Here is a 57,671-nt window from a genome sequence, read left to right as displayed (position 1 = left end):
AAAGATTTCTTCTGCTTTCCGGGGCTTATATCTGTATATCAAGGAGCCGGGCTTTTTTAATGGAACTCAGGAGATAGTCGCGGAATTTCTCGGGAAAGAGCCATTTAATGCCGAGCTTCTCAGCCCATTTAATCACCCCCTGATCTGCTGTAACGAGCAGGGCATCCAGTTCCCTTGCAAGGAGAATCAGGTCTACATCCTCTTTTGAGTCGATTATCCCCTCTCTCAGCGCCTCCCTGTATTTTCTTCTCAGCTCCTGAATGATCTCCTTCTCTCCCTTGCTGCTTACTCCCCTGACTGCTGATTCCGCAACCCTCAGGCCTTTATTAATCCGCTCTCTTATATCCTCAATCAGCTCGTAAAGCAGAAAGGCCGGGCAGGTCAACTCGTATTTGCTTGGTGGTTTCTGATGCAGGACCACGAGGAGGTCGCCTGAGAGTTTGTCCTTCTGTATAAAGTTCAGGAGCTCCCTGAAGATGGAAGGGGGCATATAAAACTCAAGTATCGGGATCTGTGCCGCCAGGAAGAGAAAACCCTCCAGGGCTTCAGTCGGCGTGTCGCCAAAATACTTCCTTGCATCCGGGTTTACAAAGAGGCTTGTATCAAGAACCACCCTGCCGGGTCTGAATCTCTCTGTACGCGGACCGGTTTCTTTATCCCCGCTCTGCATCTGTAACCCTGCAGGTCTCATGGATATTAAAATAATATGTGTTCCACCTGCCGCAGGATGAGCACCTGCCGGCCCATTGCTCGGAGGTATGACCGCAGTTCAGGCAGCAGTAAGGTAACCTGAGCGTCATCTTCAGGTTCAGGGCAGACCCGAATTCCTCTGCAGCCTTTTCTGTCTGACCCCGCTTCAGGTATATCCCGCCCTTGATCCTGGCTATCTCGGGGAATGCAGCCGGGTTTTCTATCCCCTGGATAATCTCAAGGGCATCATCAAGCATCTCAAGCCTGTAATAAAGCTTGGCAAGGAAGAATTTCAGGACATTGTCAGAGGGCTTTTCTGCAAGGCTGTTCTTGTAAAGCCTTATCAGTCGTGACGGCTCCCCTATATTGAGCAGCAGGTCCTCAAGCCGGGCAAGCACAATCATGGATTTGTATTGCTGGTAAGTCTTTTCAAGATAGTTTATGGCCTCTTCCGTATTTTCCTCCTGTACCATCACCTCTGCAAGACCAAGATGGGCCGGGATAAAATCCTTGTCAAGCTTTATCACATTCCTGAAGGCTTTTTTTGCCTTCTCAAGCTCCCCTGCCTCAAGGCTCTCGCGTCCGTATTCATATTTATAGCCGACCAGCATCTGCTGCTCGTTTTCGTCGCCGGACTGCTTGATAATGCCCTTCTGAAGGTATATCAGGTCATCCCACCGTGCGAGACGTTCGAGTATCTCCCGCTTCCTGTAAAGTGCGGTGATATTCTGCGGGTCGTTCTCCAGTATCTCGTCAATATAAGTGAGCGCCTCCTCGTGTTCACCCATCAACTCCTTGACCTTGACGAGGCTGAGGAGTGTCTCGACATTTTCGGGGTCTGACGACAGTGCCCTCTTGAAGTAGTCAAGGGCCTTTTTGTGGTCTTTTGCATTGAGTGCAAGTTCTCCGAGCCTCAGAAGCGCCTGCACGTTCATGGGGTCTTCCTTGAGTATGTCCTTCAGGGCATCTGTGGCAACCTCTGTCTTGCCTGCGTAGATGGCACCGAGTGCACGTGAATAAAGGGTCTGAACCTTCTCCTGCTTTTTCTGACGTTTCTGGGCCTGTATGTTATCTATCAGCCTCCGCGTATCCCTTATGGTATAGACGATCAACATAAGCAGTGCGCCGGCCGTGGCAGAGATAAGCACAAGTGCTATCTTTGGTATCTCGTAGGCAAGGTTGTTTGTAACCAGTACTGTTACGGTTTCACGGTTGAGAACAGCAAAATATGCTATAACTCCAAGAAACAGGATAAATATAAGCGTGATCAGTTTTCCCATCAGTGATAATACCTCTCTTCCTTAATAGTTGCCATGGCCCTGCAGGTTTTCTTCCTTGATGTCTATTCTCGGGGCATCAAGCCAGAGCTTTTCAAGTTCATAAAAGGCCCTTGTCTCCTCTTCAAAGACATGGACTATCACGTCACTGTAGTCCATCAATACCCACTGGCTCATTTTATACCCCTCAATTCCGGATGGTTTTATCTTCTTCAGCCGGAATTCCTCTTCAATATTATCAACTATCGCCCTTACATGCGTTGTGCTCTCGCCAGAGCATATCACAAAATAATCCGACATGATGGACAGATCCTTCAGCTCCAGCATTAAAACATTTTTAGCCTTTTTATCCAGGGCGGCCTTGACCGCCAACCTTGCTTTCTCCATGCTTTTTAAAGCAATCACCACCTTTCACTCTGCAGATTATTGTAAAGCTTATTAGAAATTATATAGGATTCCACTGATTCAGGCAACAGGTATTTTATGCTCATCCCTTTTTTTAACCTATCCCTGATATCAGAGGCGGATATTCCAATGGAAGTACAGTTTATGGATATCACCTTCCGGCCGCTCTTCAGACTCAGCAGTGCCTGCGTCTCCCTTGACAGGCGCATTCCCTCGTCCTTAAGAAAGGGGGACCTCAAAATCTCCTCTATACTGTAGGGCGGCCTGTTAACCACGATAAAATCACAGAGCTGTATGAGTCTTTCCGGCTGGTACCAGTTTGGGATGTCCAGAAATGCATCAACACCAAGGATAAAGAGAGGCTCTATCGAGGGGTGTTGTTCCTTTAATTCCTCAAGGGTCCTGACAGTGTATGACTTTTCGCCCCGGCGGCACTCCATATCCGAGAGTTCGAAATACGGATTATCCCTGATAGCGAGTCTGACCATCTCGAGTCTGCAGTGGACTTCGGCAAGGTCTCCGGACTTGAGCGGAGGAACGCAGGAGGGGATAAATATGACTTTACTCAGTCCGAGGGCCTCTCTCACCTCTTCTGCTGCCCTCAGGTGGCCAAAGTGGATTGGGTTGAATGTGCCTCCGAAGATGGCTGTCTGACCCTCGGTCAGGGAGGGTCCTTTTTTTTCAGTGAGATTGCTTTCCGTTCCTGTTTCCGTTATCTTAATTCCTCCTGCCGGGGTGTGTTTTTATATTATAACCCGAATGCAGAGATAAATGGTTGTTGGAAGCGATATGATAAACTCCTCTCTCAGATATATATCAGGCGGGTTTGCATTCAGGGTGGTGCGAGAGAGGGGAGTCGAACCCCTATGGGAAATCCCACTGGATCCTAAGTCCAGCGCGTCTGCCAGTTCCGCCACTCTCGCAATATGGTTAATTTTAAATGATTTTTCAGCAGCCGGTCAATTACAGTGAGCCCGAACCACGTTTAAGTCACTCCCTCCCTTTCTGGGGGGCCATGGCCTGAGTCAAGGGATTATAACCTGATGAGGCCTCTTTTTAAAAGATGAATCAGTCTCTCTTTACAGAGAGTGAATTTGAGAAGGAAAGAGGAGGAGTGTATCGATTGTGTATTAATAACCCGGCAACTATTCAGAGAGACATATTCGTCAAAATCAACCACTTAAGAACTTGTTGTGTAAACTCTTGTTTTGTCACCCTGAACTTGTTTCAGGGTCTCATAAGTCATTGATTCTTAGAGATTCTGAAATAAATTCAGAATGACATATATCGTTTTTTTTCTGTTTGTGCAACAAACTTTTAACCAGCTAAAAACTCTGTATTTATTTGCCGGTTTATTAATAATGGTTCACCATAAAGGTGAAGTTCTGTTATTATGGTTATTATGAAACAGGTAAGGATCGGTAACCAGACTGCCTTTTCATCCCCTGCCCCTGCGCTGCCTTTTGAATATGCGGTAGCAAACGGTTTTGATGCCTTTGAGTGGTTTCCCGACAAGCACGAATCAGACGGGGGTTGGGATGTAAGTGATATGGGGACCGAGACACGCTGTTATATCAAAAACACGGCTGTGGCGCACGACATTGCCCTGTCTGTCCATGCATCATTAAGGGCCAATCCCATGATACCTGAAGCCCATGGACTGCTGATCAATGAGTTTGGGTTTGCACAGGATATCGGGGCAACATTGCTTAATCTTCATCTCTATACTGATGAGGGGCTGGATAGTTATGTGAAGGCGATTACCCCGATTGTAATGCTTTCAGCAAAGATCGGTATAAAGCTCTCCATAGAAAACACGCCACTTACCCCTCCGGATGATTTCAACAGGCTGTTTGGACTCTTCAGGGAGATGGGGGCTGCGAAGGTTGCACATGTGGGGATGTGCCTTGATATAGGACATGCCAATCTATGCAGTGCAACCCGTAACAACTACCTGGGATTCGTTGAGCAGCTCGATCCGCTGGTGCCGGTTATCCATATCCATATGCACGAAAACTATGGCGACTTTGACAGCCATCTGACGCTCTTTACCGGGCCTTCAAGGGAAGACCCCTCGGGTATACAGGGATTTGTGGAGCTGATAAAGAGACGCGGGTTTTCAGGCTCTGTAATCCTTGAACAGTGGCCGCAACCCCGCTCGCTGCTCAACCAGGCGCGCAACAAACTATACCAAATGTTTATTTAAGGAGAAGGGTGATGAGAAAACCTGAGAAGATGATTATTTACAATCTGTTTCCCCTGCTGTCAGGACGGTTTACTGAATGGGAAAGACATCTGGTACGGGCCTCTGATATGGGCTTTAACTGGATATTTGTTAATCCCATACATCTCCCCGGCTCCTCCGGCAGCCTGTATTCGATAAAGAATTACTTCAGCTTTAACCCCCTGCTGATAGATACGCGCACTAAAAAATCTCCCCGGCAACAGGTGGAAGGGGCCATTGAGACTGCGGGGAAACTGGGGCTCAGGATGATGATAGACCTGGTGATTAATCATTGTGCCGTTGATTCAGACCTGATACAGGAACACCCTGAATGGTTTCAGTGGGAGGAAGACGGAAAGGTTGCACATCCATTCTGCGATGAAAACGGGAAAAGGGTTGTATGGAAGGACCTGGCAAGGTTTGATCACAGGAATACACGGGACAAGGAAGGGCTGTTTCAGTTTTTTCTAAAGGTGGTTACATTTTTAATCAAGCTCGGCTTCAAGGGGTTTAGGTGTGATGCCGCCTATCAGGTCCCGAAAAGCTTCTGGAAGAGGCTCATTAGCGAGACAAGGGCAATCTATCCGGATGTGCTCTTTTTTGCCGAAACCCTCGGATGTCCGGCAGACCAGACCAGAAAGACCGCCAGCGCCGGCTTTGATTATATATTCAACAGCTCCAAATGGTGGGATTTTAACAGTCCCTGGCTGATGGAACAGTATCACCTTACACGGGAGATAACCCCGTCAATCAGTTTTCCGGAAAGCCATGATACAGTGAGGCTCTGCGAGGAACTTCATGGCAATATAAACGGTCTCAAACAACGATATCTCTTCTCTGCACTCTACTCCGCAGGGGTTATGATGCCCATAGGATTTGAATTCGGTTTTCGCAAAAAGCTCCATGTGGTCAAGACAAGGCCGGAGGATTGGGAGGAGACCGGTATCGACCTGATGCCTTTTATAGAGAAGGTCAACAGGATCAAGGAGCAGTATGCAATCTTTCAGGAAGATGCCCCAACCGAGATGTTGCCCCACAGTAACTCCAATGTCCTGCTCATGTGGAAGGCATCCACTACTACACACGAGGAGGCCCTCGTTATTCTGAATAAGGACATCCATAACAGGCAGCATTTTTATGCCGACAGCCTCTATGAATTCGTTCAGGCAAGGTCTCCGCTGAATGATGTATCACCGGAGAATCCACTTGACTACATCCCCGAACCGTTTTCATACGAATTGCAGCCTGGAGAGGGCATAGTGCTCTTAACCGCAAGGGATCCGGGGCTGGAGGATTAAATGGGCGGGGTTGTCTCTTTGATAAGTGTTAAATTCACTTCTCCCGGATGTATTCGTAAATATTCATGTAATGCTGGCCGGGATGGTTCCATGAATAGTCGTACCTCATTCCATTTACCATCAACTCCCTGAAGTATTGAGGATATGCATGCCACATACCGATAGCACGGTGCATGGCGGATTCCAGTCCCTCACGGTTTGCATCATTGAATACATACCCGTTTCGTTCATTATAGGGCTTGTCTGAATAGTCGGCATCAAAGACCGTATCCTTTAATCCACCCGTTGCCCTTACAATGGGGACAGTTCCGTATTTCATGGCGATCATCTGCGTCAGTCCGCACGGCTCAAACAGGCTGGGAATGACTATCATATCAGCGCCGGCATAAATCAGGTGTGACAGTTCCTCATTGTATCCTATCTCAAGATGGCAATCAGGATTGTTGTTTAAATGGTGCTTGAGGTGCCGGAAAGAGTCGTTAATTCCGGGATCAGGGCTTGAGCCGAGCAGCACAAACTGACAACCGTTATCCAGTGCATAAAAGATCGCATGCTTTATAAGGTCGACCCCTTTCTGGTGGTCCAGCCTGCCTATATACGAGATGAGAGGTTTAAAATCCTGCCTTAGCAACAACCGGTGGCGAAGAGCCTCTTTATTGCCGTATTTGACGTCAAGGCTGTCAATGCCGTAATTATACGGTATATAGCAGTCAATTTCAGGGTTCCATACATCGTAATCAATGCCGTTGAGGACACCTCCAAACTTCTGGCCATGTACGTGCAGGGTATGGTTGAGGCCGTACCCGAGGTCTGTGTTCTGTATTTCCCAGGCATATCCCGGAGATACCGTGGTTACAAAGTTGGAGTAAACGATCCCTCCCTTCATCAGATTTATTGCAGATGGGTTGAAATTGTCCTGAAGGCGGTCCTGATTAAAATAGTAATCAGACCGGTTTAAACCGGCCGCACGCAGTATGTGCCCTCCTGTTACACCCTGATGTTTGAGGTTGTGGAGGGTGTAACAGACGCGGGGATGGGACATGCCCAGGTATTTATATATGTCAAACAGGAGTACAGGTAAAAGACCCGTCTGCCAGTCGTGGCAGTGGATGATGTCGGGCTGCTTGTTTGACTTGAGCATAAATTCAAGTGCCGCCCTGCAAAAGAAGGCGAACCGTTCCGGATCATCCGGATGACCATAGTAAATCCCGCGGTTGAAAAAATTATTATGCGAATGGGGTTCGATGAAGAAACACTTTCTTCCGTGTACGAAGCCGAAGAAGACAGAGCAGTGTATCCACTGATCGTAAAAAGGTACCCAGAGGTCATGAAATGCCTCCTGAAGCCCGCAGATATGGTCGTATCTCATGCAGTCATACTTGGGGAGTATAATCTCTACGGAATTCCCCCTGACCTCAAGCTCACGGCTGAGTCCGAAGACCACATCAGCAAGGCCGCCAACTTTGGCCACCGGAGCACACTCTGTTGCAACCATGACAATAAACATATCTTTATTCCTTAAAAAACTCTGGTAAAATTACAGAAAACCCCTGATTTGCCAAGGGCATAGAGGCGCTAAAGAGAGTATACCATAAGGAAAACGCTGATACAACATTAATAAAGACAGAGGGGGAGTTTCACTGTTTCGTACCTCAGGTTGACAGGGACTACAGCCTTTTGTTAGCTTACCACTGGGAAAAAAGTTCTTTTTAGAGGTTCAGGAGTTTCTACCCGCTTGAAATCGAAAAACCCCCGGGGTTAATGATGGAACATAAGGTCAGGAAAGAGTCTGAAAACAGCATGGAAGATAAAGATATTCCTAAAGGCTACAATATTGATACGATTGTAATAATGCCGGTTAATGCTGATATGAGTTTTGTCTACTGGGAAATAACGGATAAGTTACTCAATGGCAGGCTCCGGGAATTAAACATCGGTTCTGCTGAATTAATGATAAGAGTTTTCGGGAGAGACAGCCGGAGAGAGGTCTCTTCATTTGAAGTAAAAGAGAGGGTTGGTAAAAACTATATCAAGTATCCTGCATCATTTAAACCCCTTGTTGCAGAAATCGGTATATTAAAGAATGGCGAATTTGCCGGGCTGTTAAAATCAAGGACTGTCTTGGTCCCTTCTCTTGAGACTGCAAGGCCTGGAGATGAAATCTGGATGGAAAGAATAAAAGGCTTTGGCGGCACTGTATGGGTATCAGGAAGTGGGGGCACTCGTGATATATCATCATCGGGGATTGCAGAAAAGACGGCCCTCCGGAACTATTATGAAGAGACCCGGGCAGGGCATGGAATTTCTGCTTTCAGTGAAACATTAAGGGCCAAAAATTCTTAATCCGAAAAAGATCATGAAAGGTTACTGGATTCCTGTACTGCATTCACACCTCCCCTTTGTAAAACATCCCGAGTACGACTATTTTTTGGAAGAGCATTGGCTCTTTGAAGCCATTTCCGAAACGTATATCCCCCTGCTTATGAAGATGAAGAAGATGGTTGACGGAAATATTGATTTCAGATTAACCGTGTCAATAACTCCGCCTTTGTTGGAGATGCTCTCGGACGAATACCTCACGGAGCAATACCTGAAACATCTGGACAAGCTTATTGAGCTGTCTGAAAAAGAGATTAAGAGATTAAGCGATGACAGGGATTTTCTGCCTGCAGCCACTTTTTACAATAATAGATTTAAAGAGATAAAGGCTTTTTTTACAGGTTTTCTGAATCACAATGTGTTAAACGGTTATCGGTACTTCAGGGATTTGGGTAGGATAGAGATTATCACCTGCGGGGCCACGCATAGCTTTCTTCCCCTGCTTGGCATAAATCCCAGGGCAGTTGAGGTTCAGATTAAAGTTGCAGTCGATTCGCATAATAAACATTTCGGGGAATCACCGGAGGGAATCTGGCTGCCTGAATGCGCTTATTTTGAGGGTCTTGATGCGGTGCTGGAGAAGCATGGCATAAGATTTTTCTTTCTCGATTCACACGGATTAATGAATGGCAGTCCCACACCGAAATATTCAGTTTATGCCCCTGTCTATACAATGAACGGGGTAGCGGCATTTGGCAGGGACCCTCAATCTTCCAAACAGGTATGGGACTCCAGTGAGGGGTATCCCGGTGATTTCACTTACCGCGATTTTTACAGGGATGTGGGTTTTGATCTCGATTTTGAGTATATTAAGCCATACATCAGCCCGGACGGAATCAGGACCTTTACGGGGCTTAAATATTACAGGATTACCGGCTCAACTGATATCAAGAAGCCCTATGACCCGGCGTCAGCGCATAAAAAAGCATTTGAGCATGCCCTGCATTTTCATTCTGCAAGAAAAAAACAGATTGAAACGCTGGATACCCTTATGGACAGACCCCCGGTAGTGGTCTCACCCTATGATGCTGAGCTTTTTGGACACTGGTGGTTTGAGGGCCCTGACTTCCTGTACCATCTCTTTTGCGAGATTGATAAGGACAGGTTTATGAAAGCAATAACCCCCACGGAATACCTGAGTCTGCATCCGCAAAACCAGGTGATATCTCCAGGCCCCTCATCCTGGGGTTACGAGGGATATTATGATGTATGGCTTAATGATGAGAACGACTGGATTTACAGGCACCTGCATTATATGGCCGATACACTGGAGGGCCTTGCAAACAAGCATTACAGCGAGACCGACCTTGTAAGGGAACGGGTACTGAATCAATTAACCCGGGAACTGCTGCTTGCTCAAAGCAGTGACTGGGCATTTTTGATGACAACAAAGACTGCTACGGAATACTCGGCAAAAAGGACAAGGGAGCATATCCTGAACTTTAATAAATTAGTTGACGCATTCCTGACTGATACCATTGATACAACATTTCTTGAATGGCTGGAATACAAGAATTCGATATTCGATGAACTGGATTTCAGGGTCTATGCAAGTAAGTATGATTCCTGATCCCTTGAGTTGCAATGCTGAGAGGGAAAGGGATGTGGGGGGATCCTCTCCGGAAAGCAATTCTTTCAGGTTTTTTTTTATAATATAAACGTTTTACAGAAAATATATACCCGAAGGGAGGCGTAAAATTGGAGAGGGTTTTAAGCGGCATGCAGCCAAGCGGATATCTGCATATAGGAAACCTGATGGGGGCTTTGCATAACTGGGTCAGGCTACAGGATGAGTACGAGTGTTTTTACTTTGTTGCAGACTGGCATGCCCTCACTACCAACTATACCAACCCGTCGGTCATAAGGGAGTACACTGCCGACCTGCTGCTGAATTTCCTTGCTGCAGGGCTCGACCCCGACAAATGCACCATATTTGTGCAGTCCAGAGTACTTGAGCATGCAGAACTACATATACTCCTGAGCATGATAACACCCCTGGGCTGGCTTGAGAGAGTGCCTACGTACAAGGAGAAGAAAGAGGAGATCAGGAATAAGGACCTCGGCACTTATGGATTTCTTGGTTATCCCGTCCTGCAATCAGCCGACATATTAATCTACAGGGCCGGATATGTCCCGGTCGGTATAGACCAGGTGCCGCACCTTGAGATAACGAGGGAGATTGCAAGGAGGTTCGCTTTTCTTTACAAAAATGATGCCCTGATAGAGCCGGAACCACTGCTTGCGGAGTTTCCAAAGGTTATAGGGGTGGATGGCAGGAAGATGTCGAAGAGTTACGACAACGCCGTATACCTGAACGACCCGCCGGAGGTTGTGGAGAAGAAGATACTCACCATGGTGACTGATACGCAGCGGATGAGGAGGACTGACCCGGGAGATCCTGAAAAGTCCCCTGTGTTTCAGCTGCACAGGATATTCTCTTCAAAGGATGAGATTGAGGAGGTGGCCAGGGGGTGCAGGGAGGCAAAGATAGGGTGTATAGACTGCAAGAAGATACTTATAAAGAATATTTTTAAGGTACTTGAGCCTATCTGGGCAAAAAGGAGAGAGTTTTCTGAAAAACCGGATTTAGTGAAGGAGATAGTCGCCTCCGGAGTGCAAAAGGCAACCCGGGTGGCAAGGGAGACCATGACAGTGGTGAAAGAGACACTCGGGATGTACTGATCTTAAATCATCCAGTGGCCTCATTTAATGCCTCAAGGAAGATGCCGTTATCTTTGGGTGTTCCCACGGTGACCCTCAGACAGTCCTTCAGGGCAGAGCCCATATACCTGACCAGTACCCCTTTTGAGAGGAGTTTCTTATATACGGCAGGGGCGTTTTTTACCTTGAATAGTATAAAGTTTGCCTCTGAAGGATAAGGGGTTATACCTTCCATACCCTTCAGCCCCTCAAACAGCCGCTCCCTTTCACTGCATATTATTCTTAAAGTCTTCTCTATCTCTCCGAAGTTTTTTATTGCCTCTGCTGCAACTGCCTGAGAGAGGGTGTTGACATTAAACGGCAGCCTTACCCTGTTGACGGCCTCGATCAGGTCCTCGCTGCCAAGGAGGAGCCCAACGCGGAGGGCGGCAAATCCGACCTTGCTCAGGGTCCTCATTATTGTTACATTTTCATAATCCTTGAGCAGTCTGAGCATCCCCCTCCTGCTTGAAAAGGGCTGGTATGCCTCGTCAATAACAACAATGCCCCTTGAGGCTCTCAGGATTTTCAGAATCCGCTCAGCGGAGAAGCAGTTGCCTGTAGGGTTGTTCGGGGAGCTTAGAAAGACGAGTTTTGGACGATACTTCCTTATGGCATTGAGCATCTTTTCGATATCAAGGTCAAATGCACTGTCAAGGGGAACGGCAATCCTCTCTTCACCAAGCGCCTGTGCAGTGATGCCGTACATTGAGAACGTGGGTGTGGGAAAGAGGACAGGGCCGCCGAATGTGGTGATAAGACAGGATATGAGTTCGTCGGAGCCGTTGCCGGGCAGTATCTGGCCGGTTCTCAGCCTCCACCTCTTTGCCACAGCCCGCCTGAGCTCCCTGGCTTCAGGGTCGGGGTACTGATTAGTCCTTATCTCTTTCAGTGGTTCAAGAAAGGAGGGGAAGCCGTAGGGGCTCTCATTGGCATCGAGCTTCACCCTGCAGGGGATTTCCCTTGCACTGTAAGCCTTTAATGTTTTGATGTTTTTTCGGAGAAGTCTCTGAATATTCACGGTTAAATAATACCATTTTCAGTTCTCTTTAATCTCCTCAAAAGGTCGGCACACTTCCCTGAAGGGCCAAAAGGCCCCTCCTGCAGATTATTCCCCTCCTTGACAATATGGAGAGGATATACCGTCCCCTTGCCTGATTTAAAGAATTGAAGGTATAATCACTGTAAATGAGAGTTGAAAAGATTGAACTGACAGGCTTTAAGTCCTTTGCAGAAAAGACCATCTTTACCCTTCATCCGGGAATGACCTGTATTGTCGGCCCGAACGGCTGTGGTAAAAGCAACATAGTCGACGCCTTCCGCTGGGTGCTGGGAGAGCAGTCCGCAAAGTCACTGCGGGGAGAGAAGATGGAAGAGGTGATATTCAACGGCTCCCAGACAAAAAAGCCCCGGGGCATGTCAGAGGTAACCCTCTTTGTGTCAGGACTCTATCCGGACGGACAGGACAACGGCAATGGCAGTGAAAGGCTGTTAACAGTCACAAGGCGTCTTTACCGCTCGGGTGAGAGCGAATACCTCATAAACAAACAAATGTGTCGTCTGAAGGATATCAGGGAGATGTTCCTTGATACCGGCCTTGAGATGAAGAGCTATTCCGTGCTGGAGCAGGGCAGGATAGGTGAGATCATTAATGCCAGGCCTGTTGACAGGAGGTTCCTGATAGAAGAGGTTGCAGGGGTGATGAAGTATAAGGTAAGGAAGGCCGAGGCCCAGAGCAAGCTGGAATCCTCAAAGCAGAATCTCCAGAGGGTCATAGACATTATCTCGGAGGTAAAACGTCATCTTAATTCCCTTGACCGTCAGGCAAAAAAGGCCGAGAGATACAAGCGGCTGATTGATGCCCTGAGGGAGATTGAACTCAGGACATCAAAGAGGGAATACACCGGGATGAATCAGTCCCTTCAGGAGGCATCAGGGGCGCTGGATGTGCTGAAGACAGAGGAGGTCCGCAAGAGGGCTGTTATGGCACACCTGGAGTCATCCCTGCAGCAGAAGAGGATACTTATGGTCGAGAAGGAAAAAGAGGTGGATGCAATAAACACTGACCTTCAGACCATAGAGAAGAGCATTGCCGGGATGGAGAGGACAATAGCCGTAAACAGGACGGAGATTGAGCACCTTGGCAACTATATCATCACCCTTCAGGGGCGGCTTGAAGAGACAAAAAAACTGCTGGAGGAGAAGAGGCTGCGTGCCGAGGAGATTTCAGGAAAGGATGCACATATCCAGGCCAGGCTCGACTCCCTGAAGGAGACGTTATCTCAACGTGAGGCAGAGCTTTCAGAGGCTGAAGAGGGGATATTTTCACTTGAGGAGGATATTGACGATAAGAGGAGAGAGCTCTTCAGGTTTACCGACTCCCTTGGCCTGTTAAGAAATGAACTGAACAGGCTTGAGACTACACACGAGGCACAGTCAAGGAGGGCCTCAACCTCTGAAAGAGAGGCCGAGGAGACGGAGAGGCGGATATCGGAGTTAAAAGCGGAGATAGAGCGTATAGAGGGGGATATAGGGCAACGGAGTGCAGCGCTTGGGCAATGGAGGGACAAGAGAGATGGATATCTCAAAGAGATTTCAGAACAAAAAGAGGGCGTGGAGGAACTGAGGCAGAAGAGGTCGGACCTCAGAGAGGAAGCGGCCTCCCTGCGGTCGCGGATCCAGTCCCTTCAGGAGATGGTTACAGGAAATCTCGACAGGGAGATGATTCAGAAGGCCGGTATCAGCCTTCTGGCTTCCCTGTCGGAGGTGGTAGAGGTAGACCCAAGATATGAGAAGGCCGTGGAGGCTGCACTATCAGACAAGATAAAGGGATTTATAGTATCAACAACAGAGGATATAAGAAAATCCGTGGAATTGGTCAATCGTGGAAATCTGCCGAGAACCGCCTTTCTTTCCTGGCAGATGAATAACGAAAAACAGCAGGCAACAACCAGTGAATGGCAGATGAAAAACGGAGAGGCTGCTCCGGTTCTCGATTCGCTTGTCCGCTCTGAGGATAAATACACCCCTCTTGTCAAATCCCTGCTGAAGGACTATCTGCTGACGGATGACGTGGATAGCGCCTTTGCATTGCTGAAAGGTGAAGGGGAGATGCCCCTGCACGTAAGGGTGGTTACCTTGAACGGGGAGGTGCTTGAGCCCGGGGGTGCAGTGCTCTGCGGCAGTGGCTCGGGCATACTGAGACTCAGGAGAGATCTCCGGGAGCTTGAGGCATCTGTTCAGGAAAAGAGTGATGAAATTGCCGAGGTTGAGGCATCAATTTCCGGGGCTGATCAGAGAATAGAGGAGTTAAAATCCCTGCTCAGGGAGGTAGACTCAGAGATCGTATCCCATGAAAAGGAGCTCTCCCTGCTTCAGGCATCTGAGCGGAGGTTTGCTGAGGACAGAGACAGACTGGAGAAGAAACTTGGTTTCATACGCCTGGACATAGAGGAGCTGCATAAGGAACTCGAGAGTATTGAAGAGGATATTTCAAGAAAGAAAGAGGAGGTTGCTTCCGAAGAAGAGCACAAGCGGACAATTGAATCAGGGCTTGGTATCCTGCAGGAGGAACTCTCTGTGAGACGTTCCGGGATTGATGCAAAGAGGCATCTGCTGACTGACCTGAAGGTTGAAATTAACGGATATACCGAAAGGCTCAGCTCCATAACAAGGGAGAGGGAAGCCCTTCAGAGGGAAGTAGGCGACCTTCTGAAGAAAGAGACATCCCTTGAGGAAGAGATACGGAATAACGGCAGGATCGTACAGCAGAAGAGGGATAGCTCCGCCGGGCTTGAAGAGAGACTGAAAGAGGCCGTTTCAGGTGCCGGCACCCTCAGACAAAGGTTGTCTGAGAAGAGAGATGCTATAAGGGATGAGCGTGAGGGCATTGTTGCCGACGATGAAGCCCTGAAGAGAGAGAGGCAGGAAATCGAGAGGCTGGGCAATGAGGTGCATGAAAAGGAGGTTTTAAAGGCAGAGCTGCTTCTGAAAATCTCAAATCTTGTTGACGGTATAAGGGAGAAATACCAGGTAGACCTTGCCGGTACTGATATATCCACTTCTGAAGTTGAAGAGGAAGACCATCAGAAGGTACTGGAGCTGAGGGAAAAGATACAGGCAATGGGGCATGTAAACCTTGGTTCCCTGGAAGAATACAGGGAACTGAAAGAGAGGCATGAGTTTCTTACCGCTCAGCATGAGGATATAGTCCAGTCCATTGCAGAGCTTCAGGAGGCCATCACCCGCATTAACAGGACCACGAGAAAACGTCTGAAGGAGGCCTTTGACTTACTGAACCAGAAATTCGGTGAGGTTTTTAAACTCCTCTTTGGTGGGGGCAGTGCAGAGCTCAGACTTACTGATGAGGCCGATATCCTTGAGTCAGGCATTGACATAATAGTCCAGCCGCCGGGTAAGAAACTCCAGAATCTCAACCTCCTTTCAGGCGGGGAGAAGGCCCTGTCAGCGCTGTCGCTCCTCTTTGCCGGGTTTCTTTTAAAACCCACCCCCCTCTGCATCCTTGACGAGGCGGATGCGCCCCTTGATGAGACCAATACGGAGAGGTTCAAGGCCATGATCAAGGACCTCTCGGTAAATATACAGTTTATAGTAATAACCCACAACAGGGTAACAATGGAAGCTGCTGATTACCTGTACGGGATCACAATGGAGGAACCCGGCATCTCAAAAGTCCTGTCAATGGAATTTGTCTGAAGATCCGCTGACCGTTCAGATTCTCTTGATATGCAGGAGATTATTTTGACAGGCTAAACAGGATTTTATGGAAAGAAGAAAATTCGAAAGGTTTAGTGTTCAGGGCAATGTGGAGGGCAATATTATCCTTAAGGCTGATATTGAGATAATAGATATCAGCCTTAATGGAATGCTTTTTCTGATAACAAAAAGGTTGAATACCAACAGCAGGTGCCGTGTTAATCTGAATATCGGCGATGCCAAGGTTGGACTTGACGGCAGTGTAATAAGGTCAAGCCTGAAAGAGAGCAGGCAGATACAGAGCGATTTCCAGCCTGTATATGAAGTCGCGGTAAAATTTGTCCGTCTGTCGGATAAAAGAAAATCAGAACTCCAGAAAATAATCGACTATCTTAAGGAATGCAGCGACTCTACAGACTATTAAAAAAAGATAATGTGAGCACATCACCTGAGGACCTTATCTGTTATGGTTTTGATGCATCAAGGATTCAGGTGATGCCTATGGCCGTTGTATGGCCTGAAGACACGGAAGATGTCGTAAAGGTCTCCGAATTCGCCTACGAAAACGACATCCCCCTTGTTCCGCGGGGCGCAGGAACCAGCACCACTGGCGGGGCAGTGCCTTGCAGGGGCGGTATTGTCATCAGTCTTGAGAGGATGGACCGGATACTTGAGGTGGATACTGATAACCTGACGGTCCTTGTGGAGCCGGGGGTTATAAACGGAAGTCTCCAGAAGGAGCTCGGCACAAGGGGATATTTTTATCCCCCTGACCCTGCAAGTATGAATTTTTGCACCATAGGTGGTAATGTGGCGGAAAATGCAGGCGGGCCAAGGGCAATAAAGTATGGTGTTACAGGAGACTATGTGATGGCCCTTGAGGCGGTATTGCCTGACGGAAGGCTCATTCAGACAGGCGTAAGGACATCAAAAGGTGTTGTTGGTTACGACCTGAAGAGCCTCCTTGTCGGCTCGGAAGGTACCCTCTCCACCATAACCAGGATACGCCTGAAGATACTCCCCGAGCCTCAGAGCATTATAACCCTCCTTGTATCTTTTGACGACCTGAGGGCCTCGGGAGATGTGGTGTCGAGGATCATATCTTCAAAGGTGATTCCCCGAACCCTTGAGTTTATGGACAGGGAGGCCATCCAGGCTGCCGAAACCTATAACCCCTGCGGCCTCAAGGATGCAGAGGCGCTGCTCATTATAGAGCTTGACGGCGATCTCAAGACCGTACAGAGGGAGTCCCAGAAGGTTGTAGAGGTCTGCACAGCCCATGGTGCCGAGGTGAGAGTTGCCGAGGATAACGCATCAAGAAATAACCTCTGGGAATGCAGGAGGGCGGTCTCTCCCGCACTTCACACTATAGCGCCGACCAAGATAAGCGAGGATATAGTTGTGCCGAGAACGAAGATACCGGATATGCTCATATTCCTGAGAAAGCTGTCGGAAGAGAACGGCATAAAGATAGTGAGCTTTGGTCATGCAGGTGACGGGAATATCCACGTAAACATAATGGTTGATGAAGAGAACGTGGAGGAATACAGGAAGGGGCTCTCCCTGGTCAAAAAGATATTCTCTGAGACCCTGAGGCTTGGCGGTACCATCTCGGGTGAACACGGCGTCGGTCTTACAAAGGCGGAGTATATAGAGATGGAGATAAAGCCTACAGAGATGGACCTTATGCGGGGGATAAAAAAGCTGTTTGACCACAAGAACATCCTGAATCCGGGCAAGGTATTTCCATGATAGCGGTCTTCTCCTTTGTTCTCTATCTGTCCGGTATCTTCTGGAGGCCCTTCTTTTATGTTGCCATCCTGTTTCAGGGGGCCTACATACTTTCAAGAGGAGTCGCCCTCGGCAGGCTCCCCCTTGTAGGGCTTCACGATACACTGACCTTTCTGTCCTTCTCTACCGCTGTATTCAGCGTCCCTTTCTATTTATCTCTAAAGGAGAAAAAGGGGTTTTTGGAGTCGGCAGCAGTCCTTGCAGCTGTATTCGCCATACTGGGCTATATGTCCCCGCAGGTCAATACGCCCCTGCCCCCGGTGCTCAAGACATACTGGTTTGAACTCCACGTGGTGCTGTCGTTCTTCTCTTACGGGCTCTTCGGCATTGGGGCAATCCTGGGACTGCGGTATCTGTTTCTCTCGGACAGTGATACCGAGGCCCTGCAGTACAAGGCTATTCTCATAGGATATCTCATCTTTTCGCTCTCCATGGTTTTTGGCGGCATATGGGCCTTTCTTGCCTGGGGAACATACTGGTTGTGGACACCAAAGGAGATATGGACCACGCTCCTGTGGCTCACCTACACCCTCTATCTCCACCTCAGGTTCAGGCCATGGTGGCTGGGAAAGAAGATCGTAATAACAGGTATTGCAGGGTATCTTGTTGTGCTGTTTACATATCTTGGGGTAGGGCTCCTGATGAAGAGTTCCCACTCGTTTTGACAACAGGACATCTTAACTTATACCCGGACTAAGCGATAAAACAGCGTTTGGCACTGTAAAGAGAAACGAATGTATTCAATACTGAAATCCATAAGGACAACCAATTTCCTGCTCATGTTTCTCATGGGCCTGCTCATTTACGGGGCAGTTGCAATGCCCCTGAGCCCGTCATTTGAGAGCCTTGCCTCAACGGCACTCTTTGATTGGCTGAAGACTGCCCCGCTTGCTGCAAGCTGGTGGCTCTATGGCTGCATGGTGGTAGTCTTTCTCCTGGTGATAAATACGGTTGTATGCAGCCTGGAGTCGGTACTGAAGAAACGGAAAGGCAGGCAGTGGCTTCTCACAATATCCCCCCAGGTTATCCATGCAGGCTTCTGCTTTATCATGCTTGCCCATCTCGTCAGCAGCTATGGCAGCTTTCATAAACATGCAGTGCTTTATGAAGGGTATGGTGTCACTCTGGACTCGGGGGTTGAGGTCTATCTTAAACGGATTAACTCCCGGGCGGAGTCCGGTCACGTGACAGACATGGAGGCAGAGATTTTTTACAAATATCCCGACGGGAAGGTTAGCCAGGATGCCATATCCCCCAACAATCCGTCCTTCATGGATGGAACAGGGCTTTATCTCAAAAAGGTAACCCTTAAGCCTGTACCAGCGGCATTAGTGCTGTTCAGCTATGATCCGGGCGCCCCTTGGGCCCTCGTCGGCGGTGTGCTCTTTCTGTCGGGCATCTTCACGCTTGTAATCCTTAAAATGCAGGACAGGAATCAGACACTCAATGACACCGACACAGCATAACCTGGTTCATGATTCCTTCCCCCCCTCCTTGCGGGAAAGAACAAGGTCCCTTAGTGTTTCCCTGCCAAGAGAAGCCCCAATGGCGTCATCCACTCTTTTCATCACCCTGTCAACCTCTGACACGGAACGAAACCTCTCCTCGATTGAACAGGAGTCTTCTTCCGCGGTCCTGACGGAAGCAAGGAGGTCCTTCAGCTCTATCTTCTCTATATCCCTTGCCGGCAGATATGCCGGGGGGTCGTCAGCGGTCTCAAGAATAAACCCCTTCTTCCCTAATAATACAAGCATATCCTGTACCGGCTCCACCGGCAGCCTCAGGTAGTCAATAAGGGAATTGAGCCTCCACGGCGAGCTGTTGCGATAGTAGTTATATCCGATAAGAAACATGATCATCAAGGCAAGCTTTTCCTTCAGCCTGTTGCTAAGGATGAGGGCCTCTTTTTTCACATTTAAAAACTGGGGATACTGATGATAGAATGATACCTCGGCTCCGACAAGGAGTATGAGCCAGCTCAGATACAGCCATATCATGAACATTATGAGTATTGCGAATCCGGAATAGATTGCGGCATATTTTGTTGATGATACAACAAAGGAAGCAAAGACCCTTCCCGTGGTTTCCCATAAAACACCCGCTAACAGGCCGCCTACAAGCGCGGATTTGAACCTCACCTTTGTGTTCGGCACAAAGATATATACAAATGTAAAGGCGGCGCAGACAAATATATAGGGAACCACCTTGCCCGCTATATAGACAGCCGTTCCAAAGGGTTCCACGGCCAGCACTTTTTGCATAATGGTTGTGCTCATAATGGAGGCGGTAATGCCGATTGCCGAGAAGATAAGGACAGGGCCTATGAGGATTACGCTCATGTAATCACTGAATCTCCGCACAAAACTCCTCGGTCTCTTTATCCTCCATATGTAGTTGAAGGCATCCTCAATCTTCTGGATAAGGGATATAACGGTATAGATCAGTATTGCAAGCCCGATTGAGCCGAGGACTCCAACCTTCATATTCTCGACAAAGCCTATAATCTTTTGTGTTAACTCATTCCCCTTTGGTCCAAGTGGGGCAAGGAAGTTATAGAGGAAGGGCTCCAGCTGATTATGCACGCCAAAGGCCTTCAACACCGAGAAGCTGACGGCGAGCAGGGGGACAAGAGAGAGGAGGGTCGTGTAAACAAGGCTCATGGCCCGAAGGACAAGCTGTCCCTCTGAAAATTCCAGCACAGCCACATAGAGCAGCCTGAGGGTCCTGACAAGAAAGGCCCTGAATCTGCTGAGGGATTTAACATCTATTTCCCACAGCTCTTTCTCAAAAAAATCGTTCAATCTCTTCATATTAACTGCCATTTTTATATTTTTAAGTATTTTATCACAGAATGAAACAGTCATGCCGGCAAGCTGATACAAAAGTTGGCGCAAATGGTATAAATGCCTTGCTTAATTTGCCCGAAAATTAATACAATTACGTCTTGAGCATGAATCACTTTTAAAGTAAAACTGCTTTGCTTATTGAATTGATTCAAAGGTGGCGGACAGGAAAATATATGGAGTGTATCTTTTGCAGGATCGCTGAAAAGAAATTGCCCGCCAGGCTTGTTTATGAAGATGAGTTTGCCGTGGCCTTTGAGGATATAAACCCTCAGGCGCCCGTGCACGTGCTGGTAATTCCAAGGAAGCATATTCCCACAAGCCTTGATCTGAAAGAAGAGGACAACGTCCTTGTGGGCCGTCTCTTTCAGGTAGCAAACAGGATAGCCCGGCAGAAAGGAATAGCGGAAAGAGGCTTCAGGATTGTGATGAACTGTAACGCAGAGGCCGGACAGACGGTGTTTCACCTGCACATCCACCTCCTCGGTGGAAGGGCCATGCATTGGCCTCCGGGATAAAATTTACAGGATTCCACCGCAAAGCACACAAAGAGCGCAGAGAGAACAAATAAACGATAAAAAAGCTGTCTGATGAACAACTGAATGACATGAAACCGGAGATTATCGAGACCAGAACACTCTGGGAAGGAAGGTTTCTCAGGAGCATTCTGATAACCTATCGGAATGCGAGGGGGAATATCATCCCCTGGGAGGCATTTCAGAGGATTGGGGTAAGGGGCATTGTGGCTGTTGTCCCCTTTACTGCAGAGGGGGAGGTGCTGCTGATAAAACAGTTCCGTCCGCCTCTGGGCAGATATGTCGTAGAGTTTCCTGCCGGCCTTAATGACAGGGATGAACCCCTTGAAGATGTGGCCAGGAGAGAACTCCTTGAGGAGACAGGGTACAGGGCGGACACCCTGAGGGTGATAGCTGAGGGTCCTCTTTCTTCAGGTGCATCCACGGAGATTCTCACTGTCTATTTTGCAGACAACGTGGCATATACAGGCAAACAGAGGCTTGATGATGTGGAAGAGATAGAAATTGTCAGGCTCCCTTTGGAGGGATTCCATAAACATCTCCTAAGCCTTCAGGATGATGAGACATATCTCGACCTGAAGATCCCCGGAATGTTTGAACTTGCCCTGAGAAAAAAAGCAGGGGAGGCCTGATCTATGAAGATAAAAAGAGAATTTGACAGATTAACGTTATTAATCATATTGCTCTTTTCCGTTATTCCTCTCCTGGCTATTATCACTCATAACAATCTTATAATTCTGGCTTCTTTCATCCTGGTTATCCTTGTAATGATCTTCATAAGAAAGAGTGTTAACGCCAAACTCATACAACCCATACTCGATATCAGCCACAAGAGTTATCTTATGTCCAGCGGTAAGCTTGACACGGAGATAGATGTGGCCTCTAACGATGAACTCTCCGACCTTGCCGGTAACATTAATCTCCTGGCAGGCTCCCTGAGAGAAAAGATAAGGGTTCTCGAGAAATCCATACAGAGGGAACAGAGGGTTGTGAGGGAGCTGGCCATTCTTAATGAATTTATAGGCTATGTCTCATCAGAGCTTAATTTTGAGGCCATCCTTCGGAAACTGATTGAAAAGACAAGGGATCTGATGAAGTCTGAAGCCGGCGTTATCATCCTGTTTCAACCCGACAGAACAAAGTCCTTCCTGAGCACGGATAAACTTATTGACGAGCGGTTTATCAAGGAGATGTTGTCTGTGGACTCAGGGGGGCTGGCCAGGATTATTGCAGAGCAAAAGCCGATACGCAATAATAATGTTTCCTTTCCTCTCTCAAATGGCAAGGAAATCAGTAATTTTATAGCACTGTCACTTCACTCGACAACAGACCTGCAGTGCCTGCTCATCATGCTGAACAGGGATACCGGATTCAGCCAGATGGATGAGGACAGCTTCCTGAATTTTGCCTTCCAGGCATTTCAGACAATATCCCTCCAGAGTGAACTTGCCAAATTGGCTACAACCGATGGCCTGACAGGTCTTCATAATCACAGGGTATTTCAGGACAGACTCAGCGAGGAGATCCTCAGGGCCGAGAGGTACAAGAGCAAGCTATTCCTTCTGATAGTCGATATAGACCATTTCAAGAGTTTCAATGATACCTACGGTCACCAGACCGGAGACGATGTTCTTAAGACGATGGCCAAGATAATCAAGGAATGCATAAGAAAAGTGGACTTTGCCGCACGTTACGGGGGTGAGGAATTCGTATTGATCCTGCCGGAAACCGATTGCGGGCATACCTATAAAGTGGCTGAAAGGATAAGAAGGGCCGTTATGGATTACCCCTTCCATCTTAAGGACGGTACAAGGGCAGGCCTCACTGTCAGTGTTGGTGTTGCATGTTTTCCCGAGGATTCAGCTGAAAAAGAGGATCTGATCGGGAAGGCGGATAAAGCCCTTTACTTTGCCAAGGATCTCGGCAGAAACAGGGCATGTCTGTACAGGGATATTTGTGAGCCGGAGGAATGAAGCTAAAGGGAGCTGAAAAAAGAAGGATTGCAAGGATAACGGAAGAGGGCTGTCTTGAGCTTGACGATGCAGTGGCACTGGAGAGGAGACTCAGGATATCCGTCAATGGTCAGGAAGTACTGAGGCTTTACTGCAGCCCTGTAAAGGTCAGGGAGCTTGTTGTGGGGCTCTTTATGACCGAGGGTGTTATCAGGGGCAACTGGTGTGCTGAGAAGATGACTGTAAAATACGGCCGTGATATCCTTGTTGACATACCTGCTGAGGGAGAGGTCTCTCTGGAGGGAGGCACCATAACCTCGGGATGCCTTGGGGGGATTACTTTTGGAAGGACCTCTGAAGATGCCGCAGTCGGGGAGGGGATAAAGATAGAGAGAGAGAGGTTGAGGGACCTTTTTGCCGAATTCCAGCGGATGTCAAGGCTTTATGAACTCACAGGGTGTATACACAACGCCGCTGTCTCGGATATTAAAGAGATTATAGTCCATGCCGAGGATATCGGAAGACATAATGCCGTGGATAAGGTTATAGGTCATTGCATACTCGAAAATATCAGCCTTGAAGACAAGATCATGCATGTAAGCGGCAGGCTCTCCTCTGAGATGGCATCAAAGTGTGCAAGGTGGAAGATACCCGTTGTTGTCAGCAGGGCTGCACCGACATCGCTCGCCATTGATATCGCTGAAAGGAGCGGAATAACCATGATAGGCTTTATGAGGGCATCCCGCTTTAATATTTATACCCACCCCTACAGGATAATTTGACGGCAAAGAAGATTCATTGTTGTTTCTCCTCTTCTTCTGATCCTGTTCCTATTCCGTATTTATACAATCTGTGTCTGAACGACCTGAAAGTGAGGTTAAGGAGTTTTGCTGCCTCGGTCTTGACCCCTAAGGAGAGTTCAAGTGCCCTCTTTATATAGCTTCTTTCTATATCTTCAAGAATCCCGTCAAGGTCAACACCGCTGACCGTAAGATCCGGCAATCTCCCCTCGTCCATCTCCGTCTCCCGCAACTCCGACGGTAGATCCCCGGGCAGTATGATATCATGCTCTGTTAAGAGGACTGTCCTTTCAATGACATTTTCAAGCTCCCGGACATTCCCGGGCCAACTGTAATTAACCATCACCCTCATTGCCTCAGGAGAGATCCCGATCTCTCCATGCCCGAACTTCTTCAGGAAATGTTCAGCCAAAAGGGGAATATCCTCTTTCCTTTCCCTCAGAGGCGGGATGTGGACAGGGACTACATTTAACCTGTAAAAAAGGTCTTCCCTGAACTCTCCTGCCTTTATGGCCTTTTTCAGGTCTTTATTCGTTGCAGCTATAACCCTGACATCCACCGTTATATCATTTGTCCCCCCCAGACGCCTGAATGTCCCTGTCTCTATGACCCTCAAAATCTTGGCCTGTATGTTAAAGGGCATCTCCCCTATCTCGTCCAGAAAGATGCTGCCGGCATGTGCTATTTCAAAGAGCCCCTCCTTATTGTGTGTGGCACCTGTGAAGGCCCCCTTCATATAGCCTAACAATTCACTCTCAAGGAGACCTTCCGGAAGGGAGGCACAGTTTATAGCTACAAAGGCCTTTTCAGCCCTTGGACTGATGTTGTGGATCGCCCTTGCCACAAGCTCCTTGCCGGAACCACTCTCCCCTGTTATCAGCACACTGGAGCTGCTCTGGGCAATCTTGGGAATAATATTGAGCAGCCCCTGCATCCTGGGGCTTTTCCCGATAATATTTTCAAGCCGGTAAGTGGTCCTGATCTCTTCCCGCAGGACCTCAAGCTCTCTCCTGAGCCCCCTCTTTTCAAGGGCCTTGTTTACAACAATCCTTATCTCGTCGATCTTGAAGGGCTTGTGAATGTAATCGTAGGCCCCAAGTTTCATCGCCTCGATGGCACTTTCCGTTGTGCCGAATGCGGTGACCATTATTATAAGCGTGTCAGGTGAGAGCTCTTTTGCCTTTCTGAGGACCTCGAAACCATCAACCCCGGGCATCTTTATATCAGTTATAACGAGGTCAAAGATATCTTTTTTGAGTAACTCGATCCCTTTCCCTCCATCCATTGCAGAACTCACCTCATACCCATCGGACTCAAGCAGTATCCTGAGGATCTCGTTCATGCCCTGTTCATCCTCAACAATAAGTATCTTCTCCTTCTTTCTTTTGTCCATCCCGCTCCTTTAAACTCCTTCCTCTATAACCTCTGAGAGACTATATTGCGTGAATTCTCTAATTTTCAGTCTTTTCCAGTGGCAGGGAAACGACAAACTCCGTGCTTCTGCCCTTCCCTGAAAATATCTTAATGTTACCATGATGTTCTTCAACTATTCTATAGGCAATGGAAAGACCCAGTCCGGTCCCTTTCTTTTTGGTACTGAAGAAAGGATAAAAAACTTTTTCAACATTCTCTTCGGGTATTCCTGCTCCGCTGTCAGAGACTTTCAGGATGACATTGTTGTCGTCGGTATATACGGAAATCCCTACTTCACCCCCCTCGGGGACGGCTTCAACTGCATTCAATGTCAGATTCCAGAGAAGCTGCCTTATCTTCTGTTCATCTGCAACCATATAGACTTCATCCTGTATGTCTTTGACTATCCTGATGTTGTCGGACATATTCTGAAGCATATCGCAAACCTCATTTGCTGCTGCCGAGAGATTAAACCCTTTCATGTCTGCCGGCCTTGGATTGCAGTATATAAGAAAATCCGTGACAATGGCGTTCAGCCTGTCCATTTCGGACATGGCAATATCCATCAGCCGTTTCTTTGTCTCTTCGGGCAGGACATCCTCCTTCAACATCTCGAATGAACCCTTCATGGATGCAAGTGGATTCCTCAGTTCATGGGCAATACTTGCGGAAAGCTCTCCAATGGCTGCAAGCTTTTCCCTCCGTTTTATCTCCTCTTCCAGCTTGATGATATCAGTCAGATCCTGAAATGTTCCGATATAACCGAGGATCTCTCCTGCGGAGGTTTTATTAAGGGATATGCTCAGCCCGATATACCTTTTCTCTGCGTCCCGGACTATTTCACCCTCGTGCCTGCCTGTTTTTGGAGGGAGCGATAAAAATGGAAATACCTCATTACTGTACCGGTAGATAACGCTGTCACGTTTTAACCCTGTAATCCTTTCAGCTGCGCTGTTAAATAAAACTATTCTACCTGAGGTATCCAGACTGAAAAGGCCGCTGGGAATGTTTTCTATCACCTCTGAATGAAATCTGTATAGCTCCTTCAGGTCAATATCCTTTTTCAGGAGCTTCTCCGAGGTCTTCTCCAGCCTGGAAACGAGATAGCCCATGAGGTATGCCGTAAGATATAATCCTGAAATATTTATAAACATGTTGTAAAAGAAATTCTTCTCCTCAAGTATGGGATTGTAATGAATCGGGATAATCTGATAGTACTGTAAATCAATAGCCAGTCCATAGAGGATACTTGCCAATGTTGCCAGAATATAGCCGGCCTTTCTGCCAAGTACTATCGAACCTGCTATTGTAACAAGGATAAGCAGGAAGGAAAACCAGCTTTCTATCCCGCCTGTAAGGAGAATCAGGAAGACTACAACCATCACGTCTAACGTCAACAGGGCATATGCTATAAGGCGGTGGACTGTTATGCTGTTTGAAATCCTGTTTTGCAGAAAGATATAGAGCATGGAGGGGGCATAGCCGGTAAAGAAGAGGCCATAAAAGAGATAGGGTTGATAGAACTGTTTGCCCTGAAGGTCAAAAAGGAATATGGAGCCAAGCAGTAGAGTGACAAAGAAGAGGCGGAGGAATATCAGTGTCTCGATTTTTCTCTTAAACTCTTCTGCCGGCATCAGGTCTCACGAAACAGCTATCAGGCACTTAACCCCCCCAACCAGCTATCAGGGAAAGAAACCTGATAGCTGAAAGCTATTATTGTATCAAGGTAATAAGCTTGAATATCGGCAGATACATTGATACTACTATAAATCCAACAGAACCTCCGAGAAATACCATAAGGAGAGGTTCTATCATGGACGTAAGGTTAGACACGGCGGCATCCACCTCGTCATCGTAAAACTCCGCTATTTTATTGAGCATCGAGTCAAGGGCGCCGGTGGATTCACCGACTGCAATCATATGGTTTACCATAGGGGGAAAGACCTTTGCCTTCATAAGGGGTTCAGCCACGGTCTTTCCCTCTGACACATCTGATCTTACCGCGTATATCGCCTTTTCAATAACCTTGTTCCCGGATGTCTTGGCCGTAATGTCCAGTCCGTCAAGTATGGGAACTCCACTGCTTACAAGTGTTCCAAGGGTCCTGGTAAATTTTGCAATTGCTGTTTTCTGCAGGAGGACTCCGAAGATCGGAAGCTGCAGGAGTATCTTGTCGGTAATGTATTTGCCCCTTTCCGTTCTCCTTATCTGGACAATAAAGATAGCTATGGCAATAATAACACCCAACACAACAATTCCGCCTATCCCGCTCAGGAAATCACTCATTGCAACAACAATCCGTGTAGGTAGAGGAAGCGTCCCCCCTAATTGTGCAAACATCTGGGTGAAGGTGGGAACGACATAGACCATAATGACCGCTATTACAAGCACTGCAATTGCCGTAACCACCGCCGGGTATATCATAGCTCCCTTAACCTGTTTCTTCAACTTCATCGCCTTCTCGATATAGGCGGCAAGTCTGTTGAGGATTGTATCCATTATACCCCCTGACTCACCGGCTGCAACCATATTTACATAGAGTTCACTGAATACACGCGGGTGCTTCCTCAGGGCATCGGCATAGGTGGAACCTGCCTCAACATCCACCTTTACCTGGGCGATAGTCTTTGCGAGCAACTTGTTTTCTACCTGGGTTGAAAGTATCTCAAGGGCCTGCACAAGCGGCAGACCTGCATCGATCATGGTGGCAAACTGTCTTGTGAATACAACCAGGTCCTTATCCTTGATGCCTCCTATATGAAAACCCAAACTTCTTGTCTTTTTCTTTTCAGCAACAGCCGTTGGTATGAGATTATTGTTCCTGAGTTTGGCGATCACCTCTTCCTTTGAAGAGGCCACCATCTCTCCTGACTCAATTATACCCTTCGGGTTTTTGCCTGACCATTGAAAAACTGTAGCCACCGTACCCCTCCTTAATCAAACAAGGATTATAAATGTTACTCAAAACAGAAATCCTCCTTATTTTATCGTTTTTTTCCTGCCATATACTTCTCCTGCGGCATATAACCGCCTTTCTGCATCATGGTAATGAGTTCATCCGGCACTGTGGAACGTGCAAGTGCATCCTCATAACTTATATGTCCCTTTACATAAAGCTCGTATAACGATTGATTCATCGTCTGCATCCCGAATTTTGCCTGTCCGGTCTGCATCATTGAGTATACCTGGTGAACCTTATCCTCCCTTATCAGGTTTCTGATTGCCGGAGTCGGAACCAGTATCTCTACAGCAAGAGCCCTGCCCCTTCCGTCTTTTCTGGGGATGAGCTGCTGCGCTACAATACCTTCAAGAACAAAAGAGAGCTGCACCCTCACCTGGTCCTGCTGATGGGGAGGGAAGACATCAATGATACGGTTTATTGTCTGTGCCGCGGAGTTGGTATGAAGTGTGGCAAGGGTCATATGCCCTGTTTCAGCAACCCTGAGCGCCGATGAAATAGTCTCAAGGTCCCTCATCTCTCCAATTAGCACAACGTCCGGGTCCTGCCTCAGGATATACCGGAGGGCGTCATGGAAGGTAGCGGTATCCGATGTTACCTCACGCTGATTAACAAGGCAGCTCTTATGGGGATGCAGATATTCAATAGGGTCTTCAATAGTTATTATATGTTCATGCCTTTCCGAGTTTATCCTGTCTATCATGGCAGCAAGGGTTGTGGTCTTACCGGAACCCGTGGGGCCGGTGACAAGAATGAGCCCGGAGTTCTTCTTGGCCAGCTCATTGATCACCTCGGGCAATCCGAGATCCTGAAATGTCTTTATATTAAAGGGAATGGTCCTGAATGCCCCTGCCACTGCACCTCTCTGCATAAATATATTTGCCCTGAACCTGCTAACCCCCTTGACTCCAAAGGAGAGGTCCAGCTCGTTATGCTCCTCAAACCTGTGCTTCTGGGCATCTGTCAGGATGCTGTAGCAGAGCGTCTTTGTCTCGGCAGGGGTCAGGGGCGGGTGATCAATGGGGGCGAGTTTTCCGTCAATTCTTAGTCTCGGAGGACTGCCTGTAGTAATATGCAGGTCTGATGCTCCCTGCTCAATCAAGGTTTTTAAGAAATCATAAAGTGTAGCCATACTGAATCGTCTCCTTATTCCCGCATATTTAGTTTCGTGTTATTTTGAAGGTTTTCCATATCTAATCGCCAAAGGTGACCCTCAACACTTCTTCAATACTTGTAACCCCGGCTTTTATCTTGTTTAAACCGCTTCTCCTGAGTGTATTCATTCCAAGTCTTACGGCAAGTTTCTTGAGCTCCTGTGCAGAGGCACCCTCGAGTATCAGTTCTTTTATTTCATCCTTGACGGGCATTACTTCATAGAGTGCCACCCTGCCCTTATATCCCGAGTTGTTACACTCCGGACAGCCTTTACCCTTAAAAACCTTGATATCCTTTATTTCCTCTTCACCAAACCCGAGTTTTAACAACGCCGATTCGGAATGTTGCTCCTCAACCTTGCATTGCGTACATATCTTTCTTGCCAGCCTCTGTGCAAGCATGAGAATTACAGAGGAGGATACCAGAAAGGGTTCTATCCCCATATTCAGAAGTCTTGTTATGGTGCTTGGTGCATCATTTGTATGCAGGGTGCTCAGAACAAGGTGACCTGTCAGGGCTGCCTTGACGGATATCTCCGCGGTCTCAAAGTCGCGAATCTCTCCAACCATTATAATATCAGGGTCCTGTCTCAGGAACGACCTCAGGGCAGATGCAAAGGTAAGGCCTATATCCTCTTTTATCTGCACCTGGTTTATACCGTGAAAGTTATATTCAACCGGGTCTTCTGCTGTCATAATATTATCACCGGGCTTGTTGAGATGGTTGATCGCTGAATAGAGGCTTGTTGTCTTACCACTACCCGTGGGGCCTGTAACGAGCACCATGCCGTAGGGTTTTTCAATGGCCTCCATGAAGTCCTTTAACTGCTCCTTCTCAAACCCGAGTTTGGTCATATCTACCTGGAGGTTTGACTTGTCGAGTATCCTCAGAACAGTCTTCTCGCCAAATAGGCAGGGCAGGGTAGAGACACGGAAGTCTATCTCCTTCTTCTTGCCCAGCTTTAATTTAATACGGCCATCCTGTGGCAGCCGCCTCTCTGCAATATCAAGTTTTGACATAATCTTTACCCTTGAGGTCAGGGCATTCTTTATCTTTACCGGAAGGTTCATAACCGAATACAAGACACCGTCAATCCTGTATCTCACCCTCAGTGCCTTCTCATAGGGTTCAATATGGATATCACTTGCGCCTGCCTTTATGGCATTGACAAAGATACCGTTAACAAGCTTGACAATCGGGGCTTCAACCTCCCTAACGACCTCATCATCTTCCCTCTCATCAACTGCCTCAATGGTGTCCAGGGCACTGCCGACAATCTTGTCAAACTCTTCCACATCCAAGGTCGGCGAATCCTCCGACGCAATGTCCTCATCTTCTTCATCATCCACATCGATATCCGTTAATGAAAGGTCCTGTGACTGAATCATTGATGAAGATGCCGAAGTCCTGCTCTTTATAAGGCCGCTTCCCTTGCCCGCGTAATATTTTGATATTGCCTTGATAATGGATTCCTCAGTGGCAACCACCACTTCAACATTGTATCCGGTCATAAACTTCATGTCATCTATGGCAAATATATTTGAAGGATCTGCCATGGCCACAGTCAGTGTAGCGCCTACCCTTGCAACAGGGATTATCAGGTACTTCTTTGCCATCTCTGCCGGGATGAGTTTCAGTACAGATGGGGCTATTGTATAGTCGGAAAGGTTTATTGAGGGTACGCCAAACTGTTTACTGAGAAAAGAGACAAGCTTTTCCGTAGTAAGATAGCCGAGTTTTACGAGTTTTGACCCAAGCCTGCCCCCCTCTTTTTTCTGTAAGCTAAGGGCCTCCTGTAACTGGTCCTCCGTTACTAAGTTAGCAGCAAGTAAAAGTTGTCCAATCTTTGCAGCCATTAGAAATAAAATAACATAATTTCAAATAAAATGGAAGGGGGGGTACATAATACAGGCCGGGAGAATTGCAAATTATACTCTCTGATAGTATCATTAGAAGTATGGGAATTATAGCATCCGTAGAAGGAAGCACTGTTGATGTTGACTTCCCGGGCAATAACCTGCCTGCAATTAATGAGGCCCTCCTTGTTGAGGGAGACAGCAGATTAATACTCGAGGTTCACAGACATTTAAGCTCATCAACGGCAAGATGCATAGCCCTCTGTGCCACATTCGGGATCAGGAGGAATATGAAGGTGGAAAGGACGTTCAACCCCCTTGCCGTACCAGTGGGGAGGGAAACCCTTGGAAGGATAATCAATGTGCTCGGCGCTGCCATTGACGGCCTGGGACCACTTAAGTCAAAACTCTCCTTTCCGATTCACAGACCATCTCCCCGTCTCTCCGAGCAGTCAACCGGAACCGAGGTGTATGAGACAGGCATAAAGGTGATTGACCTTCTTGCCCCCTTTGTCAAGGGCGGAAAAGTCGGGCTCTTTGGGGGCGCAGGTGTTGGGAAGACCGTCCTCTTGATTGAATTCATATACAAGGCAGTTCGGATACACTCGGGTGTCTCCATTTTTGCAGGGGTTGGTGAGAGGGTAAGAGAGGGGCATGAACTTTACGAGGAGATGAAGCGGATGGGGGTGCTGGAGAATTCAATCCTTGTTATCGGACAGATGAACGAGGTGCCGGGCATAAGGTTCAGGGTAGCCTTGACAGCCCTCAGTATTGCTGAGTATTTCAGGGATACTGAGGAAAAGGATGTCCTCCTTCTGATAGACAACATCTACCGGTTTGTCCAGGCCGGCTCAGAGCTCTCAACCCTCCTTGGCAGAATGCCTTCAAGGGTTGGGTATCAGCCAACACTCTCTTCTGAACTTTCCGAACTTGAGGAGCGCATAACCTCTACCGAATCCGGTTCCATCACGTCTGTCCAGGCAATCTATGTGCCGGCTGACGACATTACGGATCCCGCTGTAACCGCAGTAATGCCGCACCTGGATACAACGGTAATATTGTCAAGGGATATTGCGGCAAAGGGCATATATCCGGCAGTGGATGCCCTGCAGTCAAGGTCAAAGATGCTCGACCCCGATGTGGTAGGCTACAGCCACTATGATGTGGCAAGACAGGTCAGGGAGACGCTTGCACGGTATAATGAACTGCAGGATATCATAGCAATGCTTGGAATAGAGGAGTTGTCCCCGGAGGACAGACTGACTGTAACGAGGGCAAGGAAGCTTGAAAAGTTTCTCACCCAGCCCTTCTTCCTCACAGAGTCTTTTACCGGAAGAAAGGGTAGACACGTAGCGTTGCGGGACACGATAAGGGGCTGTAAGGAGATACTTTCAGGGACATATGACGACGTTGATGAACAGGCCTTTTACATGATAGGCGGGATTGAAGAGGTTGTGAGGTGAAGACCTTCCACCTCACGGTGGTTACGCCAATGAGCATTATCCTTGACGAGGAGGTCAGTTTCCTGAGGGCTGAGGACTCAACCGGAAGCTTTGGCATACTGCCGAACCATACGGAATTCATTACAATCCTTACACCATCGGTCGTAATTTACAGGATTGGGGAGAAGGAGGGATATATTGCTGTAAACGGGGGGATATTCAGGTTTGCATCAAATGCCGCGACCCTCAGCACAAGGACTGCCGTATCAGGTGATTCCCTTGACACATTAACCGCAATAATCAATGAGAGGTTTATGTTAATAACAGAACGGGAAAAAGCCCTTTACAGGTCTTTGAAGCAGATGCAGCAATCATTCCTGAAGAGGATAGCGGATATTGAAAGAGAAACAGGATAGGGAGGGGCAGGAGAGCACCAAAGAGGAGGCAAAATTTCTCTCCAGGGTTGAGGCACACTCATGGCTACTGAAGAGGTTCAGGGGGAAGGGCATATTCTGGCAATCAGTTGCAGCCCTGGGGGTGGTGGGCTGGATGATCGCCCTACCTGCTGTGGCCGGAACCTTTCTGGGTAAGTATCTTGACCGCAGGTTTGCTGAAACAGGCAGTATATCCTGGACCATAACACTTATGCTCCTCGGGCTTGCCCTGGGTATATATTCTGTGTGGAGGTTTCTCTTCTACGAAAAACGCTGAGAAGTGTACATCCCGTTCTTTTAATGAACAGGTCCGGACGAGAGGAGCTTTCCTATCTCATCCATTATGACGCCATGAGATATCCCCCCGTGCAGAAAGGGGCTCCCGTTTATAAGGATTACCGGAAGGGTTATCAGCCCGTGACTCAGCATCTCGCGTATTTCAATAAACCTGCCCTCATCCTCAAGGAAGAGGTCAATGTATTCAACATGGACCATGCTTGGGTAATGAAAGTCCAGTGAGTTCTGAAGTTCCTCGGTAATTGCCTGATTATTGACCGCCTCATCAATCGATGAGTCGCTGAAGATTACATCCTCAAAAGGATTATCCAGTATCTGTATAAATATTCTCTGTAGCATATATAATTATTGAGGTCAGGTCTCAACCGTTACCCCTAATTACCTCCTTTTATTCCGGTTATTTCAACCAGTTCGTTGTCAATCAGTCTTGTCTTACCTATCCTGACGGCTATGGCCAGCAGAATATTCTTTTTCCTGAATATAGTAACATTCAGGGAGGACATATCTTCAAGTGTCCCGGCGTCAAAAGCAGAGGCATACTGAACTTCCTCTACAAGGGGCTCTGCCGAGAGTGTGCCTTCCATAAAGGATTTGACCTCACCAAATGTGACCTTTCCGGAAATCACCCGCCTTTTTGCCTCGCAGAGGGTCCTGTAAATGACAGTTGCGGCCTTTCTCTCCCCAGGTGAAAGATATTGATTCCTTGAACTCATTGCAAGGCCATCCGCCTCCCTTACTGTAGGGCACATGACCGTTTCAGTGTCAATATCAAGGTCTCTTACCAACTGCTTTATAATCAGGAATTGCTGAAAATCCTTCTGACCGAAGTAGGCCCTTGCCGGCCTTGCAATATTCAGCAGCTTTGTTACAACTGTTGCCACACCCCTGAAGTGACCTGGCCTGAAATGGCCGCAGAGCCTGTCAGAGAGGTGCTCAACATTGACATGCGTGGCAAAACCCTCGGGATAGATATTTTCAACCCCGGGCATGAAGAGGATGTCAACCCCCGCCTTCCTTAACTCAGCCATATCATCCTCCATATTCCGGGGATAGCTGCTGAGGTCCTCGGATGGTCCAAACTGCAAGGGGTTAACAAAGATACTCACCACCGAGATATCGTTTTCCTCCCTGCATCTGCGGATAAGGCTCAGGTGTCCCTCATGGAGTGCGCCCATGGTTGGAACAAAACCGATGGAAATGCCCCTGTGAAGATACTCCTTTACAGTCTGCTGCATTACCCGTGAATTTCTGATTACCTCCACCCTGAATCCTCCTCAACCGCTTCCATAAGGGCATCTATCAACTCCTCTTCCTTCACCCTCTTTATAACCTTTCCCTTTTTGAATACAATTCCCTCTCCCTTGCCGCCGGCTATCCCGAAGTCAGCCTCCCGGGCCTCGCCGGGACCATTAACAACACAGCCCATAACCGCCACGGTCAGGGGAGACGAAGCCCCGCTGAGGTTTTTATGTATCCTTTTTGCAATCCTTATTATGTCGAGATTACACCTGCCGCACGTGGGACAGGAGATGATATTTACACCCCGCTGTCTCAGGTCAAGGGCTTTCAGTATCTCATATGCGACCTCTACCTCCTCCCTGGACGGGGCAGTAAGAGAGACCCTTATCGTATCGCCTATCCCCTCATTAAGGAGTATGCCGATACCAGCAGCACTCTTGACAACCCCGACAGGCGGGGGGCCGGCCTCTGTGATCCCTATATGGAGGGGATAGTCAAACCTTTTGGAAAAAGACCTGTATGCATCAACGGTAAGGGGAACTCCCGAGCCTTTTAACGATACCTTTATGAGCCTGAAGTCCATGTTCTCAAGTATTTCTATGTGCCTGGCCGCACTCTCAACAAGTGCCTCAGGTGTTGGACGGCCATACTTTTTAAGGATATCCTTCTCAAGGGAACCCGAGTTTACCCCGATCCTTATCGGCACACCATGGTCTCCAGCGGCCTTAACAACCTCTTTTACCTTCCACTTTGCACCAATATTGCCGGGATTTATCCTCAACCCGCTTACACCCTGACTTATTGACTCAAGGGCAAGTCTCCAGTCAAAATGTATGTCTGCTATCACGGGAATGCTTACCTGTCTTTTAATACCTCCGATTGCCCTTGCAGCTTCAATATCCGGTACAGCCAGCCGGATGATCTCGCACCCCGCCCGTTCAAGACCCCTTATCTGTCTTGCCGTGGCCTTTATATCCCTGGTGTCGGTCTTTGTCATGGACTGCACAGAGATTGGCGCATCTCCACCAACAGGAACCGGGCCCACAAATATCTTTCTTGTTCTCCTGCGCTTAATCATATTGTATTTGTAACCATAACCAAGTCTTTACTTGCCCTGCTTCACCGCCCTGTACAACTTAACGGCCTTTCTGTGCTCTGCCTCTGTTGCGGAGAATCGGTGCCCTCCATTATTGTCAGAGACAAAGAAGAGGTACGGCACATCTGCCGGATAGAGGGCTGCCATAATTGACTTCAACCCCGGAGAGGCAATGGGGCCTGGTGGAAGTCCGGGTATGACATATGTATTATAGGGAGATTCTCTCTTCAGGTCTTTGGTCGTGATGACTCCGGACGAATTCTTGAAGCCATAAATGCTTGTCGGGTCTGCCTGTAGGGGCATTCCCCTTTTCAGCCTGTTGTGAAATACCGCCGAGATAAGGGGGCGCTCGTCATCAACCCTGGCCTCTTTTTCAATTATGGAGGCAAGGGTCAGCACCTCTCTCTCCGAAAGGCCCAATTCTTCCGCCCTGTCCTTCATTTTCGCGGTAAAATGTCTCCTCATCCCGGAGACCAGTCTTTTCAGTACATCCTGCGGGGGCATACCTCTTGGGAAACTGTAGGTATCAGGAAAAATATACCCCTCGATTGACGGCGCATCAATATTCATACTGTCAAGGAACTCCCTGTTGTAGGCAAACCTGAAAAAATCCTCCTCTGTAATAATACCTGATGCATCAAGGGCTCTTGCAATCTGCCAGACATTATACCCCTCGGGTATGGTCACTTTAAATTCCACGACCCGTCCTGATAACAGGGCATTAATTACTTGAAGAGGTGATACAGGGCCGCTGAATTCATAGAGGCCCGTCTTTATCTTTCTGTCAATACGGGTTATCTTGCCAACAAGAAGGACGATATTCTTATCCCTTAGCAGCCCCCCTTCCTGAAGTTTCTGAACGGTTTCAGAAAAGGTCATTCCCTTCTTCACATATACCTCTACAGGCTTTTTTGGATTCAGCGGGACCAGAATATTAAGGAATGAATAGATAACAAAGGTTACTATTGAGAGAAGGGAGCATATGATAATGGAACTCTTTAACCTGGCAAACATGTGCATTTATAAGGATAACACAAGGAGAAAGATTGTGTATAAAAGCAGACAGGGGCTTTAACAGCCCCTGCCTGTTTTTTCCCTCTCTCGTATAACTTTTTAGTACATATCCATTCCGCCGCCGGGAGGCATACCTGGAGGCATGCCAGGAGCTTCCTTCTCAGGAATATCCGTAACCATAACTTCGGTGGTCAGCATAAGGGATGCCACAGAGGCGGCATTCTGTAATGCTGTCCTGGTCACCTTTGTGGGATCGATAATCCCTGCCTCTATCATATTCGTGAACTTCTCATCCTGGGCATCAAACCCGTAGTTTAAGTCTTTTGAATCCTTTACCTTTTCAACGATTATCGCTCCCTCAAGACCGGCGTTGACTACGATCTGCTTGATCGGCTCTTCAAGGGCCTTCCTGACTATGCTTACTCCAACCTGCTGGTCACCCTCAAGGTTGAGAGCATCTATGGCAGGGATACATCTAAGGAGTGCCACTCCGCCGCCAGGGATAATTCCCTCTTCAACAGCTGCCCTTGTTGCATGTAATGCGTCTTCAACCCTGGCCTTCTTCTCCTTCATCTCGGTCTCGGTTGCAGCGCCTACATTGATAACGGCAACACCGCCTGCCAGCTTTGCAAGACGCTCCTGGAGCTTCTCCCTGTCATAATCCGAGGTGGTCTCTTCCATCTGTGTCTTTATCTGCTTGATGCGGCCCTGGATACTTGAAGTATCTCCTGCACCTTCAACAATGGTGGTGTTCTCCTTGTCAACGGTTATCTTCTTGGCACGGCCGAGGTCGTTGATCTTGACGGTTTCAAGTTTCATGCCGAGGTCTTCCGAGATTACGGTACCACCCGTAAGTATGGCTATATCCTCAAGCATGGCCTTTCTCCTGTCTCCAAAGCCAGGGGCCTTGACAGCGCAGATCTGCAGTGTGCCCCGGAGTTTGTTGACCACCAGGGTTGCAAGGGCCTCACCATCTACGTCTTCAGAAAGAATAAGTAAGGGCCTGCCCATCTTTGCTATCTGCTCAAGCAGGGGGATCAGGTCACGCATGCTTGATATCTTCTTGTCGTGAATCAGGATATAGGCATCCTCGAGACTGCACTCCATCCTCTCGGGGTCTGTTATGAAGTAAGGTGAGATATAACCCCTGTCAAACTGCATGCCCTCAACAATATCGAGTGTTGTGGCCATACTCTTTGCCTCTTCAACGGTTATGACGCCATCCTTGCCCACCTTGTCCATTGCATCGGCAATAAGCTCACCGATTGAAGGGTCACTGTTTGCCGAGATCGTGCCTACCTGTGCTATCTCCTTCTTGTCCTGTACAGGTTTGCTCATCTTCTTCAGTTCTTCAACTGCCGCTTCAACGGCCTTCTCGATTCCCCGCTTGAGGTCCATGGGGTTTGAACCGGCGGTGACATTCTTCATTCCCTCTCTGTAAAGTGCATAGGCTATGACCGTTGCAGTGGTTGTACCGTCACCTGCTGCGTCAGAGGTCTTTGAAGCTACCTCCCTGACGAGCTGTGCCCCCATATTCTCAAAGGGCTCCTTGAGTTCAATCTCCTTTGCCACGGTTACGCCGTCTTTTGTGATAGTGGGTGCGCCGAACTTCCTGTCAATTATCACATTTCTTCCCTTGGGTCCCAGTGTTGCCTTTACTGCGTCTGTTAGAAGCGTAACACCTCTAAGGATAGCCTGTCTTGCCTCCTCATTGAAAAACAACTGTTTTGCAGCCATACCCTTAATCCTCCTTTAATTTTAGAAAATTCTGTCTGCGTAATCCCTGGATTGATTGGATTTTAAACCCGGTTATTCAACTATTCCAAGAATATCTTCTTCCTTGATGATCAGGTACTCTGAACCGTTCATCTTTATCTTGGAGCCTGAGTATCTGTCAAACATTACCTCATCACCAACCTTGACCTCCTTGACCTCGGAACCAACAGCCTCAATCTTTCCCCTCTGGGGCTTCTCCTTTGCGGTTTCAGGCACATAAATGCCTCCTGGAGTCTTCTCAACGTCCTCTGTGTAAGAGATAAATACCCGGTCTTTCAATGGCTTGAACTTCATAGACACCTCTCCTTTCTTGATGGTTTTTTGGTTTTAGAGGCTTCGCCTCATATTGGGAACTCCAAAATACTTCATCATGATTTCTCAACCCTGATAAAGCACCTGTTTTGTTAGCACTCACTTCTGTTGAGTGCTAATATACTCATTTCAGGACTTAATAGGCAAGGGCACATAAGGTAAAATATTCCTCTTGAATGCTGAATATCTCGAAATTCCAGGAAAAAGCTCCTGATATCGGATTTTTAACCTTCCAGTTCTTTTTTCTTCCTTTCTATAAACTCTTCTATCTCCTCCTGGAAAAAGTCACCTTTATCCCTGACTTCCTGAGCTATCCTCATCTGATAAAGCTTAACCCCCTCCGTGAGTTGAGATTTAAAGACCTCCCGGAAGGTCCCTGACCCGATGGCCTCGTTAACCCTCTCGGGATTGTAAATAAAGATGTCGGAAAGGACTGTGCGAACAAATCTCCTTGCCCTCTCAATCCCTTCGTCAGACAGTGGTTTTGTCGCTGACGGAGATTCCGTTTTTTCCGTCATTGGTGAAGAGACCTGTTCCTCTGCCCCTGGCTTCTCTTTCTTCAGGTTGTTAATCTTCCTTATAAGATTTTCCTCGATTTCATCTTCTTCTATATAGTCGTCAGCACCATAAAGTGTGGATGGCGGGCGCTTGTACTTGCTCTTGTCATATACGCTGGGCACAAGGATAATCCCGATATCCTCTGTCTCCGGCCTGCCCTTGAGCTTCCTGCATACCTCAAACCCGTATATCTTTGGAAGGGCAACGTCAATAATCGCAATAAAGGGGAGTCTGTTCAGGGCTGTGACCATGGCCTCAATGCCATCCCTGACAGTGATAACATCATACCCCTCTGCACGAAGGAGGTTTGCGGCCTTTTCTGCAACGGCCTCGTCAGAATGGGCTACCATTACAAGGTTTTTGTTGATTTCCGTTGCCTTTTTCTGCGGCTTCCTGACCAGGAGCACACTGCTACACTTCGGACAGCGAAACCTGCTGCCGTCCGGGGATACCTTTTCATCTGAAATCTTCAATTTTGTCCTGCACTTGGGGCATATTACTACCATGTTTTACCTCCTTCACAGGAGTAGGGCCTCCTGCAACTAAGCTAAGATCTTCGTCTTTTTTCAGGTACCCAGAGGTATATTGTCAGGAGTCCGAAGAGGAACCCCCCAATATGGGCAAACCATGCAACTCCCCCCTGTGCCGCCTGTCCTTTACTTATGATGCCGCTGATTACCTGAATAACCCCCCATAACCCTATAACAATAAGGGCTGGTACCCTGATAATCTGGATAAAAAATCCAAAGAATATTAGAGTATGCACTCTTGCCTGGGGATAAAGCAACAGATATGCGCCGAGGATTCCTGATACCGCCCCGCTTGCCCCTATCATCGGAATCTGGGAGCCAGGCGATGCAATGGCATTGGCATAGACTGCAACAATTCCACTCAGCATATAGAAGAGAAGGAACCTGAAATGTCCAAGCCTGTCCTCGATATTATTTCCGAAAATCCACAGATACAGCATGTTTCCCGAGATATGGAGCAATCCCCCGTGCATAAACATGGAGGTGAAGATGGTCAGTATTGCGGGTACATGCTGGTTGTCACTCATGGAGAGCAGGTTTTGCGGGATGGCACCGTATTTATAGACCAGCGCTTTCATGCCGGAGGGATGAAATATCTCCACGAAAAATACCAGGACGTTCAGGACTATTATGGTAATCGTGAAGAAAGGGAATGTGCGGGTGGGATTTTCGTCCTTAAAGGGAATCATTACTTCTGACCTTTAGCCCGTTGAGACTGAAGAGCGCTGTTAGTACCCCCATGCCAACGGTCTCTTCCCCCTTTCTCTTTATATGATTTACGCCACAGGAGGGGCTTCCATCCTTCAGTATGGCCTCCTGGACATTCATCGTCTCTGCCAGTTTAAGCACTTCGGAGGCGCCTTTAATAAATTGTTCCGTCAGGTCTGTGCCATCCTCAGCCAGGACTACGGCATTTTTTGAGAGCACATCATGGCCGTTCCCGTCCTGAATTTCCGCCTTTGGTCTCGGGGTGGGAAGGCCCCCGAGCTGTTCGGGACAGACAGGGATGGCCATGCCGGCCTTCAGGAGGGCGATTACCCGTTCATCGGCCTGATTGCCTCCGTCATACCTTGTATTCAAGCCTGCAAGGCAGGCGCTTACAATAATCATACGATAATTATATCCTAAATCTCTCTGTTTTTACGGGGATATGCTGCGGCCTCAGGGCAGGACATTCAACAGGGTTACCACTCATTTGCAACCTGAGAAATACCCGTCCTGTCAAGCAAGGTGATAGCATCGTGTCTGCATGCAACCCTGCATATTCCACATCCATAGCAATTCATCAGATTAACAGAACATTTCTTCTTTTTTCCGTCATAGGTGATGGCATCAAAATAGCACCTGCCGATGCATTCCCTGCAGCCACTGCATTTCAGGGGATCGATATCTGCAATATACTCACCCTTCCACATGGCCTTGCCGATTCCCAGGTCCACCTGAAACCTGTAGGCCATACAATCCCTGTCACAGTTGCATATAGCGCCGATAAAGGGTGTGTTAAATGTCCAGACACTATGCGCCATGCCTTCAACGTCGAGATGTCTTATGGATTCCAGGGCTTCTCTTATTGACACCCTGTCAAAATCGCTGAAATCAGGCACATCTTTAAATACCAGCGTCAGGTCCATACCGATGCCGAAACAATACCTCCTGTCCTCCCCCCTGGTAACCTTCCGGCACACACAGGGCAGCCTTACAGCGGAATTGAAATTAGCAAGTATGGTTTCAATATCTTCGATGGGGACAATCTGTCCGAAATGGGTCTTCCTTAAATGCCCTGAAACAAGGGGATAGGCGATAAGCCTGTAAATACGGGGAAGGCGTTTTTTCCACTTATGAGCCCTCTCCACACCTGCCCTCATGGAGTGAGGCAGATTTGTCAGGAAGTTCTTCAGGTTCTCTTCGGAATTGACCTCGTAAAAGACTTCTTCGGTATAATTGGTGATATTTTCATACCACTTTTTACCTTCCCCGTGTCTTGTGCAAAATTCACACATGCTTGAATCCTCACCCGTCTTTGTTGTGATGACCTTAAGGTAGTTATTATAATATAAAAGACTCTTCAGAAAATATTTCGGAAAAAAATCTGAAAAATTGAAACTGTTTTCATTCTGTGTTATTCTTATTAAGTTTTAAACCACATGTTTTTGTAACAGGTCACCAGAGAGACAACTTGACGGGATGGGAGAGCATAGAGCAGGCATACTATCTCCTTGACACGGCAATGGCCCGGCTCTGAAGTGTAATATCATGATTGATCTACATTCACCAACAGCCCGGCTGACTGCTTTAAGAAAGTGGTTTTCCCGTTTTGCGCGGTCATTTTACACCTCCAATGAAGAAGACCGGAAAAATATCTCACTCAAGATCAGGCATACGTATAAGGTATGCAGGAATATTACAGAGATAGCAAGGGAGGAAAGGCAAGGTCAAACAAGTATCCCGGTGGCCGAGGTTATAGCCCTTCTGCATGATGTAGGTAGATTTCCACAGTATGCGCAGTACAAGACATTTAATGACCGCATCTCGGTAAATCATGCTGAGCTTGGGGCAAGGATTATCACCAGCAAGGGGCTTCTTAAAGAATTTCCTTCGGATGAGCAGGAGATTATTACAGATGCCGTGAAGTTTCATAATGCCTTTGCAATTCCGAAGTTGAAAAACCCTGAAAAGGAGTTTTTTTTAAAATTAATACGTGATGCAGACAAACTGGACATCTGGCGGGTCTTTATTGAGTACTTTGAAAGCAGTGAAACCGAAAGGGCATCGGCAGCAGGTATCGGATTGCCTGAACTGCCCGGATATTCAGAAGAAGTCTTTTCATATCTTTTGAGAAAGCAGGTGGTGCCCCTGTCAAAGGTCAAGTCGCTGAATGATTACAAGCTTGTACAGCTTTCATGGATATACGATCTCCACTTCAGGACTTCATACGCCCTGCTATTGGACAGGGGATATATAAAAAGGATAATCGCACACCTGCCACAGACGGAAAGCATCAGCAGGTTATCCGTCTTTTTACAGGAATTTGCATTATCCAGGATCAAATAATATCAGAGCTCCCATGCCGATACTGAGAGGACACCACCTCATCTGTCTCCGCTTCTTCCACGGAGAGGGATACGATGAGGCATTTATCGAGAATCTAAAGGAAACACTAAGCCTTACGGATAAGGAAGAGATCACGGTTTCCTCCGGCGCTGACGATATATGCACGCACTGTCCCTGGCTTAAAGAGGGCAGGTGTGAGTATAACGGGAACGCCGATAAAGAGATTCGGGATATGGATTCAAAGGCACTCGAACTCCTCGGCCTTTCACCCGGCAGCAGGATCAAATGGCAGACTCTCAGGGGAAAGATGCCCGGAATATTTCCGGTATGGTTTTCTTTATACTGTACAGAATGTGACTGGAGAGGAGCGTGTGAAAAGGACAAGTTGTTTAAGGAGTTAAAGCGGAATTTATAAAGGCTGGTCTTGTGTTTTTTTAATCATGCGTTTGGTTTACTGTTCATCCCATCTTACATATCTCCTGCCCCTTCACACACCCCCTGATCCCTCTTTTTAGGGGAGTTGCACACTTCCTGCTTTCTCATAACTGTTTTTCACTATCTTGCAGACCGCCCCTTACCTCGTTCCGCCCTTTATCTGCAAGGCCTGTATTTTCCCCTCTATCAAGAGGGGTGCAGGGGTGTGTTCCTTTCCTTTGTTCTTTCTATTAACCCCTCAACTTAAGGTATTATAAACTGTTTACTCAAACAGAATAAGCAAGTGCGGGAGAATTTGTGCATGATGGGGTAGTTGTGCACACAAGGGAGAGATGTCCGGGATGGATAATGACTCCGAATACGGATAGAAACGTATGAATGTCCATGAACTGAAAGACCCGGTTTTCGGCGGCGAGTCCGAGCGTGTCGAGTTCAAACGCTCTACCGGGCAGGCATTAGTGAATGATGAGTAAAATCCACAGAGGACTTAAAAAACAGTTGCTGTGAAAAGTGATTCATTTAAGAAGAATAGGAGGTATTTCATGCACAAGATGACCTTTCCTCTACCCAGCAACGCTGACTGCTGCCGAATCAATCTGGAATGTGCCAAGAATATCCTTTTTGGCGACAGGTATGAGATCATAAATGCAATGAAAGTCCAGAAGTTGCTATGACGGAACCAACAATCATCTGCCCCAACTGCAAAACGGAGATCAAGCTCACCGAGTCTCTGGCCGCTCCTCTGATTGAGTCCACCCGCCGGCAGTTCAAGCAGCAACTCGCGCAGAAAGACAGCGATATTGCTCAACGTGAACAGGCCATTCGTGAAAAGGAAAAACAGTTAGACGAGACCAAAAACAAGCTTGATGAGAAGATAGCCGGCCAGGTTGAAGAGCAGTTGAAAAAGGATCGCGCAAGAATTTCAACCGAAGAGGCCAGGAAGGCCAAACTGGCGGTATCAACTGACCTGGAACAAAAGACACGAGAATTGGCCGATTTGGAGGAGGTGCTTAAAATCCGCAACGAGAAGCTCGCGGAAGCACAAAAAGCACAGGCCGAGCTGATCAGGAAACAACGAGAGCTGGATGATGCCAAACGTGAAATGGATTTGACCATCGAAAAACGTGTGCAGGAAGGCTTGACGGCAACCCGCGAGCAGGCGAAAAAAGAGGCCGAAGAAGGACTGAAATTAAAGGTCGCGGAGAAAGACCAGACCATTGCTTCTATGCAGAAAAAGATTGAAGAGCTCAAACATCGCGCAGAACAAGGTTCGCAGCAATTACAGGGTGAAGTGCAGGAACTGGAGCTTGAGGACCTGTTGCGCAGCAAGTTTCCGTTCGACACCATCGAACCGGTCCCAAAGGGTGAATTCGGCGGCGATGTCGTTCAACGGGTTGTCGGTGCAAACGGACAGCACAGCGGTACGATCCTGTGGGAATCCAAGCGCACCAAAAACTGGAGCGATACCTGGTTACCAAAACTGCGCAAGGATCAGCGCACTGCAAAAGCTGAAATTGCCGTTATCATCAGCTAGGCATTGCCGAAAGATGTGGAGACGTTTGAAACAATAGACGGTGTCTGGGTGACTCACCCACGTTCTACGTTACCCGTGGCGGCAATCCTGCGCCAGTCTCTGATCGAGGTGGCATTGGCCCGGAAGTCCAATGAAGGCCAACAAACCAAAACGGAAATGATCTACCAGTATCTCACCGGTCCGCGCTTCCGTCAGCGCGTGGAAGCCATTGTCGAGGCGTTTTCCACCATGCAGGGAGATCTCGACAAGGAAAGAAAGGCCATCATGAAACAATGGGCCAAGCGGGACGAGCAGATCAATCGAGTAATGCAGGCAACGGTCGGGATGTATGGGGATTTGCAGGGCATTGCGGGAAAGACGTTGCAGGAGATTGAGGGGCTTACCTTGATAGAGGGACCGGATAGCAGCGAGGAGGATCGACATAATGGCTAATAATCAGGATACGAAGGATTCCGAACCTATGCTTTAGGGATACGCACAAATCGGTGTTTTTTTATGTACAGAGAAAAGACCATGCGTGAACATATTGGGGTATGTTGGGTTATAATTCAATAAGGTTAAAAATGGCGTGAGGAGGTGAGCTATGGCGAGTGGCAAGTTATTGAGACAGTTAATAAAATCAGGTGCGGAGGGCAATTTGAACGCATTCCGCAGCGTTTCGGAAGAGGTCATCCGGGAGGAGCGCGCCAAACAGCATCATCTATTGGCGAATGATCTGGAAAAGATACTCTACGGTCGGCCACGACCCTACCGCAATATTGGAGAAAACAACGTCCCGTCCGACAAGGAACGCGGCTTGCCCTTGCTTGCGATGAAGGAGCCGACACGCAGGTTGGAAGATGTCGTTTTGTCAGAAGAAAATCGTGCTCAGTTTGACGAGATTCTTGCGGAGCATCATCACGAGGATTTACTACGCAGTTATGGGTTGGAACCTGCGGATAGATTACTTTTCTGTGGCCCACCGGGATGCGGCAAGACTTTGACCTCGGAAATTCTGGCCAGCGAACTTGGAAGGCCACTGGCCGTTGTGAGGATTGACAGTGTTGTTTCATCTTATTTAGGCGAAACAGCGGCAAACCTCCGCAAAGTCTTTGATTTTGCTTCCACTATGCCCATGGTCATGCTGTTTGATGAGTTTGATGCAGTCGCTAAGGAGCGCTCCGACAGTGCAGAGCATGGTGAACTCAAGCGTGTTGTCAATTCGGTCTTGCAAATGATGGATGATTACCAAGGGCAGAGCATACTGATTGCTGCTACTAACCATGAAGGAATTCTGGATTCGGCGGTATGGCGCAGATTTGAAGAAGTACTTGTATTCGACCTTCCCAATATGGAGCAGATCCGTTGTTTGGTGGAAATAAAACTTCGCGGGGTGCGCCGTGATTTCGAGTTGGAGTCCACTAAATTGCTTGAACTATTCAAGGGCACGAGCCACGCAGATATTGAGCGGGTCCTGCGTCGCGCAATAAAAGATATGGTGCTGGCTAAACATGAGTTTCTGTGTGAGCGGCACATAAAAGCGGCCGTTATTCGTGAGGGTGCACGGCGCCAGCGTGTAGCAGGAGCGTAATCATTCATGGATGAAAATTATCCTCACTTGAGAATTTCTCGTGAAGAACCGATCAATAAGCGTAGGTCTAAACCACCACCCAGGTTTAAGGTCCCCGAAGATCCTCTGGAGCACGCACATAAGCTTCAGGACTCTTTCCATATAGCACAGGAACAAGCGGAAGAAGATATTGGTGGGTTCGATGAGCGCAGATTGTTCCGTTTCGAAGTGCAGCCGGGATTTAACCCGGATGACATTCGACGCCTTGCACGCGGTATCGAATTGATAAGTCAGGAAGAGAAAACAATCATCCTGGCTTTTGCAAGTGAAGCGGCTGTTGAAGAGTTCGAAGCCCGTTTGAGCACTCTGGCAGAAGGTGGAAAACCGACCAACCGAACTTTCATCTATGCCCTGCAAGGTGTTGATGGATGGAAGGCTGAAGACCGTAGCGGCTGGGCGCTAACGCAGGAAGGATTTCCCGATACCGAAGAATTTGTGATAGATGTTGAGTTGTGGCCATTGGCTACGCAGGCTGAAAGCGGTAAATTACGACAGGCATTTGAGGGCTGGTTGCAGCAAAACGGGATAGAGCAGCTCGATTCTGTAAATCAACCCGGCCTGCTGCTCAACCGTCTTCGCGTTAACAGGAAACAAGCCGATCTACTATTGCATCACCGGGATGTGCGTACTGTCGATTTACCGCCGCGTTATGGCCTGGATATGGACTTATTTGGCACTGAGATCTCTGATTTGCCACCAGTTCCCCAGCCTCCTGATAATGCTCCGGGCATAACGATCCTTGATAGTGGCGTTGCAACTGGCCATCCCCTGCTGGGGCCGGCAATGGGTGAAGCGCAGAGTTTTATACCCGGTATGCCCGATGCAGATGGAACCGGGCATGGTACACATATCGCGGGATTGGCGCTTTATGGGGATGTCGAGGAAACCCTGCGTACCGGGGCTTTCATACCCCAGTTCCGCCTGTTCAGCGCTCGCATTCTCGATGATGATAATGTCAACGAGACCGGGTTTGTAGAAAACCACATAAACGAAGCGGTCAGGTACTTTAATCAGGAGTATGGTTGCCGGATATTCAATCTTTCTTTCGGTGATCTTCGCAAACCCTATCGTCAAGGACATGTTCGGGGTCTGGCGGTTACACTGGATAGCTTGTCACGAGAACTCGGTGTGGTCTTTGTTGTTCCGGCAGGGAATGTATCACCGAATCAGCAAAACGGTCAGGACTGGAGGAATGGGTACCCTGACTATCTAACCAATGATGACTGGTCACTTATCGATCCGGCAACGGCGCTGAATGTTCTGACTGTAGGCAGTCTTGCGCGCTGGGACAGGGATTTCAACAGCCAGCGCTATCCCGATGATCCCGCGGAGGTGCCAATCGCGTTACATAATCAACCGTCGCCCTTTACCCGTCGTGGTCCATCACTGGCAGGCGCTATTAAACCGGAATTGGTTGCGTATGGTGGTAATTGGGCGGTCAGCACTCGCGCTGGTTTTCGTATTGTTGAACAAGGCCTGGGGGAGTTATCGACAAATAGGGAGTTTGCGGTAGGGCGATTGTTCGGCGAAGAGTGTGGAACCAGTTTTGCTGCTCCGCATATTGCATACCTATGTGCACGGCTACTCAAAGAAAACCCCGAATCCGGGGTAAATCTTGTTAGGGCCTTACTGGTATCACATGCTGTAATCCCTGCGTCTTGCACCAACCTGTTACCCGATGCTGATAAACTCAGGCAAATATGTGGCTATGGTCAGGTAGATGATCGTGCATTGCTCCGCTCGATTGAAAACGATGTCACACTGATTGCCGAGGATACACTCAGAGATAAACGGCACCATTTCTATGAAGTTCCTGTGCCAGATGATTTCATCACTTCAGGCCGACGGGAGCGTGAACTTACTGTGGCGCTGGCTTATTTGCCGCCTGTGCGATCCACGCGTATCGATTATAAGGCATCGCGTATCGAATTCCGGTTAGTGACAGCGACAGACTTAGATCAGGTTACACAAATGTTCAACAGAGCTACTCCTAAAGATGAATACAAGAGTATCCCGGAGTTATCGGGCGCAAGCCTGGGGTCGACTATACGATCCAAGGGCACCGTGCAAAATGCTACATGGTGTTTCAGACAACTTAATGCCCGATCAAAACTCCGTAATCAGCGCTTGTTTGTGATCGTTACTCGTAGCGACCAACCGTGGGGTGAAGGATTGACAAACATAGAAGAGCCGTATGCACTTGTAGTGTGTTTTCGTGACCGAGAAAACGAAAGCGCCCGACTTTTCACGCAACTTCGCAACCGCTTGCAGGAGCGAGTACGTGCACGTGTTCAGCGATAAAAGATACCAGTAATGTCAAAGAAAAAAATAAAATTAGAATTAACCTGGATCGGAAAGAATGTTCGGCCCAAGCTGGAGCCTCGCATCCTGATCGAGGACCAGGAGAAGTCCTACCACGCGGCTCAACGTCATAGTGAAAACGACATCTTCGACAACAGGCTGATCTTCGGCGACAATCTGCTGGCGCTCAAGGCGTTGGAGCAAGAGTTTGCGGGCAATGTTAAGTGTATCTATGTAGACCCTCCTTACAACACAGGCAGTGCTTTTGAACACTACGATGATGGTGTTGAGCATTCGCTATGGCTAACGTTAATGCGTGATCGCCTTGAACTTTTGCATCGTCTGCTTTCTATGGATGGATCGCTGTGGCTACAGTTGGATGATAACGAGGTTCATTACTGCAAAATAGTGCTTGATGAAATCTTTGGGCGAGTGAATTTCGTTTCAAGTGTCATATGGCAGAAGGTGTTTGCGCGGAAGAACAAGGCTTTAATTTCTAGTAGCCATGATACTATTCTTGTATATGCCAAAGAGTTTGGGAAATGGAAAAGGAACTTACTCTCCAGATCAGAAGACCAGACTAAAGCTTTCAAAAATCCTGACAATGATCCTAGGGGGCCATGGCAGAGTGTGGCCTATTCTGTTCAATCAGAAGACGCAGAGCGTCGGATAGCTTATCGATATCCAATTGCAAAACCTGCAGGCGGTGAAGCCAATCCACCACAGGGACGGCATTGGAACGGTTTGCCGGACCGTACTGAGGCGTTGATAGCGGAAAATCGACTGTGGTTTGGAGCGAAAGGAGACAGAACGCCTCGGATTAAGGTATTCCTGAGCGAAGTTCAGCAGGGCATCGTGCCTGATTCATGGTGGGATCATACGAGTAGCGGAAACAATCAGGAGGCTAAGAAAGAGCAGTTAGCGTTATTCCCGGAAAAAGAACCCTTCAATACCCCAAAGCCTGAAAGACTAATAGGCCGGATAATCGAAATAGCATCGAATCCAGGTGATTTGGTGATAGATTCATTTGCGGGTTCCGGCACGACAGGCGCAGTCGCCCACAAGATGGGCCGACGTTGGATCATGGTGGAGTTGGGAGAACACTGTCACACCCACATCATTCCCCGCCTGAAAAAAGTTATCGACGGCGAAGATCCCGGCGGCATCACTAAGGCCGTCAATTGGAAAGGCGGCGGCGGTTTCCGTTACTACCGGTTGGGGCCGTCGCTTATCGTCAAAGACAAATGGGGTAACCCGGTCATCAATTCCGACTTCAACGCAGCCATGCTGGCCGAGGCCATGTGCAAGCTGGAGGGCTTTGAGTACGCACCCAGTGAGGATGTCTACTGGATTCACGGCAAGAGCACGGAGACGGATTTTCTTTACGTGACGACTCAGTTTATGAGCAGGGATATGCTGGTCCGTCTCAGCGATGAGGTCGGGCCGGAGCGCAGCCTGCTCATCTGCTGCTCTGCCTTCCGGTGTGACCCGAGCCGCTTTCCCAACCTTACCATCAAGAAGATACCCAAGGCGGTTTTGAAGAAATGCGAGTGGGGCCATGACGATTACAGCCTGGAGGTTGAGAACCTTCCGGTTCGGAATGTTGAAGAGGAAACATCTGTGAAGCCTCTGCGGAAGTTTGGTAAGGGTAAAGCGGACCAGACCGCGCTGTTTGACATGGAAGGTGACCAATGAGCAAGTACGAAAATCACGAAAAAGGTGGCCCGACAGGGGAAGTCCTTATCTATCAAGCCGAGGACGGGCAAGTGAGGCTTGATGTGCAGCTACAGGATGAAACCGTTTGGCTGACACAGCCCTTGATGGCTGAGTTGTTTCAAACCACCCAGCAGAATATCAGCCAGCATATTCGGAATGTCTTTGAGGAAGGGGAACTCACCCCGGAGGCAACTCACAAGAAATTCTTGTCGGTTCGCCGGGAGGGGAAGCGGAATGTTCGGCGTGAGCTGGATTTTTACAATCTGGACATGATTATTTCGGTGGGCTACCGGGTGAAAAGCTTGATTGCCACCCGCTTTCGGATATGGGCCACCCAGCAGTTGAAAGAGTACATTATCAAGGGCTTTGTCATGGACGATGAGCGGCTGAAAAATCCGCCGGTCAAGGGTTCCGCTGTTCCCGACTATTTCGATGAGATGCTGGCCCGTATTCGTGACATTCGCGCCAGCGAACGGAGGATGTATTTGCGGGTGAAAGAAATATTCGCCATGGCGGGCGATTATGATCCGTCATGGAACGAAACCACAAAGTTCTTCAGCATCATTCAGAACAAGCTTCATTTTGCCGCTACCGGTATGACCGCCTCCGAACTGATTCAGTCACGCGCTGATCATCTGTTCCCTAATATGGGCCTCACCAGTTGGAAGGTGGGAGAAGTACGCAAAACCGATGTCACCACAGCCAAAAACTACCTTAATGAAGAGGAAATAGACGAGCTGAACCGAATTGTGGTGATGTGGCTGGATTTTGCTGAAGATCAGGCCAAACGACGCAAGCAGGTTTTTATGAAAGATTGGGAGCAAAAACTTGATGAGTTTTTACGCTTTAATGACCGTAATGTGCTTCCCAATGCGGGCAAGGTGAGCAAGCGGGTTGCCGAAAGACACGCAAAAGCGGAATACGATCGGTTTGAAATTCGTCGTCGTGCATACAAAGAATCTATCGGCGAAGCAGAAACCATCAAACAACTGGAGAAAGCTGCCAAGGAATTAAAACAAAAGGATGGTTCAAAATGAGCATTCAACACGTCAACGCCATCAGCAACCGCCTGAGCCTGCGTTCTCCGCAGCGGGATTCGCTGGAGATTCTGGCCCGTGTGTGCGAAATTATCTCCCTTGAGAAAAACGGCGATACCACCAAGGCCCTGGAAACGATCAAACCCGAATTTCCGACCATAGAAGCCTTCGAGCGTGATTTCCCTTCCCTCTGCTTTGCCCTTGCCACGGGGGTCGGTAAGACACGGCTGATGGGTGCTTTTATCAGCTACCTGTGCCTGAGCGAGGGCATCCGTCATTTCTTTGTGCTTGCCCCGAACCTGACAATCTACAATAAGCTGATTGCCGATTTCACGCCAAACACGCCGAAGTATGTTTTTCAGGGCATCTCCGAGTTTGCGGTCAACCCGCCGGAGATCATCACCGGAGATAACTACGAGAGCGGACGCGGTCTCAGAGGATCTGATTTTTTCGGGAATCATGATTCCATTCATGTCAACATCTTCAATATCTCGAAGATCAACAGTGAAGTACGCGGCGGCAAGAGCCCGAGAATCAAGCGTTTGAGCGAGTACATCGGACAGAGTTATTTCGATTACCTTGCCGGGCTGGACGACCTGGTGATGCTGATGGATGAATCGCATCGCTACCGTGCCAGCGCTGGAGTGCGAGCGATAAACGAGTTGAAGCCCATTCTTGGGTTGGAATTGACCGCCACGCCACAGGTGGAGCAAGGCAGGCGCTCCGAGCCTTTTAAGAATGTGATTTACAGTTATCCCCTGAGCAGTGCGATGACCGATGGCTTCGTGAAGGAACCGGCGGTGGCCACACGGGAGAACTTCGATGCCGCAAACTATTCGGTTGAAGGCCTGGAGAAGATCAAGCTTGAAGACGGTGTTCGGATTCACGAGAACACGAAGGTTGAGCTGGAGGTGTACGCCCGAAACAATGACCAGCCGATCGTCAAGCCGTTCATGCTGGTTGTTGCCCAGGACACAATGCACGCCGATATGTTGCATAAAGTTATGGAAGCTAACGAGTTTTTCGAGGGGAGATATAAGAGCAAGGTGATCACCGTCCACTCGAACATGCGCGGCGAAGAAAAAGACGAGGTCGTCGAGCAGTTGCTGAACGTTGAAAATCCGGCAAATCCGGTCGAGGTCGTTATCCACGTCAATATGCTCAAAGAGGGCTGGGACGTTACGAATCTCTATACCATTGTTCCGTTGCGTGCAGCAAACTCCCGGACCCTGGTGGAGCAGTCCATCGGCCGGGGGCTGCGTTTGCCCTATGGCAAACGGGTGGGAGTTCCGGCTGTGGATCGACTGACCATCGTATCACACGACAGGTTTCAGGAGATTATTGATCACGCCAACGATCCTGACTCGATCATTCGTACCGGCGTGGTCATTGGAAAGGATATCCCTGAGGCGGGTAAGAAGGCGGTGATCGTCGAACCCGAGTTTGTGAAAATCATCTCTGCATCTCCGCAGAAGGCTGGAGAAAAAGAGAAGACTCCGGAACGCAGCCTCTTCGAGAAACCGGAAGAGCATGAAGTGGCTAAGGCAACGTTTCAGGTTATCCGGCAATTTGAAGGACTGAGCAGCAGCAGGCAACTTCAGGATGCGGAGACCCAGGAGGAAATCATCAGGAAGGTTGAGGAGATCGCCCGGCCCGGGCTTGGACTCCTGTATGACAGTCTCGGCAAAGATACCGTCTCAAATGTCGTGAAGAAAACCGTGGAGTTATATCAGAAAATGTCCATTGACATTCCGAAAATTGTGGTAGTGCCTAAAGGCAAGGTGATAGCCGGATACAAAGATTTCGATCTGGACACCAGGAACATCAACCAGCAACCCGTAGCGCAGGACATTCTAATCCAGCACCTGCATGACATGCAAAGGTACAGGCTACACGATGGATCAGGTGTGGTCGAGGAGAGGCGGCCGGAAGATTACCTGGTGAGCGGGTTGATCGATTTCAATGATATCAGTTATGACGACCACGCGGCATTACTTTACAAGCTGGCTGCTCAGGTCCTTGCACACCTGCGCTCCTACCTGAGCGAAGAAGATGACGTTGTGAATGTGCTGCAATACCACCGGCAAGCCCTGGTGAACCTGATCCACTCCCAAATGCAGGAGCATTTCGCGGAAACGGCTGCGTCCTATGAGGCGCGTGTTACCAAGGGTTTTCGGACCTTGCGTTCTAATAACTACACGATCGTTGTGGATCAAGCGGTTCGTGACTTCAGGACTCCGATCCCGGACGGCGAGAAAAACCGGATTGGTTCGATGCTTTTCGGCGGCTTTCAGAAATGTCTGTATCCGGTACAGAAGTTTGACTCCGATCCGGAGCGGCGTTTTGCGGTAATCCTCGAAAACGATGAAAATATCCTCAAGTGGTTCAAACCCGCTAAGGGCGATTTTCGGATTCACTACAGCCACGATGAATCGTATGAACCGGATTTTGTCGTTGAGACTACAGCCGGGAAATTCCTCTGCGAGCCCAAGCGCGCCTCCGAAGTTTCAGACGATGTTGTCCAGTCAAAGGCTGATGCGGCCGCCGTCTGGTGTGAACATGCAACAGTTCACGCAAAGACTTGTGGCGGCAAGCCATGGACGTATCTCTTGATTCCTCATGATCGGATATCCGAACAAATGAGCTTGTCCGGCCTGATGGCCGGGTGTACCCATACATCTCAGGGACAGGCGATCGACAGCCATGGAAAGGATTGAAGACGTGACGCGTTTTCTCCACACAGAGATTAAAAAGGGGACAGGCTGCTTTTTATCCCGGGTTTACCAAAGGTAAAGGCTGAGGTCGGTGTTGAATCCTGACGATGAAGACAGCCTTATCCTGAATTTTTCGCTATACTCTATGCGCTTTGCGCTTTCCCCTCTGCCCTATTGCAAATAAAGGCTTAATCGCTTATTATATGATGATAAATTTCCTGTTTTTGTCTGATAAACGAAGGGCTTAAGGCAGTTGGTATTCGATTGTTTGTCCGGATTCAGGGCTGACCCAAGGGATTCTCAATATCAACTTGAAACAATTATGTTCCGGAGTCGATTGTTAGAAATGCAGCCATTTGCAGATATTTTTAAGGAGCAACTTCTCCCGGTATTTGATAGGTAAGAGAGAGATGAAGACAAAACACGTCTGTATAATAGGTGATTCCAGAAGAATGGACGACATAGAAGGTTCGTCTGCCCATTTAATTGTTACGTCCCCTCCTTACTGGCAACTGAAAGACTATGGTTCAGAGGAGCAAATCGGCTTTAATGACTCATACGAAGACTATATAAATAATCTCAATCTTGTCTGGAAAGAGTGTTTTAGGGTTTTGAATCCTGGCTGCAGGATGGCTATCAATATTGGAGATCAATTTGCAAGATCAGTCTATTATGGACGCTACAAGGTAATTCCAATCAGGACTGAAATAATTAAATTTTGTGAAACGATTGGTTTTGATTATATGGGAGCCATTATCTGGCAGAAGAAGACAACAATGAATACTACAGGCGGGGCAAGTGTAATGGGTTCGTATCCGTTTCCAAGAAACGGAATCATCGAAATAGATTACGAGTTTATTCTGTTATTCAAAAAACCCGGAAAGGCTCCACCGGTGCCTGCGGAGATTAAGGAGCAATCAAGGATAGACAAGGAGAAATGGAAAGAGTATTTTTCAGGTCACTGGTATTTCAACGGTGTAAGGCAGGACAAACACATCGCTATGTTTCCGGCAGAACTACCCAAACGGTTGATTGAAATGTTCACCTTTGTGGGAGAAACTGTATTGGATCCTTTTTTAGGAAGTGGGACCACAAGTTATGCAGCTATAATGACTGATCGTAGTTCCGTAGGATATGAAATCAATAAGGAATTTATTCCGGTCATTAAAGATAAGATAAGCAATAATGAACTGCCCCTGTACAATAAATATGACTTTGTTGTTAAGGAACAGAAAAGAAAAGAGGTTGATTGGAAAAGAGAAATTGAAAAACTCGGATATGTTTTCCATGACCCTGTTACATTTGACAAAAAAGTTGATCCCAAAAAGTTAAGTTTTGGCTCCAAAATCAGTATGGAGGATAAAGGTAATGGCAACAAAAATGGAGAATACTTTACCGTTTCCGAGTTAATTGCTCCTGATTTAATCAAATTATCCAACGGTCTTCATGTCAGGCTGCTCGGTATAAAGCCAAACTATAGAAAAAAGCAGGCAATGGAATTTTTATCAAGGAAGATTTTAAAGAGACAGGTTTATTTAAGATTCGATTCTGTAAAATACGACACCGATAATGTCTTGATGGCATATGTATATATGAAAAACAAGACTTTTATCAATGCTCACCTGATAAAACACGGATTCTGTGATATTGATACAGAATATGATTTTAAATATAAGAACAAATTTTCCTCATTCATAGAAAAAAGGACAGTTGGTGAAGAAGCAAATTAAAATCTCAAACAATGACATCAGAACCTTATTAGGCACTGAGCCGGTTGAATTTCCTAAGTATGCAACACAACTTATCAATCTTGCGAATCAGAATGCACAGGGAACAAGACCCGCTGTGGTTGGACAAATGAGCGAGTTGATACAGGAGTTTACAGGAAAAACACTGGAAGAATGGGAGAGATGGTATCTTGCACAACATCCTGAAGCTATAGAGAATGCTACCAGAAAGATTTCCGGGATGATCAAAAACTTCAAGGAAGTGATAAACAACATAGATGAGCAGATGATTAGACAATGGGTTAGAGATTTAGTAATTGTCAAAACATTTATTGGACTGAGATTTCAAGAAGCAGTTTTAAGTAAAGTAGCCATTCTTTTGAAGACAACCTATCGTCTTGCAACACCAGAGGAAGAGTCCGCAGGAATTGACGGTATTATAGGAAATATACCGGTAAGTATTAAGCCCACGTCCTATAAATCCAAAAGAGGGTTGAATGAAAATATTAAAGTAAACATAATTTACTACAATAAAGTAAAAGATGGCATTATTATAGACATTGAAGAACTGGCTCCTTGACACACACGAGATTCCGGGTTGGCAGTGTCCTGGTCAACTGCACACATTACTTCAGCGAAGTTGAATGCATTTTCAAAAGTTGTTTGAAATTCCGTATCCCACCTATCAAATCCACTTCGTCAGATAAACAGGGGGCAAGGAACCCGATATACGATTATTTGTCAAGATTCAAGGGCAGCAGCCCTCAGGGTTCTAAACAAGCGGGTTATCGAGCTGTTTAACGGTTGAGACTCTTTTTTATGGTATAATTTATAAGAAAGTGCTCGGGGTAAGGCCCCGGCAAAGGGTATTGTCTCTCCTCCCGCTTTTTTAGCACGATCATAAGCAACAACGTCTTCAAGGTCCTCAATATAATCCATCAGTTTTTCGTACTCCTTAATGTCGAGTATTACCGAAGATGACAAGTGTCGCCCAAACTTGTAGGAAAAGGGGACAGGCTACTTTTAATCCCGGATATTAGCCAAGGGTAGAGGCTGATGTCAGTGTTGAATCTTGACAATTAAGACAGCCTTATCCTGAATTTTTTGCTATACTCTATGCGCTTTGCTCTTTCCCCTCTGCCCTATTGCAAATAAAGGCTTAATCGCTTTATTATATGCCCATGACCAAGTCTTAGTCTATGATGAGATTGACTGATAAAGAGATATTACCCGCATGAAAGAAAAGGAAATATCTGAAGGAAGCATTGAAAAGCGGGAGGTTTCATAACGTAGGAATGATATTGTGTTGAACAAGAAAGATAGCATTGAGCGGTGTATTAAGCAGATAAGGGCATATTATGCGATGAAAAGTGAAGTTGCCTTTAAAAAAGGGCAATCCAAGGGGGTCAAAGGTGCGGTAGTCACTAAAAGCGTTTACAAACGGCCTTCCGGTATTGTTGACTACGCTGCTTCTTTTATCACCTCCTCTCCATTATGAAGATATTGCCTGCAAAGGTCAAGACCCTCTGTAAATGTTTCCATAGGGGTGCGACCGTTGCAGCGTTTCCCCTGATTGGTTCTCTGAGTATTGTACCTGTGGAGAAACCGGTCCAGGTCGGCCTGGATTTCTTCTAAAGAGGTATACACCTTCTTTCTGAAATTCACCTTATAAAACTCATCAAGTAGGGTTTGATTTAACCTCTCGGTACTGCCGTTAGTCCTTAAAGAAGCGCAATAAAACAAAAAACAAGCAGTAAGAGGTAGAAATGCCCCGAATCTATTGGTTAAAATAAGAAGCGTGGGAAACGCAATAACCAAAGAAAGGGGCATTTCAAGTGAGCAAAATATCTAAAAA

The 57,671-nt window shown here is 47.8% G+C and carries 51 protein-coding genes, 1 tRNA gene and 1 pseudogene; 28 read left to right on the top strand and 25 right to left on the bottom strand.

All coding sequences use genetic code 11. The annotated features are described in order from the left end of the window. Positions 1 to 25 precede the first annotated feature (25 nt). The 5 genes from VST71_07045 to VST71_07025 all read right to left on the bottom strand — a co-directional run bounded on the left by VST71_07045 (position 26) and on the right by VST71_07025 (position 3,295). Positions 26 to 670: an RNA ligase partner protein gene (locus VST71_07045; protein MEC4685470.1), complete on the bottom strand. Its 645-nt coding sequence runs from the start codon at positions 668 to 670 to the stop codon at positions 26 to 28. Then, a complete protein-coding gene (locus tag VST71_07040; protein MEC4685469.1) occupies positions 654 to 1,970 on the bottom strand; it encodes a tetratricopeptide repeat protein in 1,317 nt (438 codons plus the stop codon). Before VST71_07040 ends, VST71_07045 begins: the two co-directional genes overlap by 17 nt. 21 nt (positions 1,971 to 1,991) lie before the next feature. Next, the gene (rsfS, locus tag VST71_07035; GenBank protein MEC4685468.1) at positions 1,992 to 2,354 is read right to left on the bottom strand and encodes a ribosome silencing factor; all 363 of its coding nucleotides are present in this window, start codon (positions 2,352 to 2,354) and stop codon (positions 1,992 to 1,994) included. A 14-nt stretch (positions 2,355 to 2,368) separates the two neighbouring features. Further along, positions 2,369 to 3,016 (bottom strand): nicotinate (nicotinamide) nucleotide adenylyltransferase, encoded by a 648-nt coding sequence (gene nadD / locus VST71_07030; protein ID MEC4685467.1) that lies wholly within the window; start codon positions 3,014 to 3,016, stop codon positions 2,369 to 2,371. Positions 3,017 to 3,210: 194 nt separating this feature from the next. Continuing rightward, a tRNA-Leu gene (locus VST71_07025) sits at positions 3,211 to 3,295 on the bottom strand. A 479-nt stretch (positions 3,296 to 3,774) separates the two neighbouring features. On the opposite strand from VST71_07025, the gene VST71_07020 reads away from it, so the two are divergent. Together VST71_07020 and VST71_07015 are read left to right on the top strand one after the other, a co-directional pair. Continuing rightward, positions 3,775 to 4,578, top strand: coding sequence for a sugar phosphate isomerase/epimerase family protein (locus tag VST71_07020; protein ID MEC4685466.1), 804 nt, complete (start codon positions 3,775 to 3,777; stop codon positions 4,576 to 4,578). Positions 4,579 to 4,589: 11 nt separating this feature from the next. Next, positions 4,590 to 5,894, top strand: coding sequence for an alpha-amylase family glycosyl hydrolase (locus VST71_07015; protein ID MEC4685465.1), 1,305 nt, complete (start codon positions 4,590 to 4,592; stop codon positions 5,892 to 5,894). A 34-nt stretch (positions 5,895 to 5,928) separates the two neighbouring features. On the opposite strand, the gene VST71_07010 is transcribed toward VST71_07015, so the two are convergent. Further along, positions 5,929 to 7,401 carry a glycogen synthase gene (locus VST71_07010; GenBank protein ID MEC4685464.1) on the bottom strand — a complete coding sequence of 491 codons (1,473 nt, stop codon included), beginning with the start codon at positions 7,399 to 7,401 and terminating at the stop codon, positions 5,929 to 5,931. Between the two features lie 254 nt (positions 7,402 to 7,655). Here VST71_07010 and VST71_07005 point away from each other — a divergent pair, with 254 nt between their 5' ends. From VST71_07005 to trpS, 3 genes are all read left to right on the top strand, one after another. Next, on the top strand, positions 7,656 to 8,237 hold the full coding sequence (locus VST71_07005; GenBank protein MEC4685463.1) for a DUF4912 domain-containing protein: 582 nt from the start codon (positions 7,656 to 7,658) through the stop codon (positions 8,235 to 8,237). A gap of 13 nt (positions 8,238 to 8,250) precedes the next feature. Then, a complete protein-coding gene (locus VST71_07000) occupies positions 8,251 to 9,843 on the top strand; it encodes a 1,4-alpha-glucan branching protein domain-containing protein (GenBank protein MEC4685462.1) in 1,593 nt (530 codons plus the stop codon). A gap of 128 nt (positions 9,844 to 9,971) precedes the next feature. Beyond that, positions 9,972 to 10,955, top strand: a complete 984-nt coding sequence (gene trpS, locus VST71_06995; protein ID MEC4685461.1) for a tryptophan--tRNA ligase — start codon at positions 9,972 to 9,974, stop codon at positions 10,953 to 10,955. Positions 10,956 to 10,962: 7 nt separating this feature from the next. Here the strand turns inward: trpS and hisC are convergent, their stop codons facing one another. Then, positions 10,963 to 11,994, bottom strand: a complete 1,032-nt coding sequence (gene hisC / locus VST71_06990) for a histidinol-phosphate transaminase (protein MEC4685460.1) — start codon at positions 11,992 to 11,994, stop codon at positions 10,963 to 10,965. A gap of 167 nt (positions 11,995 to 12,161) precedes the next feature. Here hisC and smc point away from each other — a divergent pair, with 167 nt between their 5' ends. From smc to VST71_06965, 5 genes are all read left to right on the top strand, one after another. Continuing rightward, positions 12,162 to 15,689, top strand: a complete 3,528-nt coding sequence (gene smc / locus VST71_06985) for a chromosome segregation protein SMC (GenBank protein ID MEC4685459.1) — start codon at positions 12,162 to 12,164, stop codon at positions 15,687 to 15,689. 67 nt (positions 15,690 to 15,756) lie between these two features. Continuing rightward, positions 15,757 to 16,113, top strand: coding sequence for a PilZ domain-containing protein (locus VST71_06980; GenBank protein MEC4685458.1), 357 nt, complete (start codon positions 15,757 to 15,759; stop codon positions 16,111 to 16,113). Then, the gene (locus VST71_06975; protein MEC4685457.1) at positions 16,089 to 17,441 is read left to right on the top strand and encodes an FAD-linked oxidase C-terminal domain-containing protein; all 1,353 of its coding nucleotides are present in this window, start codon (positions 16,089 to 16,091) and stop codon (positions 17,439 to 17,441) included. The genes VST71_06980 and VST71_06975 overlap by 25 nt, the downstream gene beginning before the upstream one ends. Next, entirely contained in the window at positions 17,438 to 18,145 is a 708-nt protein-coding gene (ccsA, locus tag VST71_06970) for a cytochrome c biogenesis protein CcsA (protein MEC4685456.1), read from the top strand. Before VST71_06975 ends, ccsA begins: the two co-directional genes overlap by 4 nt. A gap of 69 nt (positions 18,146 to 18,214) precedes the next feature. Beyond that, positions 18,215 to 18,946, top strand: a complete 732-nt coding sequence (locus VST71_06965) for a hypothetical protein (protein MEC4685455.1) — start codon at positions 18,215 to 18,217, stop codon at positions 18,944 to 18,946. 6 nt (positions 18,947 to 18,952) lie between these two features. On the opposite strand, the gene VST71_06960 is transcribed toward VST71_06965, so the two are convergent. Continuing rightward, positions 18,953 to 20,290, bottom strand: coding sequence for a YihY/virulence factor BrkB family protein (locus VST71_06960; GenBank protein ID MEC4685454.1), 1,338 nt, complete (start codon positions 20,288 to 20,290; stop codon positions 18,953 to 18,955). A gap of 209 nt (positions 20,291 to 20,499) precedes the next feature. Here VST71_06960 and VST71_06955 point away from each other — a divergent pair, with 209 nt between their 5' ends. The 4 genes from VST71_06955 to fdhD all read left to right on the top strand — a co-directional run bounded on the left by VST71_06955 (position 20,500) and on the right by fdhD (position 23,593). Beyond that, positions 20,500 to 20,841 (top strand): histidine triad nucleotide-binding protein, encoded by a 342-nt coding sequence (locus VST71_06955; GenBank protein ID MEC4685453.1) that lies wholly within the window; start codon positions 20,500 to 20,502, stop codon positions 20,839 to 20,841. A gap of 89 nt (positions 20,842 to 20,930) precedes the next feature. Then, on the top strand, positions 20,931 to 21,491 hold the full coding sequence (locus VST71_06950; protein ID MEC4685452.1) for an NUDIX hydrolase: 561 nt from the start codon (positions 20,931 to 20,933) through the stop codon (positions 21,489 to 21,491). 3 nt (positions 21,492 to 21,494) lie between these two features. Then, entirely contained in the window at positions 21,495 to 22,832 is a 1,338-nt protein-coding gene (locus tag VST71_06945; protein MEC4685451.1) for a diguanylate cyclase, read from the top strand. Then, the gene (gene fdhD / locus VST71_06940) at positions 22,829 to 23,593 is read left to right on the top strand and encodes a formate dehydrogenase accessory sulfurtransferase FdhD (protein ID MEC4685450.1); all 765 of its coding nucleotides are present in this window, start codon (positions 22,829 to 22,831) and stop codon (positions 23,591 to 23,593) included. The genes VST71_06945 and fdhD overlap by 4 nt, the downstream gene beginning before the upstream one ends. A gap of 13 nt (positions 23,594 to 23,606) precedes the next feature. Here fdhD and VST71_06935 read toward each other — a convergent pair whose 3' ends face one another. The 5 genes from VST71_06935 to pilB all read right to left on the bottom strand — a co-directional run bounded on the left by VST71_06935 (position 23,607) and on the right by pilB (position 30,994). Next, on the bottom strand, positions 23,607 to 25,004 hold the full coding sequence (locus VST71_06935) for a sigma-54 dependent transcriptional regulator (GenBank protein MEC4685449.1): 1,398 nt from the start codon (positions 25,002 to 25,004) through the stop codon (positions 23,607 to 23,609). 58 nt (positions 25,005 to 25,062) lie between these two features. Next, positions 25,063 to 26,658: an ATP-binding protein gene (locus VST71_06930; GenBank protein ID MEC4685448.1), complete on the bottom strand. Its 1,596-nt coding sequence runs from the start codon at positions 26,656 to 26,658 to the stop codon at positions 25,063 to 25,065. 79 nt (positions 26,659 to 26,737) lie between these two features. Then, a complete protein-coding gene (locus tag VST71_06925) occupies positions 26,738 to 27,946 on the bottom strand; it encodes a type II secretion system F family protein (GenBank protein ID MEC4685447.1) in 1,209 nt (402 codons plus the stop codon). 62 nt (positions 27,947 to 28,008) lie between these two features. Then, on the bottom strand, positions 28,009 to 29,115 hold the full coding sequence (locus tag VST71_06920) for a type IV pilus twitching motility protein PilT (GenBank protein ID MEC4685446.1): 1,107 nt from the start codon (positions 29,113 to 29,115) through the stop codon (positions 28,009 to 28,011). Between the two features lie 61 nt (positions 29,116 to 29,176). After that, the gene (pilB, locus tag VST71_06915; protein ID MEC4685445.1) at positions 29,177 to 30,994 is read right to left on the bottom strand and encodes a type IV-A pilus assembly ATPase PilB; all 1,818 of its coding nucleotides are present in this window, start codon (positions 30,992 to 30,994) and stop codon (positions 29,177 to 29,179) included. Between the two features lie 101 nt (positions 30,995 to 31,095). Between pilB and atpD the strand changes: the two genes are divergently transcribed. From atpD to VST71_06900, 3 genes are read left to right on the top strand one after another with little or no spacing between them, the layout of a single operon-like run. Further along, positions 31,096 to 32,457 (top strand): F0F1 ATP synthase subunit beta, encoded by a 1,362-nt coding sequence (gene atpD, locus VST71_06910; protein MEC4685444.1) that lies wholly within the window; start codon positions 31,096 to 31,098, stop codon positions 32,455 to 32,457. Next, a complete protein-coding gene (locus tag VST71_06905) occupies positions 32,454 to 32,852 on the top strand; it encodes a F0F1 ATP synthase subunit epsilon (GenBank protein ID MEC4685443.1) in 399 nt (132 codons plus the stop codon). Before atpD ends, VST71_06905 begins: the two co-directional genes overlap by 4 nt. After that, positions 32,833 to 33,147 (top strand): AtpZ/AtpI family protein, encoded by a 315-nt coding sequence (locus VST71_06900; GenBank protein ID MEC4685442.1) that lies wholly within the window; start codon positions 32,833 to 32,835, stop codon positions 33,145 to 33,147. The genes VST71_06905 and VST71_06900 overlap by 20 nt, the downstream gene beginning before the upstream one ends. 20 nt (positions 33,148 to 33,167) lie before the next feature. Here VST71_06900 and VST71_06895 read toward each other — a convergent pair whose 3' ends face one another. The 10 genes from VST71_06895 to VST71_06850 form a co-directional block, all read right to left on the bottom strand. Then, entirely contained in the window at positions 33,168 to 33,506 is a 339-nt protein-coding gene (locus VST71_06895; protein ID MEC4685441.1) for a hypothetical protein, read from the bottom strand. Positions 33,507 to 33,541: 35 nt separating this feature from the next. Further along, the gene (panC, locus tag VST71_06890) at positions 33,542 to 34,429 is read right to left on the bottom strand and encodes a pantoate--beta-alanine ligase (GenBank protein MEC4685440.1); all 888 of its coding nucleotides are present in this window, start codon (positions 34,427 to 34,429) and stop codon (positions 33,542 to 33,544) included. Continuing rightward, a complete protein-coding gene (gene ispG / locus VST71_06885) occupies positions 34,420 to 35,484 on the bottom strand; it encodes a flavodoxin-dependent (E)-4-hydroxy-3-methylbut-2-enyl-diphosphate synthase (protein ID MEC4685439.1) in 1,065 nt (354 codons plus the stop codon). Before ispG ends, panC begins: the two co-directional genes overlap by 10 nt. A 27-nt stretch (positions 35,485 to 35,511) precedes the next feature. After that, positions 35,512 to 36,522 (bottom strand): endolytic transglycosylase MltG, encoded by a 1,011-nt coding sequence (gene mltG, locus VST71_06880; protein MEC4685438.1) that lies wholly within the window; start codon positions 36,520 to 36,522, stop codon positions 35,512 to 35,514. Between the two features lie 93 nt (positions 36,523 to 36,615). Next, the gene (groL, locus tag VST71_06875) at positions 36,616 to 38,253 is read right to left on the bottom strand and encodes a chaperonin GroEL (protein ID MEC4685437.1); all 1,638 of its coding nucleotides are present in this window, start codon (positions 38,251 to 38,253) and stop codon (positions 36,616 to 36,618) included. A gap of 72 nt (positions 38,254 to 38,325) precedes the next feature. Then, positions 38,326 to 38,586, bottom strand: a complete 261-nt coding sequence (locus tag VST71_06870; protein ID MEC4685436.1) for a co-chaperone GroES — start codon at positions 38,584 to 38,586, stop codon at positions 38,326 to 38,328. Positions 38,587 to 38,828: 242 nt separating this feature from the next. Then, the gene (locus tag VST71_06865; protein ID MEC4685435.1) at positions 38,829 to 39,668 is read right to left on the bottom strand and encodes a zinc-ribbon domain-containing protein; all 840 of its coding nucleotides are present in this window, start codon (positions 39,666 to 39,668) and stop codon (positions 38,829 to 38,831) included. Positions 39,669 to 39,709: 41 nt separating this feature from the next. Next, complete coding sequence (locus VST71_06860) at positions 39,710 to 40,381, bottom strand: rhomboid family intramembrane serine protease (protein MEC4685434.1); 672 nt, start codon at positions 40,379 to 40,381, stop codon at positions 39,710 to 39,712. Further along, complete coding sequence (locus VST71_06855; GenBank protein ID MEC4685433.1) at positions 40,368 to 40,802, bottom strand: DUF523 domain-containing protein; 435 nt, start codon at positions 40,800 to 40,802, stop codon at positions 40,368 to 40,370. Before VST71_06855 ends, VST71_06860 begins: the two co-directional genes overlap by 14 nt. A 74-nt stretch (positions 40,803 to 40,876) precedes the next feature. After that, the gene (locus VST71_06850; GenBank protein MEC4685432.1) at positions 40,877 to 41,692 is read right to left on the bottom strand and encodes a 4Fe-4S ferredoxin; all 816 of its coding nucleotides are present in this window, start codon (positions 41,690 to 41,692) and stop codon (positions 40,877 to 40,879) included. Positions 41,693 to 41,945: 253 nt separating this feature from the next. Here VST71_06850 and VST71_06845 point away from each other — a divergent pair, with 253 nt between their 5' ends. The 10 genes and pseudogenes from VST71_06845 to VST71_06800 all read left to right on the top strand — a co-directional run bounded on the left by VST71_06845 (position 41,946) and on the right by VST71_06800 (position 56,396). Further along, positions 41,946 to 42,743 (top strand): HD domain-containing protein, encoded by a 798-nt coding sequence (locus tag VST71_06845; protein ID MEC4685431.1) that lies wholly within the window; start codon positions 41,946 to 41,948, stop codon positions 42,741 to 42,743. Between the two features lie 13 nt (positions 42,744 to 42,756). After that, positions 42,757 to 43,158 carry a DUF1284 domain-containing protein gene (locus tag VST71_06840; GenBank protein MEC4685430.1) on the top strand — a complete coding sequence of 134 codons (402 nt, stop codon included), beginning with the start codon at positions 42,757 to 42,759 and terminating at the stop codon, positions 43,156 to 43,158. A gap of 690 nt (positions 43,159 to 43,848) precedes the next feature. Further along, a pseudogene (locus VST71_06835) lies at positions 43,849 to 45,144 on the top strand (DUF2130 domain-containing protein). Positions 45,145 to 45,295: 151 nt separating this feature from the next. Continuing rightward, positions 45,296 to 46,282, top strand: a complete 987-nt coding sequence (locus VST71_06830; GenBank protein MEC4685429.1) for an ATP-binding protein — start codon at positions 45,296 to 45,298, stop codon at positions 46,280 to 46,282. Between the two features lie 6 nt (positions 46,283 to 46,288). Continuing rightward, positions 46,289 to 48,622 (top strand): S8 family peptidase, encoded by a 2,334-nt coding sequence (locus tag VST71_06825; protein MEC4685428.1) that lies wholly within the window; start codon positions 46,289 to 46,291, stop codon positions 48,620 to 48,622. Positions 48,623 to 48,634: 12 nt separating this feature from the next. Further along, positions 48,635 to 50,317, top strand: a complete 1,683-nt coding sequence (locus VST71_06820) for a site-specific DNA-methyltransferase (GenBank protein ID MEC4685427.1) — start codon at positions 48,635 to 48,637, stop codon at positions 50,315 to 50,317. Then, positions 50,314 to 51,375: a virulence RhuM family protein gene (locus tag VST71_06815; protein ID MEC4685426.1), complete on the top strand. Its 1,062-nt coding sequence runs from the start codon at positions 50,314 to 50,316 to the stop codon at positions 51,373 to 51,375. The genes VST71_06820 and VST71_06815 overlap by 4 nt, the downstream gene beginning before the upstream one ends. Further along, the gene (locus VST71_06810; protein MEC4685425.1) at positions 51,372 to 54,092 is read left to right on the top strand and encodes a DEAD/DEAH box helicase family protein; all 2,721 of its coding nucleotides are present in this window, start codon (positions 51,372 to 51,374) and stop codon (positions 54,090 to 54,092) included. Before VST71_06815 ends, VST71_06810 begins: the two co-directional genes overlap by 4 nt. Positions 54,093 to 54,541: 449 nt before the next feature. After that, on the top strand, positions 54,542 to 55,819 hold the full coding sequence (locus VST71_06805; GenBank protein ID MEC4685424.1) for a DNA methyltransferase: 1,278 nt from the start codon (positions 54,542 to 54,544) through the stop codon (positions 55,817 to 55,819). Beyond that, positions 55,803 to 56,396, top strand: a complete 594-nt coding sequence (locus VST71_06800) for an MjaI family restriction endonuclease (protein ID MEC4685423.1) — start codon at positions 55,803 to 55,805, stop codon at positions 56,394 to 56,396. The genes VST71_06805 and VST71_06800 overlap by 17 nt, the downstream gene beginning before the upstream one ends. A 161-nt stretch (positions 56,397 to 56,557) precedes the next feature. Here the strand turns inward: VST71_06800 and VST71_06795 are convergent, their stop codons facing one another. Continuing rightward, positions 56,558 to 56,755 (bottom strand): hypothetical protein, encoded by a 198-nt coding sequence (locus tag VST71_06795; GenBank protein MEC4685422.1) that lies wholly within the window; start codon positions 56,753 to 56,755, stop codon positions 56,558 to 56,560. Between the two features lie 367 nt (positions 56,756 to 57,122). Between VST71_06795 and VST71_06790 the strand changes: the two genes are divergently transcribed. After that, positions 57,123 to 57,314, top strand: coding sequence for a hypothetical protein (locus VST71_06790; GenBank protein MEC4685421.1), 192 nt, complete (start codon positions 57,123 to 57,125; stop codon positions 57,312 to 57,314). Here the strand turns inward: VST71_06790 and VST71_06785 are convergent. Beyond that, the gene (locus VST71_06785) at positions 57,278 to 57,646 is read right to left on the bottom strand and encodes an integrase core domain-containing protein (protein ID MEC4685420.1); all 369 of its coding nucleotides are present in this window, start codon (positions 57,644 to 57,646) and stop codon (positions 57,278 to 57,280) included. The genes VST71_06790 and VST71_06785 overlap by 37 nt on opposite strands. Positions 57,647 to 57,671 lie beyond the last annotated feature (25 nt).

Source organism: Nitrospirota bacterium (assembly GCA_035873375.1).
Lineage (GTDB): Bacteria > Nitrospirota > Thermodesulfovibrionia > Thermodesulfovibrionales > JdFR-85 > BMS3Bbin07.
Note: the sequence above shows the minus strand (reverse complement) of the source record. Positions and strands in the feature narration are given on the sequence as shown.

What these genes read in the sequence shown, in the direction of transcription:
- VST71_06955 (MEC4685453.1), top strand. Translation starts at nt 20,500, where the DNA reads ATGGAGTGTATCTTTTGCAGGATCGCTGAAAAGAAATTGCCCGCCAGG.
- VST71_06895 (MEC4685441.1), bottom strand. Translation starts at nt 33,506, where the DNA reads ATGCTACAGAGAATATTTATACAGATACTGGATAATCCTTTTGAGGAT.
- pilB (MEC4685445.1), bottom strand. Translation starts at nt 30,994, where the DNA reads ATGGCTGCAAAGATTGGACAACTTTTACTTGCTGCTAACTTAGTAACG.
- VST71_06930 (MEC4685448.1), bottom strand. Translation starts at nt 26,658, where the DNA reads ATGCCGGCAGAAGAGTTTAAGAGAAAAATCGAGACACTGATATTCCTC.
- VST71_06855 (MEC4685433.1), bottom strand. Translation starts at nt 40,802, where the DNA reads ATGATTATTGTAAGCGCCTGCCTTGCAGGCTTGAATACAAGGTATGAC.
- ispG (MEC4685439.1), bottom strand. Translation starts at nt 35,484, where the DNA reads ATGATTAAGCGCAGGAGAACAAGAAAGATATTTGTGGGCCCGGTTCCT.
- VST71_07045 (MEC4685470.1), bottom strand. Translation starts at nt 670, where the DNA reads ATGCAGAGCGGGGATAAAGAAACCGGTCCGCGTACAGAGAGATTCAGA.
- VST71_06870 (MEC4685436.1), bottom strand. Translation starts at nt 38,586, where the DNA reads ATGAAGTTCAAGCCATTGAAAGACCGGGTATTTATCTCTTACACAGAG.
- VST71_07040 (MEC4685469.1), bottom strand. Translation starts at nt 1,970, where the DNA reads ATGGGAAAACTGATCACGCTTATATTTATCCTGTTTCTTGGAGTTATA.
- VST71_06830 (MEC4685429.1), top strand. Translation starts at nt 45,296, where the DNA reads ATGGCGAGTGGCAAGTTATTGAGACAGTTAATAAAATCAGGTGCGGAG.
- VST71_06860 (MEC4685434.1), bottom strand. Translation starts at nt 40,381, where the DNA reads ATGATTCCCTTTAAGGACGAAAATCCCACCCGCACATTCCCTTTCTTC.
- VST71_06805 (MEC4685424.1), top strand. Translation starts at nt 54,542, where the DNA reads ATGGACGACATAGAAGGTTCGTCTGCCCATTTAATTGTTACGTCCCCT.
- VST71_06920 (MEC4685446.1), bottom strand. Translation starts at nt 29,115, where the DNA reads ATGGCTACACTTTATGATTTCTTAAAAACCTTGATTGAGCAGGGAGCA.
- VST71_06815 (MEC4685426.1), top strand. Translation starts at nt 50,314, where the DNA reads ATGAGCAAGTACGAAAATCACGAAAAAGGTGGCCCGACAGGGGAAGTC.
- VST71_06850 (MEC4685432.1), bottom strand. Translation starts at nt 41,692, where the DNA reads ATGTGTGAATTTTGCACAAGACACGGGGAAGGTAAAAAGTGGTATGAA.
- VST71_06820 (MEC4685427.1), top strand. Translation starts at nt 48,635, where the DNA reads ATGTCAAAGAAAAAAATAAAATTAGAATTAACCTGGATCGGAAAGAAT.
- VST71_06980 (MEC4685458.1), top strand. Translation starts at nt 15,757, where the DNA reads ATGGAAAGAAGAAAATTCGAAAGGTTTAGTGTTCAGGGCAATGTGGAG.
- VST71_07015 (MEC4685465.1), top strand. Translation starts at nt 4,590, where the DNA reads ATGAGAAAACCTGAGAAGATGATTATTTACAATCTGTTTCCCCTGCTG.
- VST71_07020 (MEC4685466.1), top strand. Translation starts at nt 3,775, where the DNA reads ATGAAACAGGTAAGGATCGGTAACCAGACTGCCTTTTCATCCCCTGCC.
- VST71_06935 (MEC4685449.1), bottom strand. Translation starts at nt 25,004, where the DNA reads ATGGACAAAAGAAAGAAGGAGAAGATACTTATTGTTGAGGATGAACAG.
- VST71_06975 (MEC4685457.1), top strand. Translation starts at nt 16,089, where the DNA reads ATGCAGCGACTCTACAGACTATTAAAAAAAGATAATGTGAGCACATCA.
- VST71_06810 (MEC4685425.1), top strand. Translation starts at nt 51,372, where the DNA reads ATGAGCATTCAACACGTCAACGCCATCAGCAACCGCCTGAGCCTGCGT.
- ccsA (MEC4685456.1), top strand. Translation starts at nt 17,438, where the DNA reads ATGATAGCGGTCTTCTCCTTTGTTCTCTATCTGTCCGGTATCTTCTGG.
- VST71_06945 (MEC4685451.1), top strand. Translation starts at nt 21,495, where the DNA reads ATGAAGATAAAAAGAGAATTTGACAGATTAACGTTATTAATCATATTG.
- VST71_06840 (MEC4685430.1), top strand. Translation starts at nt 42,757, where the DNA reads ATGCCGATACTGAGAGGACACCACCTCATCTGTCTCCGCTTCTTCCAC.
- fdhD (MEC4685450.1), top strand. Translation starts at nt 22,829, where the DNA reads ATGAAGCTAAAGGGAGCTGAAAAAAGAAGGATTGCAAGGATAACGGAA.
- mltG (MEC4685438.1), bottom strand. Translation starts at nt 36,522, where the DNA reads ATGCACATGTTTGCCAGGTTAAAGAGTTCCATTATCATATGCTCCCTT.
- VST71_07010 (MEC4685464.1), bottom strand. Translation starts at nt 7,401, where the DNA reads ATGTTTATTGTCATGGTTGCAACAGAGTGTGCTCCGGTGGCCAAAGTT.
- atpD (MEC4685444.1), top strand. Translation starts at nt 31,096, where the DNA reads ATGGGAATTATAGCATCCGTAGAAGGAAGCACTGTTGATGTTGACTTC.
- groL (MEC4685437.1), bottom strand. Translation starts at nt 38,253, where the DNA reads ATGGCTGCAAAACAGTTGTTTTTCAATGAGGAGGCAAGACAGGCTATC.
- rsfS (MEC4685468.1), bottom strand. Translation starts at nt 2,354, where the DNA reads ATGGAGAAAGCAAGGTTGGCGGTCAAGGCCGCCCTGGATAAAAAGGCT.
- VST71_06795 (MEC4685422.1), bottom strand. Translation starts at nt 56,755, where the DNA reads ATGGATTATATTGAGGACCTTGAAGACGTTGTTGCTTATGATCGTGCT.
- VST71_07000 (MEC4685462.1), top strand. Translation starts at nt 8,251, where the DNA reads ATGAAAGGTTACTGGATTCCTGTACTGCATTCACACCTCCCCTTTGTA.
- VST71_06950 (MEC4685452.1), top strand. Translation starts at nt 20,931, where the DNA reads ATGAAACCGGAGATTATCGAGACCAGAACACTCTGGGAAGGAAGGTTT.
- smc (MEC4685459.1), top strand. Translation starts at nt 12,162, where the DNA reads ATGAGAGTTGAAAAGATTGAACTGACAGGCTTTAAGTCCTTTGCAGAA.
- VST71_06785 (MEC4685420.1), bottom strand. Translation starts at nt 57,646, where the DNA reads ATGCCCCTTTCTTTGGTTATTGCGTTTCCCACGCTTCTTATTTTAACC.
- VST71_07005 (MEC4685463.1), top strand. Translation starts at nt 7,656, where the DNA reads ATGATGGAACATAAGGTCAGGAAAGAGTCTGAAAACAGCATGGAAGAT.
- VST71_06845 (MEC4685431.1), top strand. Translation starts at nt 41,946, where the DNA reads ATGATTGATCTACATTCACCAACAGCCCGGCTGACTGCTTTAAGAAAG.
- VST71_06960 (MEC4685454.1), bottom strand. Translation starts at nt 20,290, where the DNA reads ATGAAGAGATTGAACGATTTTTTTGAGAAAGAGCTGTGGGAAATAGAT.
- VST71_06965 (MEC4685455.1), top strand. Translation starts at nt 18,215, where the DNA reads ATGTATTCAATACTGAAATCCATAAGGACAACCAATTTCCTGCTCATG.
- VST71_06825 (MEC4685428.1), top strand. Translation starts at nt 46,289, where the DNA reads ATGGATGAAAATTATCCTCACTTGAGAATTTCTCGTGAAGAACCGATC.
- VST71_06865 (MEC4685435.1), bottom strand. Translation starts at nt 39,668, where the DNA reads ATGGTAGTAATATGCCCCAAGTGCAGGACAAAATTGAAGATTTCAGAT.